Origin of the sequence: Castellaniella sp. (genome assembly GCF_034674885.1) — a bacterium.
Classification (GTDB): Bacteria; Pseudomonadota; Gammaproteobacteria; order Burkholderiales; family Burkholderiaceae_B; genus Castellaniella.
The window spans coordinates 1-44,556 of the sequence record NZ_JAUCDS010000024.1; the positions used below are offsets into that span (position 1 = coordinate 1).

The 44,556-nt window shown below is 65.4% G+C and carries 39 protein-coding genes, 1 tRNA gene, 4 pseudogenes and 2 riboswitches; of the genes and pseudogenes, 20 read left to right on the plus strand and 24 right to left on the minus strand.

Going from position 1 to position 44,556, the window contains the following annotated elements; translation table 11 throughout:
• The 4 genes and pseudogenes from VDP74_RS12160 to VDP74_RS12175 form a co-directional block, all read right to left on the minus strand.
• Nucleotides 1-136: pseudogene (locus VDP74_RS12160) on the minus strand (ribbon-helix-helix domain-containing protein); the annotation flags it as partial.
• Between the two features lie 91 nt (nucleotides 137-227).
• Nucleotides 228-1,046: an isocitrate lyase/phosphoenolpyruvate mutase family protein gene (locus VDP74_RS12165; RefSeq protein WP_322999904.1), complete on the minus strand. Its 819-nt coding sequence runs from the start codon at nucleotides 1,044-1,046 to the stop codon at nucleotides 228-230.
• A gap of 61 nt (nucleotides 1,047-1,107) precedes the next feature.
• Nucleotides 1,108-1,458 (minus strand): Spx/MgsR family RNA polymerase-binding regulatory protein, encoded by a 351-nt coding sequence (locus tag VDP74_RS12170; protein WP_322999905.1) that lies wholly within the window; start codon nucleotides 1,456-1,458, stop codon nucleotides 1,108-1,110.
• 10 nt (nucleotides 1,459-1,468) lie between these two features.
• Nucleotides 1,469-2,761, minus strand: a complete 1,293-nt coding sequence (locus tag VDP74_RS12175) for a carboxymuconolactone decarboxylase family protein (RefSeq protein WP_322999906.1) — start codon at nucleotides 2,759-2,761, stop codon at nucleotides 1,469-1,471.
• Between the two features lie 200 nt (nucleotides 2,762-2,961).
• On the opposite strand from VDP74_RS12175, the gene VDP74_RS12180 reads away from it, so the two are divergent.
• Nucleotides 2,962-3,879 (plus strand): LysR family transcriptional regulator, encoded by a 918-nt coding sequence (locus VDP74_RS12180; RefSeq protein ID WP_322999907.1) that lies wholly within the window; start codon nucleotides 2,962-2,964, stop codon nucleotides 3,877-3,879.
• Nucleotides 3,880-3,989: 110 nt separating this feature from the next.
• Here VDP74_RS12180 and VDP74_RS12185 read toward each other — a convergent pair.
• The 4 genes and pseudogenes from VDP74_RS12185 to VDP74_RS12200 form a co-directional block, all read right to left on the minus strand.
• Nucleotides 3,990-4,157 (minus strand): annotated as a pseudogene (locus VDP74_RS12185) (VOC family protein); the annotation flags it as partial.
• Nucleotides 4,154-4,675, minus strand: coding sequence for a 1,6-anhydro-N-acetylmuramyl-L-alanine amidase AmpD (gene ampD / locus VDP74_RS12190; protein WP_322999942.1), 522 nt, complete (start codon nucleotides 4,673-4,675; stop codon nucleotides 4,154-4,156). The gene ampD and the pseudogene VDP74_RS12185, both read right to left, overlap by 4 nt.
• A gap of 80 nt (nucleotides 4,676-4,755) precedes the next feature.
• Nucleotides 4,756-5,004 (minus strand): PP0621 family protein, encoded by a 249-nt coding sequence (locus VDP74_RS12195; RefSeq protein WP_322999908.1) that lies wholly within the window; start codon nucleotides 5,002-5,004, stop codon nucleotides 4,756-4,758.
• Nucleotides 4,997-5,848: a cytochrome C assembly family protein gene (locus VDP74_RS12200; protein ID WP_322999909.1), complete on the minus strand. Its 852-nt coding sequence runs from the start codon at nucleotides 5,846-5,848 to the stop codon at nucleotides 4,997-4,999. The genes VDP74_RS12195 and VDP74_RS12200 overlap by 8 nt, the downstream gene beginning before the upstream one ends.
• 92 nt (nucleotides 5,849-5,940) lie before the next feature.
• Here VDP74_RS12200 and ffh point away from each other — a divergent pair, with 92 nt between their 5' ends.
• Complete coding sequence (gene ffh, locus VDP74_RS12205; protein ID WP_322999910.1) at nucleotides 5,941-7,356, plus strand: signal recognition particle protein; 1,416 nt, start codon at nucleotides 5,941-5,943, stop codon at nucleotides 7,354-7,356.
• Nucleotides 7,357-7,403: 47 nt separating this feature from the next.
• Here the strand turns inward: ffh and thiS are convergent, their stop codons facing one another.
• The 3 genes from thiS to trmB are packed head-to-tail and all read right to left on the minus strand — an operon-like array spanning nucleotide 7,404 to nucleotide 9,308.
• Nucleotides 7,404-7,604, minus strand: a complete 201-nt coding sequence (gene thiS / locus VDP74_RS12210; protein WP_416232985.1) for a sulfur carrier protein ThiS — start codon at nucleotides 7,602-7,604, stop codon at nucleotides 7,404-7,406.
• A gap of 19 nt (nucleotides 7,605-7,623) precedes the next feature.
• Nucleotides 7,624-8,559, minus strand: coding sequence for a prolyl aminopeptidase (pip, locus tag VDP74_RS12215; protein ID WP_322999912.1), 936 nt, complete (start codon nucleotides 8,557-8,559; stop codon nucleotides 7,624-7,626).
• Nucleotides 8,556-9,308: a tRNA (guanosine(46)-N7)-methyltransferase TrmB gene (gene trmB, locus VDP74_RS12220; RefSeq protein WP_322999913.1), complete on the minus strand. Its 753-nt coding sequence runs from the start codon at nucleotides 9,306-9,308 to the stop codon at nucleotides 8,556-8,558. The genes pip and trmB overlap by 4 nt, the downstream gene beginning before the upstream one ends.
• Nucleotides 9,309-9,394: 86 nt before the next feature.
• Between trmB and VDP74_RS12225 the strand changes: the two genes are divergently transcribed.
• A tRNA-Gly gene (locus tag VDP74_RS12225) sits at nucleotides 9,395-9,468 on the plus strand.
• 64 nt (nucleotides 9,469-9,532) lie between these two features.
• On the opposite strand, the gene VDP74_RS12230 is transcribed toward VDP74_RS12225, so the two are convergent.
• Nucleotides 9,533-10,444 (minus strand): LysR family transcriptional regulator, encoded by a 912-nt coding sequence (locus tag VDP74_RS12230; protein ID WP_322999914.1) that lies wholly within the window; start codon nucleotides 10,442-10,444, stop codon nucleotides 9,533-9,535.
• Between the two features lie 131 nt (nucleotides 10,445-10,575).
• On the opposite strand from VDP74_RS12230, the gene VDP74_RS12235 reads away from it, so the two are divergent.
• Together VDP74_RS12235 and ycaC are read left to right on the plus strand one after the other, a co-directional pair.
• Nucleotides 10,576-11,466, plus strand: a complete 891-nt coding sequence (locus tag VDP74_RS12235) for a pirin family protein (RefSeq protein ID WP_322999915.1) — start codon at nucleotides 10,576-10,578, stop codon at nucleotides 11,464-11,466.
• A 108-nt stretch (nucleotides 11,467-11,574) separates the two neighbouring features.
• Nucleotides 11,575-12,207: an isochorismate family cysteine hydrolase YcaC gene (gene ycaC / locus VDP74_RS12240; protein WP_322999916.1), complete on the plus strand. Its 633-nt coding sequence runs from the start codon at nucleotides 11,575-11,577 to the stop codon at nucleotides 12,205-12,207.
• A 5-nt stretch (nucleotides 12,208-12,212) separates the two neighbouring features.
• Here the strand turns inward: ycaC and VDP74_RS12245 are convergent, their stop codons facing one another.
• On the minus strand, nucleotides 12,213-13,295 hold the full coding sequence (locus tag VDP74_RS12245) for a permease (protein ID WP_322999917.1): 1,083 nt from the start codon (nucleotides 13,293-13,295) through the stop codon (nucleotides 12,213-12,215).
• A gap of 88 nt (nucleotides 13,296-13,383) precedes the next feature.
• Here VDP74_RS12245 and VDP74_RS12250 point away from each other — a divergent pair, with 88 nt between their 5' ends.
• Entirely contained in the window at nucleotides 13,384-14,175 is a 792-nt protein-coding gene (locus VDP74_RS12250; RefSeq protein ID WP_322999918.1) for an META and DUF4377 domain-containing protein, read from the plus strand.
• 37 nt (nucleotides 14,176-14,212) lie between these two features.
• Here the strand turns inward: VDP74_RS12250 and VDP74_RS12255 are convergent, their stop codons facing one another.
• Nucleotides 14,213-16,567 carry a heavy metal translocating P-type ATPase gene (locus tag VDP74_RS12255; RefSeq protein ID WP_322999919.1) on the minus strand — a complete coding sequence of 785 codons (2,355 nt, stop codon included), beginning with the start codon at nucleotides 16,565-16,567 and terminating at the stop codon, nucleotides 14,213-14,215.
• Nucleotides 16,568-16,656: 89 nt separating this feature from the next.
• Between VDP74_RS12255 and cadR the strand changes: the two genes are divergently transcribed.
• Nucleotides 16,657-17,085, plus strand: a complete 429-nt coding sequence (gene cadR / locus VDP74_RS12260; protein ID WP_322999920.1) for a Cd(II)/Pb(II)-responsive transcriptional regulator — start codon at nucleotides 16,657-16,659, stop codon at nucleotides 17,083-17,085.
• Between the two features lie 25 nt (nucleotides 17,086-17,110).
• Here the strand turns inward: cadR and VDP74_RS12265 are convergent, their stop codons facing one another.
• On the minus strand, nucleotides 17,111-18,004 hold the full coding sequence (locus VDP74_RS12265) for a cation diffusion facilitator family transporter (protein WP_322999921.1): 894 nt from the start codon (nucleotides 18,002-18,004) through the stop codon (nucleotides 17,111-17,113).
• 80 nt (nucleotides 18,005-18,084) lie between these two features.
• Here VDP74_RS12265 and kch point away from each other — a divergent pair, with 80 nt between their 5' ends.
• Nucleotides 18,085-19,296 (plus strand): voltage-gated potassium channel protein, encoded by a 1,212-nt coding sequence (gene kch, locus VDP74_RS12270; RefSeq protein ID WP_322999922.1) that lies wholly within the window; start codon nucleotides 18,085-18,087, stop codon nucleotides 19,294-19,296.
• 39 nt (nucleotides 19,297-19,335) lie between these two features.
• Here kch and VDP74_RS12275 read toward each other — a convergent pair whose 3' ends face one another.
• Both VDP74_RS12275 and VDP74_RS12280 read right to left on the minus strand, forming a co-directional pair.
• Nucleotides 19,336-19,707, minus strand: a complete 372-nt coding sequence (locus VDP74_RS12275) for a transcriptional regulator (protein ID WP_322999923.1) — start codon at nucleotides 19,705-19,707, stop codon at nucleotides 19,336-19,338.
• Between the two features lie 3 nt (nucleotides 19,708-19,710).
• Nucleotides 19,711-20,013 (minus strand): type II toxin-antitoxin system HigB family toxin, encoded by a 303-nt coding sequence (locus tag VDP74_RS12280; RefSeq protein WP_322999924.1) that lies wholly within the window; start codon nucleotides 20,011-20,013, stop codon nucleotides 19,711-19,713.
• A gap of 131 nt (nucleotides 20,014-20,144) precedes the next feature.
• Here VDP74_RS12280 and VDP74_RS12285 point away from each other — a divergent pair.
• Nucleotides 20,145-20,321, plus strand: a pseudogene (locus tag VDP74_RS12285) (type IIL restriction-modification enzyme MmeI); the annotation flags it as partial.
• Nucleotides 20,322-20,713: 392 nt separating this feature from the next.
• Here VDP74_RS12285 and metG read toward each other — a convergent pair.
• The gene (gene metG, locus VDP74_RS12290) at nucleotides 20,714-22,783 is read right to left on the minus strand and encodes a methionine--tRNA ligase (protein ID WP_322999925.1); all 2,070 of its coding nucleotides are present in this window, start codon (nucleotides 22,781-22,783) and stop codon (nucleotides 20,714-20,716) included.
• A 120-nt stretch (nucleotides 22,784-22,903) separates the two neighbouring features.
• Nucleotides 22,904-23,179 carry a hypothetical protein gene (locus tag VDP74_RS12295; RefSeq protein ID WP_322999926.1) on the minus strand — a complete coding sequence of 92 codons (276 nt, stop codon included), beginning with the start codon at nucleotides 23,177-23,179 and terminating at the stop codon, nucleotides 22,904-22,906.
• A gap of 163 nt (nucleotides 23,180-23,342) precedes the next feature.
• Here VDP74_RS12295 and apbC point away from each other — a divergent pair, with 163 nt between their 5' ends.
• From apbC to VDP74_RS12350, 11 genes are all read left to right on the plus strand, one after another.
• Nucleotides 23,343-24,428, plus strand: coding sequence for an iron-sulfur cluster carrier protein ApbC (apbC, locus tag VDP74_RS12300; protein ID WP_322999927.1), 1,086 nt, complete (start codon nucleotides 23,343-23,345; stop codon nucleotides 24,426-24,428).
• Nucleotides 24,429-24,559: 131 nt separating this feature from the next.
• A complete protein-coding gene (locus tag VDP74_RS12305) occupies nucleotides 24,560-26,344 on the plus strand; it encodes an autotransporter assembly complex protein TamA (protein ID WP_322999928.1) in 1,785 nt (594 codons plus the stop codon).
• The gene (locus tag VDP74_RS12310; RefSeq protein ID WP_322999929.1) at nucleotides 26,341-29,886 is read left to right on the plus strand and encodes a translocation/assembly module TamB domain-containing protein; all 3,546 of its coding nucleotides are present in this window, start codon (nucleotides 26,341-26,343) and stop codon (nucleotides 29,884-29,886) included. Before VDP74_RS12305 ends, VDP74_RS12310 begins: the two co-directional genes overlap by 4 nt.
• 77 nt (nucleotides 29,887-29,963) lie before the next feature.
• Nucleotides 29,964-30,527 (plus strand): dCTP deaminase, encoded by a 564-nt coding sequence (gene dcd, locus VDP74_RS12315; protein ID WP_322999930.1) that lies wholly within the window; start codon nucleotides 29,964-29,966, stop codon nucleotides 30,525-30,527.
• Between the two features lie 80 nt (nucleotides 30,528-30,607).
• Nucleotides 30,608-32,872 carry an arginine/lysine/ornithine decarboxylase gene (locus VDP74_RS12320; RefSeq protein WP_322999931.1) on the plus strand — a complete coding sequence of 755 codons (2,265 nt, stop codon included), beginning with the start codon at nucleotides 30,608-30,610 and terminating at the stop codon, nucleotides 32,870-32,872.
• A gap of 107 nt (nucleotides 32,873-32,979) precedes the next feature.
• Nucleotides 32,980-34,269, plus strand: a complete 1,290-nt coding sequence (locus tag VDP74_RS12325; RefSeq protein ID WP_416232986.1) for an NAD(P)/FAD-dependent oxidoreductase — start codon at nucleotides 32,980-32,982, stop codon at nucleotides 34,267-34,269.
• Nucleotides 34,270-34,354: 85 nt separating this feature from the next.
• Nucleotides 34,355-35,578, plus strand: a complete 1,224-nt coding sequence (locus tag VDP74_RS12330; RefSeq protein ID WP_322999933.1) for a CoA transferase — start codon at nucleotides 34,355-34,357, stop codon at nucleotides 35,576-35,578.
• 71 nt (nucleotides 35,579-35,649) lie between these two features.
• Nucleotides 35,650-35,745, plus strand: a riboswitch (glycine riboswitch).
• Nucleotides 35,746-35,757: 12 nt separating this feature from the next.
• A riboswitch (glycine riboswitch) is annotated at nucleotides 35,758-35,864 on the plus strand.
• Nucleotides 35,865-35,902: 38 nt separating this feature from the next.
• Entirely contained in the window at nucleotides 35,903-36,985 is a 1,083-nt protein-coding gene (gene gcvT / locus VDP74_RS12335) for a glycine cleavage system aminomethyltransferase GcvT (RefSeq protein WP_322999934.1), read from the plus strand.
• Nucleotides 36,986-37,081: 96 nt separating this feature from the next.
• Nucleotides 37,082-37,453 carry a glycine cleavage system protein GcvH gene (gene gcvH / locus VDP74_RS12340; RefSeq protein ID WP_322999935.1) on the plus strand — a complete coding sequence of 124 codons (372 nt, stop codon included), beginning with the start codon at nucleotides 37,082-37,084 and terminating at the stop codon, nucleotides 37,451-37,453.
• A 15-nt stretch (nucleotides 37,454-37,468) separates the two neighbouring features.
• Complete coding sequence (gene gcvP / locus VDP74_RS12345; RefSeq protein ID WP_322999936.1) at nucleotides 37,469-40,354, plus strand: aminomethyl-transferring glycine dehydrogenase; 2,886 nt, start codon at nucleotides 37,469-37,471, stop codon at nucleotides 40,352-40,354.
• Nucleotides 40,355-40,472: 118 nt separating this feature from the next.
• Nucleotides 40,473-40,691: a 4-oxalocrotonate tautomerase family protein gene (locus VDP74_RS12350; protein ID WP_322999937.1), complete on the plus strand. Its 219-nt coding sequence runs from the start codon at nucleotides 40,473-40,475 to the stop codon at nucleotides 40,689-40,691.
• A 3-nt stretch (nucleotides 40,692-40,694) separates the two neighbouring features.
• Here the strand turns inward: VDP74_RS12350 and VDP74_RS12355 are convergent, their stop codons facing one another.
• From VDP74_RS12355 to hda, 5 genes and pseudogenes are all read right to left on the minus strand, one after another.
• A complete protein-coding gene (locus tag VDP74_RS12355; RefSeq protein ID WP_322999943.1) occupies nucleotides 40,695-41,207 on the minus strand; it encodes a dihydrofolate reductase in 513 nt (170 codons plus the stop codon).
• A gap of 21 nt (nucleotides 41,208-41,228) precedes the next feature.
• Nucleotides 41,229-41,696 (minus strand): annotated as a pseudogene (folK, locus tag VDP74_RS12360) (2-amino-4-hydroxy-6-hydroxymethyldihydropteridine diphosphokinase); the annotation flags it as partial.
• Nucleotides 41,693-43,081 carry a polynucleotide adenylyltransferase PcnB gene (pcnB, locus tag VDP74_RS12365; RefSeq protein WP_322999938.1) on the minus strand — a complete coding sequence of 463 codons (1,389 nt, stop codon included), beginning with the start codon at nucleotides 43,079-43,081 and terminating at the stop codon, nucleotides 41,693-41,695. The pseudogene folK and the gene pcnB, both read right to left, overlap by 4 nt.
• A gap of 10 nt (nucleotides 43,082-43,091) precedes the next feature.
• Nucleotides 43,092-43,796 (minus strand): HAD family hydrolase, encoded by a 705-nt coding sequence (locus VDP74_RS12370; protein WP_322999939.1) that lies wholly within the window; start codon nucleotides 43,794-43,796, stop codon nucleotides 43,092-43,094.
• Nucleotides 43,793-44,488, minus strand: a complete 696-nt coding sequence (gene hda / locus VDP74_RS12375; RefSeq protein WP_322999940.1) for a DnaA regulatory inactivator Hda — start codon at nucleotides 44,486-44,488, stop codon at nucleotides 43,793-43,795. The genes VDP74_RS12370 and hda overlap by 4 nt, the downstream gene beginning before the upstream one ends.
• Between the last annotated feature and the right edge of the window lie 68 nt (nucleotides 44,489-44,556).

Here is a 44,556-nt window from a genome sequence, read left to right on the forward strand (position 1 = left end):
GTAATTGGTGGCGTTCCAGATCTTTGCGGATGAGGTCGCGGACGTATTCGCTGTGTGTGCCAAATCCCCGTTGTGAGACCTGATCGTCCACATACGATTTCAGAGCGTCGGGCAGCGAGATATTCATGGTTCCCATGGGGACTAGCATAGCGGCATTGGCAAAATTTGCCAATACGACCGGCACGGCGACGCCATAGGCGATCACCGGGGCGACTCAAGGCCGGGAGCTACTTCAGCAGTTGCGCAATGTCCGGGTAGCTGACGGCATCTTCCCCAAAGGTGAAGGTGCCGTGCTCCAGCATTTCCCGGCTGGCCCGCAGGAACGCACCCAATGCCGCCCGGCTGAGCGTGCTCCCCACGCTGATCCGTTTGACGCCTATATCCGACAGGTCGTGGGCGGAGAGATTGATTCCCGGCGCGCCCATCAACACATTGACCGGCAGATCCACTGAACTGACGACCGACGTGATCTCTTCACGGGTCCGCAGCCCTGGCGCATAGAGCACGTCGGCACCGGCCTCTTGGTACGCCTGCAGGCGGCGGATCGTGTCCTTCAGGTCCGTGCGCCCATGCAGGTGGTTTTCTGCCCGAGCCGTCAACGTGAAGTGGTAGGGCAGGGCCCGGACCGCTTCGACCGCTGCTTTGACCCGGTCCACGGCTTCCGCCAGATCGTAGATCGGATCATCGACCCGACCTGTGGCGTCCTCGATGGAGGCCCCCACCGCCCCCGTCTGCGCCGTCAGGCGGTAGGTCTCTGCCACACCGTCCAGCGTATCCGCATAGCCAGCTTCCATGTCTGCGCTGACAGGCAGATCCGTCGCCGCCGCCAGTTCCGCGGCGTGCGCCAGCATTTTGTCTCGGCTGACCTGGTAGTCCGGCACCCCCAGGGTGTAGGCATAACCCGCGCTGGTGGTTGCCAGCGCCTGGAAACCCATGCCCGCCAGCAGCCGAGCCGTGCCGATGTCCCACGGGTTGGGGATGATGAAGGCCCGGTCGGTGTGATGCAGGGCGAGAAAGGCTTCAGCTTTTTGGGGGAGGGTGGGCATGGGAGACTTGGCTGGGTGGGATGAGGAAATTATTATCGTCCAGAATAGTTCGCCGCCGCGCTCAACGCCCGAAAATCGCTGCGTAGCGCTCGGGTTTGAAACCGACCTCGATGCCGTGCGGCGTCGTCAGTACCGGGCGCTTGATCATCGTCGGCTCTGCGACCATCAGCTCGATCGCTCTGGCTTCATCCAGACCATTACGTGCCTCTTCAGGCAGGGCCCGGAATGTCTTGCTCGCCTTGTTCAGCACCTTGTCGAGCCCTGCTTCGGCAACCCACGCCGCGACTTCTGCGCGAGTGATACCCGCGACGCGGTAATCGTGGAATGTGAAATCAACGCCCTGCACGTTAAGCCACGTGAAGGCCTTCTTCATCGTGTCGCAGTTCTTGATACCGTAGATGTTGACCGTCATGTCGGATTGCTCATTGTTTTTTGGGGGGACCTTTTCTTGGATGGTTGGTCTGGGCGTAATCGGTGCGCTTTCTGAATTCCTCGCCGACGACACGCATGCTTTCCTCGACTGCGGGATATCCGCGATAGGGAAGGACGTTCAGGAGCGTTTCGACAATTTCCGCCCACGTCGCGCCCGCCGTCAGCGCCGCATTTGCATGAACCCGCAGCGGCGTCTCCGTCGCTTTGCTTCCCACCGCTGCGAGCGCCGAGCATGCAGTAAGCTCGCGCGTCTTCGCGTCGAGCCCGACACGGCTGAAGATGTCGCCATAGGAGTGCTCGATGATCGCGCGGCCGATATCTGGGGCCAAGTCATTGAAGCTGTTGACCACGACCTCGCCCGCCTGGGCAGAAGTCCTGGCAAGTGTCGCCAATCCGCGTTCGCTGCGTGTCTTGCGAGTTTCGGAGACGATTACATTCGCGCTTGCTCGACCGCCTGACCCTCCTTTCTCTTTCTGCTCCGGCTTCGTGAAGACAGCGTCCGCGACCCCAAGGGCATTGAGAGCGCTGGGAAACCCGGCATAGACGGCCAGTTGCATCAGGGCTTCGATGATCTCGGTGCGGGACAGGCCCGAGTCTAGCCCGGCTACGATATGAAGGCCAAGCAGATCGCTGCGATTGCCGGCTGCCGCGAGCATCGAGATGATCGAGATCTGTCTCGCCTTTGGGTTGAGTCCCTCGCGAGCGAAAATCTCACCGAACGCGAACTCGACCGACCAGCGGGCGAGCTCAGGTGAAGTGCTTTCCAGCTTTTCCACGTACTCCTCCGGATTGGCCATCAAGCCGTCGAGCACCTCGAGACCCCGCTGATATCGCGCAGTGCCATCGTCGGACACCGGGGCAATCGGATCGAAATCCAGACGGCGCTCCCGAAAGATCCCCCGAACGATGCCCACGGCGTTGATCGAGACCGGAAACCCCAGGATGGCAATCGCCAGGAACAGCATTTCGACCAGTTCTGCCGGCTCGCCGCCGGCATTGAGGAAGCCGGTCATGTGATATTTCAGTTGCGGTTGCACGCTGCCATGGGCCATCAGCGCGGCAACGGTGACAATCTGGCGAAGGCGTAGGTCCAGCCCCGGCCGCGACAGGATGTCTCCATAGGCAAATTCAACGGTGAATCGTGCCAAATCCGGGGCAACCTGAGCCAGACGGTTAACAGGGATATCGTAGCCCGCGCCACCGATCCTCTTCAGCACTTCGATACCCCGGGTAAAACGTTCTGCACTGGTCTCGCCAGCGGAAGCGCCCAAGAGGGCCGTCATGCCTGTCTGATCCATAGATCCATTCATCTGTGTTTTTCCTTCGGCTGCCGCCAGCGTTCTAGCTGCGGTGTTCTTTTACAGAAAGTCCCCGTGCTTGCACGTATCCACGTCTGATTTGCTCTCTATCGAAATCAGCAGAACGGAGCATACGGGCAGGAAGATGCAATGGGCAAAGACCAAATTCGTGATACCTTTTCTGCATGAGGATACGAATCGATCTGCGCCAACTGGAGTGTTTCGTCGCAGTGGCGGAGGAAGGCACCTTCCGCGCTGCGGCCGAACGACTGCACATGTCGCAGCCGCCGCTAAGCCGCCAGATCAAACAACTCGAGAGCGAACTCGGGGTGGTGCTGCTCAATCGCGATTCGTCGGGCGCGGTGCTCACGACGGCGGGCCGCGCATTCCTGAAGGGGGCCCGGAAGACGCTGCTTCAGGCCGCAGAGGCGATCGAAATCGCACGACGGCATTCAATGGGAACGCCTCGGCAACTCAGGGTCGGTTATACCAAGGTCTTCGACCCGGGGGTCTTTCCTACCCTCGAGCCTGCCTTCGAGAAAGCGGTTCCTGGTGGGTCGCTGGTTTTCGTTGCCGCCATTTCCGTCGAGCTCATCCGGCGCCTGCGGCGTGGCGCGCTCGATGTCGCCTTGATCGGACTGCCCAGCGCAACGGGGGAGTTGGTGGTTGAACCGCTGCACAAAGAGCCGCTGGTCGCGGTAATCCCCGCACAACATCCGCTCGCGCGGCACAAAGTTCTGTCGATCGCGCAGTTGAATGACCAACCCGTGTTCTGGCCGCAGCGCCGAACAAATCCCGGATTCTTCGATCACTACGAGGAAGTGTTCGCGAAGCTCGGGCATGCACCAAGTCGCAGACTGACGGAACCTGCGGATCACCACCTCCTGTTGGCCGAAGTGGCAAACGGACGGGGTATCGGCTTCATACCAAAGTCGATGACGAAGATGCGGCGCGCCGGTGCGACTTTCAGGCCACTCAAGGAAAGGGAATTCTGGATCGGATTTGGCCTCGCCTACAGGGATGCACAACACGCATCAGAGTTGGATGCGTTGTTACGCATCGCGCGGCGCAAAACGGCGTTGCTCCTTCCGGGCGCGGAATAGCCACGGCCGTGTCGTTCGTCCTGTGTCGCTTCTGGTGCCGAGACTGCGCCCAGTGGACCGCCCAGGATAACTGTGTGCCGGATAAGGAAGACGCCGTGTGCTGGTGCGCCGAGCGCTGATTTCAATCCAGGCTGCAGATCGAAAAACGCCACGGCGCCGTCTTCGAATTGTTCGCCGATGATGCCTTCGGTAGCCAGCCCCAATCCGTCCCGGTAGAACCGCAGCGACCGTTCCAGGTCATCGACCCCCAGCGTGATCAGGCTGATACGTGGCTTCATGGCTGACTTGCTTCCTGTTCGAACCGCTTCCAATCAAACGATGGCCCGGGATCGGTCTTTCGCCCTGGGGCAATGTCCTCGTGTCCGTGCACCGCCCGGATCGGATGACGCGCCCGGATCGCTGCGGACAGCATGGCCAGCCGCGCATACTGCGCATCGGCATACGCCAGGGTATCGGTTCCTTCCAGCTCGATCCCAACCGAAAAATCGTTGCAGCGTTCGCGCCCTTCAAAGGATGACACGCCGGCATGCCAGGCCCGCAGCACGGTGGGCACGAACTGCACGATCGTGCCATCGCGGCGGATCAGGAAATGGGCGGAAACCCGCATGTCCCGGATGTTCACGAACCAGGGATCCGCGCTGATATCCAGCCGGTTCTGGAAAAAATCGATGATGGCATTGCCCTGGAACACGCCGGGCGGCAGGCTGATGTTGTGGATCACCAGCAGGTAGGGATCCTCGCCGTCGGGCCGCAGGTCGTGATTGGGGGAAGGGCGGCGCAGCACGCCGGATCCCATCAGGGGCAGCCAGCCGTCCGGCTGGATCGTCAGGCCGCAGGCGGCGCCCGCTGAATTGCCAGCAGACGGGCCCGCCCCGTTCACTTCCTTAACCCCAGCCGCGCGTGTTCTGCGCTGCACCAGGTCTTGCCCTGGCTCATGTAGGCCTCGGACCGGGGCATGAAGATATGACAGTGGGCGCAGCGCACCATGGATTCGGCGGCGTCGCGGGATACGGCATCCTGGCGGCGGGCGGCGGCCTGTCGGGCCTGGGCCTTTTGGTGGCTGAGAATGCGTGAAACGAACAGGACGGCCAGGATGATGACCGCCCATAGCAGGAACTTACCCAAGTGTGCCTCTTTGCAGGATGACTTCCAGGACGAATCGGCTGCCGGTATAGGACAGCAGCAGGAAGGCGAAACCGGTCAGGGTCCAGCGCAGGGCGATGCGCCCGCGCCAGCCCTGGATCCAGCGCCCGGCCAGCAGCACGCCGAACGTCACCCAGGACAGCAGGGTGAAGACGGTCTTGTGGTCCATGGGCAGGGCGTGGCCGCCCAGGCGCAGGGACACGATGATGCCCGTGATGACGGTCAGGGTCAGGATGATGAAGCCGATGCCGATCAGGCGGAACAACAGCTGTTCCAGCGTCAGCAGGGGCGGCATGGCGCCCATGGCGCGGGTGATCAGGCGCTGTTCGCCTTCGGCCTCGATGGGGCGGTGCAGGTGGCGGTCCAGCACGGTCATCAGCATGGCATGCAGGGCGGCCACCGTGATCAGGCCGTAGGCCACCATGGCGATCAGCAGGTGGACGCGCAGCCAGTCGTTGTTGGCGTGCGGCACCAGGTAGCCGTGCGGGAAGATGGCCGCCAGCAGGCTGATCAGGGCGGCGGCCGGCAGCAGCAGCAACAACAGGCTGTCCAGGCGCAGCAGGAAGTTCTCGATCCAGAAGACGATCATGCCCAGCCACATGGCGGTGGACAGCGCCAGCGCCCAGCCCAGGTGCAGGCCGGTGGGCACGATGACGGCGGAGACCAGGCCGATGCCGTGCAGGGCGATGGCGCCCAGCAGGCAGCTGCGGCCGATGGTGCTGCTGGGCCGCACGTCCTGGGCACGGGCGATCGGCCGCCACAGGGCCAGGCCCAGTACGGCATAGGCCAGCGCGGCAAGCAAGTGAAATACAATGCTGACTGACATAGTCCTGTCGGTGTCCGGCGCACGGCGTGCGCCCCCAAAAGCTCCCATTTTATGCGCTGGCCGACGGATCAACCAGTTTTGTGGAACTTGCCATGCTCGATAACCTGACCTCCCGTCTGTCGCGCATCGTTAAGACGATGCGCGGCGAGGCCCGCCTGACCGAGGCGAATACGCAGGAGATGCTGCGCGAGGTCCGGCTGGCCCTGCTGGAAGCCGACGTCGCCCTGCCGGTGGTGCGTGAATTCGTGGCGCGGGTCAAGACCGCCGCCCTGGGCCAGGAAGTCGCTGGCAGCCTGAATCCCGGCCAGGCCCTGGTCGGGGTCGTCCATAAGGAACTGACCGGCCTGATGGGGGGCGACCTGGGTGCAGAGGCCGGCGAACTGTCGTTGGCGGCCCAGCCCCCGGCGGTCATCCTGATGGCCGGCCTGCAGGGCGCGGGGAAGACCACCACCACCGGTAAATTGGCCAAGTGGCTGTCCGAGGGCGGCCACGTCCAGCATGGCCGCAAGACCGGCCGTAAAAAAGTCCTGGTGGTCAGCGCCGACGTCTATCGCCCCGCCGCCATTGACCAGTTGAAGACGGTGGCCGCACAGGTCGGCGTCGACTTCCTGCCGACGCAATCCACGCAGAAACCGCAGGACATCGCCCGCAACGCACTGGATCATGCCCGCCGCCAGCACTACGACGTGCTGATCGTCGACACGGCCGGGCGCCTGGGCATCGACCAGGCCATGATGGATGAGATCCGCGACCTGCATGGCCTGCTGGATCCGGTCGAAACCCTGTTCGTGGTGGACGCCATGCAGGGGCAGGACGCGGTCAATGTGGCGCGCGCCTTTTCCGAGGCCCTGCCGCTGACGGGCGTGGTCATGACCAAGCTCGATGGCGATGCCCGGGGTGGTGCCGCGCTGTCGGTACGCCAGATCACCGGCAAGCCGCTGAAGTTCGTCGGCATGTCGGAAAAACTGGACGGGCTGGAACCCTTCCACCCGGAACGCATGGCCCAGCGCATCCTGGGCATGGGCGACATTGTTTCGCTGGTCGAGCAGGCCCAGAAGAACATCGACATCGCCGAGGCCCAGAAACTGGCAGCCCGGCTGAAATCCGGCGACCGTTTCGACCTGAATGATTTTCGCGATCAGTTGCAGCAGGTGAAAAAACTGGGGGACATGGGTTCGCTGCTGGAAAAGCTGCCGGCCCAGTTCGCCCAGGCGGCATCCCAGGTGCAGGGCGGTCAGGCTGAAAAACAGCTGGCCCGCACCGAAGGCATCCTGAACTCCATGACGGCGCTGGAACGCGCCAAGCCCGAACTGATCAAGGCATCGCGCAAGCGCCGCATCGCGGCGGGATCGGGCGTGCCGGTCCAGGAAGTCAACCGCATGCTCAAGCAGTTCGAGCAGATGCAGGGCATGATGAAACAGATGAAAAAGGGCGGCATGGCGAAGATGATGCGCGCCATGGGCGGGCTGAAGGGCCTGGGCGGGATGGGGCGGGGTGGTTTGCGCTGATCAGGCAGGTACGGCATAGTCTGTAGTGGACCATGCCGTGTCTGGTCTCACCCGCCCCCCACCGCCACCACGATTTCCAGGCGGTCGCCGTCGGCCAGCGCGGTCTGTCCGTGCTGGCTGCGCGGCACGATGTCGCCGTTGCGTTCCACGGCGATGCGCTTGCCCTGGTAGCCCAGGTGGGCGATCAGGTCCTGCACGGTATGCACCTGGTCCAGGCGGGTTTCGTGGCCGTTCAGATGAATGGTCAGGCTCATGGCGGGTCTCCGTTCAGGCGAAGTGGTCCGTGGCGGCCAGCAGCTGCTTCAGGATGCCGGGTTCGTCGAAGGCGTGGCCCGCATCCGGGATCAGCTGGAAGTCGGCCTTGGGCCAGGCATGATGCAGGTCCCAGGCTGACTTCGCCGGGGTACAGGCATCATAGCGGCCCTGCACGATCACGCCGGGGATGTTGGCCAGCTTGTGCGCGTCGCGCAGCAGTTGGCTTTCTTCCATGAAGCCCTTGTTCATGAAATAGTGGTTTTCGATGCGGGCAAAGGCCAGCGCTGCCTGGTCGGCCGCGTGGGCCTGCAGGTGCTGGGGGTTGGGCAGCAGGCTGATGGTGTGGCTTTCCCATTGCGTCCAGGCATGCGCCGCCTGCAGCTGCGCCTGCGGGTCGTCGCCCGTCAGGCGGCGGTGGTAGGCGGCGATCAGGTCGCCGCGCTCGGCTTCGGGGATCGGGGCCAGGTAACTTTCCCAGATATCGGGGAACAGCCAGGACGCGCCTTCCTGGTAGAACCAGCGCAGCTCGGCCTGGCGCAGCAGGAAGATCCCGCGCACGATCAGGGCCTGCACGCGTTCCGGGTGGGTTTCGGCATAGGCCAGGGCCAGCGTGGACCCCCAGGACCCGCCGAAAACCACCATTTGCTTTGCTTTCAGGACTTCGGCGCGCAGTCGTTCGATGTCGGCCACCAGGTCCCAGGTCGTGTTGTGTTCCAGGCTGGCTGACGGCACCGACCGGCCACAGCCGCGCTGGTCGAACAGCAGGACGTTGTAGCGGCTGGGGTCGAAGACGCGGCGATGGGCAGTGGAACAGCCCGCGCCCGGCCCGCCGTGCAGGAAGATCGCCGGGGTGCCTTGCGGGTTGCCGCACAGTTCCCAGTACAGGCGATGGCCATGACCGACGTCCAGGGTGCCCTGGCCATAGGGTTCGATTTCCGGATACATCAATTTGCCTCTGTGTCGTGTGCGGCGCCGGCGTGTGCCCGCCGCGTGAAGATCAGGTCCCAGACCCCGTGGCCCAGGCGCAGCCCCCGGTTCTCGAATTTTGTCAGGGGACGGTAATCCGGGCGGGGGGCGTAGTCGTCGCAGGTGTTCTGCAGTCCCGATTCGGCGGACAGTACCTCGAGCATCTGTTGGGCGTAGTGTTCCCAGTCGGTCGCGCAATGGATGTAGGCGCCCGGCGCCAGGCGGCTGACCAGCAGTTCGATGAAGGTCGGCTGGATCAGGCGGCGCTTGTGGTGGCGCTTTTTCGGCCAGGGGTCCGGGAAATAGATGTGCGCCCCGGCCAGCGACCCCGGCGTGATCATGTCGCGCAGCACCTCGACCGCGTCGTGCTGGATGATGCGGATGTTGTCCAGCTCGTTTTCGTGGATGCGTTTCAGCAAGGCGCCCACACCGGCATTGAAGACTTCCACGCCCAGGAAATTGTCGCCCGGCCGAGCCTGGGCGATCTGCTGGGTGGTCTCGCCCATGCCGAAGCCGATTTCCAGGATCGTCGGCGCCTGACGGCCAAATGCAGCCGTCAAGTCCAGCGGGCTGCCCTGGTAGCGGATCGACCAGCGCGGCAGCCATTCAGCGATCGCCTGTTCCTGGCTGGGCGTGATGTGGGCGCGACGGTGGACGAAGCTGCGGATGTGCGTGCTGCCCGACGGAGTCTGGGCCGTGACGATGGGAGAGGGGGTCTTTGGGAGATTCAAAATGAGGTAAAATGCAGGGCTTCAGGGATTTCCGTGGCCTTCAATTTTACCCGTAAATCCTTGTGCATCAATCGATTGCATCGATCGCGGGTGTAGTTTAATGGTAAAACTGAAGCTTCCCAAGCTTCCGTCGTGGGTTCGATTCCCATCACCCGCTCCAGAATTTGCAGAAAGGCCCAAACTTCGGTTTGGGCCTTTCTGTTTCTGGCGCTATCCCGTCAACCTCACTCTTCTTGCAGCGCCTCAAACCGTGCGGACAGGTGATCCAGCAGCGCGCGCACGGCGGGCAGCTGGCCGCGCCGGGAGGCATAGACGGCGTGGATGATCTCGGGTCTTGGCGCCCAGTTCGGCAGCACTCGCACGAGTGCGCCGCTGCGCATGGCATCCTGCAGGAACATGCTCGGCAACTGCACGACGCCTACGCCCAGCAGCGTCGCCTCACGCAGCGCCAGCATGGATTGCGTCACGAGCTTGGGCTGGTGGCGTACCTCGGTGCGGGTGGCGTCGGGCCCGTGCAGCACCCAGCGATGGATTTCCTGCGGCACCCCCATGTCCAGGCTGGGCCAGTCGGCCAGGTCCATCGGTCCGGTGGGTGTGCCCATGCGATGCAGCAGTGCCGGGCTGGCCACCAGGCACTGACGACGCTCGGCCAGCATGCGCAGCACCAGATCGCTGTCCTGCAAAGGCGGGGGACGCACGCGGATCGCCAGATCCAGCCCCTCGCCCACCACGTCCACGCGTCGGTTGGTCTCGTCCACCTGCAGCTCGACGCGCGGATGCTGGCGCATGAATTCGCCCAGGAATCCGCCCACGCGCGCTGCCAGCAGGGCGACAGGGCAGCTCAGGCGCACCACGCCGCAGGGCTCGGCATGTGCGAGCGCGGCGGATTCTTCGGCCGCTTCGGCCTCGGTCAGCATGGCACGGCAGTGCTGGTAGTAGCGTTTGCCCACCTCGGTCACGGCAAAGCTGCGCGTGGAGCGCAGCAATAGCCGCGTCCCCAGGCGTTCTTCGAGCAACGCCACACGGCGGCTGAGTTTGGACTTGGGGATGCCTAGTGCGCGGCCTGCGGACGCGAATCCGCCGTGTTCCACGACCTTGGCAAAGTAGTACAGCTCATTCAGATCCGGAAGCTTCATCGTTTCATAAATAGAACTCTGAGACTGAATTTTATCAACTATTCAGATCATCGTTCCAAATTCATAATGTACCCATGTTCAAAGCTGGCTGTGTCCGCAAAGGCCTCAGCCCTATCGCAAGGAGAATCGCCATGCTCAAGAAAATTCTCGGTGTCTACGAAGCCCCGCGCGCCCATTGGGTGGGCAATGGCTTCCCCGTGCGTTCGCTGTTCAGCTACGACAACCACGGCAAGGCCCTGAGCCCCTTCCTGCTGCTGGATCACGCAGGTCCTCAGAACTTCACGCCCACTACAGGGCGGCGCGGCGTGGGCGAACACCCGCACCGGGGGTTCGAGACCGTGACGATCGTCTACGAGGGCGAAGTGGCCCACCGCGACTCTACGGGCATGGGGGGCATCATCGGCCCCGGAGACGTCCAGTGGATGACGGCGGCCTCGGGCATCCTGCATGAGGAATATCACTCTGAAGCCTTCGCCAGTCGGGGCGGCCCGCTGGAGATGGTGCAACTGTGGGTCAATCTGCCGGCCCGGGACAAGATGTCGCCCCCTGGCTACCAGACCTTGTTGAATGCCGATATTCCGCAGGTCGACCTGCCCAATGGTGCCGGCCGCGTGCGTGTCATCGCGGGTAACCATGGCGGCAGCCAGGGTCCGGCCCGGACCTTCACGCCCATCGATGTCTGGGACGTGAAACTTCGGACAGGTGCTGTGACCGAACTCCAGGCTCAGCCGGGCTGCACCCTGGCGCTGGTGGTCCTGCACGGTACCGTGATGATCAACGGGCAGGAAGTCGTCCGCGCCGGCCAACTGGTGCACATGGATCGCGAAGCTGATACCGTGCACCTGGAGGCCAACAACGAGGTCACGCTGCTGTGGCTGTCAGGCGAACCGATCGATGAGCCCGTCGTTGGCTACGGCCCGTTTGTCATGAATAGCGAAGCGGAAATCCAGCAGGCGCTGGACGATTTCCGCAGCGGCAGCTTTGGTCGTATTCCGGCCGCCGAGGCCGTGCCGGTCCACTGAACACCTCACACCCTGGTCGATGTCATTTTGCTGGCCTGGGTGTGGGGCTACGCGCCGGTCCTCCGGCTTGAAGCCCCGTTTTTTTCCCTGCCCTTCAAGGAGATCACCATGAGCAAGAAGCCCTATATCCGCCTCGACAAGGACAACGCCGCTGTGTTGCTGGTGGACCACCAGACCGGTTTACTGTCTTTGGTCCGCGACATCGATCCGGACAAGTTCAAGAACAATGTCCTGGCCCTGGCCGACATGGCGGAATACTTCAATCTGCCCACCATCCTGACTACCAGCTTCGAGAACGGCCCCAACGGCCCGCTGGTCCCCGAACTGAAGGAAAAATTTCCTGATGCGCCCTATATCGCCCGTCCCGGCCAGATCAATGCCTGGGATAACGAAGATTTCGTCAAGGCCGTCAGGGCCACCGGCAAGAAGCAGCTCATAGTCGCTGGTGTGGTGACCGAGGTCTGCGTCGCCTTCCCGGTGCTGTCGGCCCTGGAGGAAGGCTTCGAGGTCTTTGTCATCGCCGACGCGTCGGGCACCTTCAACAGCATGACCCAACAGGCCGCCTGGAGCCGCATGGAGCAGGCGGGTGCCCAACTCATGACCTGGTTCGGTGCTGCGTGCGAGCTGCACCGCGACTGGCGCAACGACATCGAAGGGCTGGGGACGCTGTTCTCGAACCACATCCCGGACTATCGGAATCTGATCAACAGCTTCAATACGCTGACGGCCGCCGCGCGCTGACGCTCTCAGAACCCCAGCAGCACTGCTGCGCTACCCGCCACTACGCCCAGAACCGCGATCCCGATGATCATGACGGCCATGTCCTGGCGCCGGAAAGATCGGGCCACCATGGCCAGAGAGGGCAGGCTGACGGGCGGCAGAGTGACCAGCAGGGCGGCGGCGGGCCCGGAGGCCACGCCCAGGGCCAACATGGCCTGGACGATGGGGACTTCGCCGGCGGTCGGAATGACGAACAGCAATCCGACGATCGCGGCGCCCACGATCCACAGCAGGCTGTTGTCGATGTTCATGTCCAGCACCGGGAACAGCCAGGCGCGGGCGGCGCCCAGCAGCAGTACCAGGATCAGGTATTCGGGCAGCAGGCGCAGCGCCATGCTCGTGAAGGCCTGCGCCCAGCGCCGCAGCATGGACAGGGCGCCCAGGCGAGCGCAGTCGTTCGCGCTTGCATCGGGCGTATCCCGGGTGGCTGCAACCGATATCGCAGCATCGTTGCGGTTCAGGCGATTGATCAGCCAGCCCAGGCCCAGCACCATTGCCAGCCCCGCAACCAGCCGTAGTCCGACCCACTGCCAGCCGAGCACAAAGCCCATGAACACCAGCGTGGCCGGGTTGAGCATCGTGTTGCCCAGCCAGTAGGCGGCCGTGCTGCCGGGGGCGGCGCTGCACTGCCGCAGCCCGTTCACGACGGGGGCGGAGCAGCAGGTGCACATCATGCTGGGCACGGACAGCAGGCTGCCCGTCAGGACGCTGCGCGCGCCCAGGCTGCCCAGCCAGCGCCGGATCCATTGGGGCGGCAGCAATGCCTGCAGGGCGGACCCCAGCAACAATCCCAGGATCAGGGCCTTCCAGATCGCCCGCCCGTAGGCGATGGCGTAGTCCAGCGCGGCCTGCAGCGAGGGTGCCGGCAGTGCGCCATCGCTGCCGTTCAGGATGGAGCTGCCGATGGAGCCGGTCTGTTCCGCGATGAAGATCCGGTCGTAGTAGGGCGACCATTTGACGTAATACAGCCCGACGAGTGCGATCAGGGCGAATACGCAGAAGCCCCACAGGGGATAACGCGCGTGGGAAGAAGGGGATGTGTTCAGCATTCGCGGATTTTACTGCCGGCACTGCGTGACAGACCGGGCGTTCCGGGGGATTGATAACATGACGGTTGTTTCACCCGAAGGACGTACTATGAAAAATGCCCTCGCCGCCTGTTCTCTGGCCCTCGTGCTGGGCGCATGCGCCCAGACACCTGCCACCGCTCCCTCTGCCATGACGACTTCCTCTCTCGTGTCCCTGGACACCCGCACCCTGGCCGCCTACGACTGGCGCCTGACGGACGGTCGCGATGCCCAGGGCCGCGAGTTGACCCTGCTGGGGGTCGGGACCGATAGCCCCGTGCGTCTGGCGTTTTCCGACAAGACCCTTCAGGTGCTGGGTGGCTGCAACGCCCAGTTCGGCGGCTATGCTTTGGCGGCCGGTCAACTGCAGGCGCAGGGCTTGGCGGCGACCATGAAAGCCTGTTCGCCCGATCTCATGCAGCGGGACCAGGCGATGGCGGGTCTGCTGAAACACCCGTTGGCGGCGAAAGTCTCTGGGCAGCCAGGGGAACCGATTCTGGAACTGAAGTCCCAGTCCGGTGATGTGCTGCGCTTTGCCGGCCAGCCGACTCCCGAAACCCTGACCGGCAGCCAGGGGGTAGTCGAGTTTCTGGAAGTCGCGCCCCAGACCGTGGCCTGCAGCCATCCCCTGATTGCGGACCACCGCTGCCTGAACGTGCGCGAACGCCAGTACAGCGCGGCCGGCGTGCTGGCGCCCGCAGCGGGGCCGTGGCATCCGCTATATGACGCGATCCGGGGGTACACGCATCACGAGGGCACCGCGACCATCCTGCGGGTCAAGCGCTATGACTGGAAGAACCCGCCGGCCGATGCCTCGTCGGTCCTGTATGTGCTGGATCTGGTCGTTCAGCAGGGGCGGTGATCAGTGTGCGGCCGCCTGACCGCCCCGCGCAGGGCCGTCAGGCGGCTGTGCCGATGGTGGACGGCGGCACCCCGCGATGCCGCAGCAGCCGCAGGCCGTTGCCCACCACCAGCAGGCTGGCCCCCACGTCGGCGAACACCGCCATCCACATGGTGCCCAGTCCGATGACCGTCAGGACCAGAAACACGGCCTTGATCAGCAGGGCCAGCGCGATGTTCTGGACCAGGATGCGGTGCGTGGCCCGTGACAGGCCGATGAACCAGGGAAGCTTGCGCAGGTCGTCGTCCATCAGGGCGACGTCGGCTGTCTCGATGGCGGCGTCCGTGCCCATGGCCCCCATGGCAAAGCCGATGTCGGCGCGCGCCAGCGCCGGCGCGTCATTGATGCCATCACCCACCATGCCGACTGCCGTGCCGTCGGCTGCCAGCCGCGCCACCGCCTGCAGCTTGTCTTCGGGCAGCAGGTTGCCTTCGGCGCGGTCGATGCCGACCTGTGCGGCGATGGCCGCTGCCGTATGCGGATTGTCGCCCGACAGCATGGCGGTGCGCACCCCTTGATCGTGCAGGGATCGGATGGCGGCTGCGCTGTCGGGTTTGACGGTGTCGGCCACGGCGTACAGGGCCAGCACCTGCTGTGCATCAGCCAGCATCACGACGGTCTTGCCTTGCTGTTCCAGGGATTCCAGCCGCGTTTCCAGCGCCGGGGAACACAGCCCCTGTTCGTGGATCAGCCGGTGATTGCCCAGCTGGTAGCGGGTCTGGCCGATGCGGCCCTGCGTGCCGCGCCCAGGCAGAGCCTCGAAATCCGCAATCGGCGCCAGCGGTTCGCGAGCGACAGCAGGGCTGATTGCCGGCGGCGCATCGGCATCAGCCCCCGGCAATGCGGCCAGGCCGTGTGCGACGGCGCGCGAGACCGGGTGGTCGGAATGGCCGGCCAGGCTGGCGGCCAGCGCGTGGGTGCGTTCGGTGTCCTGATCACCCAGGATCTGCCGGTCGGTCAGCACCGGCCGTCCGTGGGTCAGGGTGCCGGTCTTGTCCAGCGCGATCCAGCGCAGCAGCCGGCCTTGTTCCAGGTGGACGCCGCCCTTGATCAGCACGCCGTGCCGAGCCGCTGCTGCCAGACCGCTGACGATGGATACCGGAGTGGAGATCACCAGGGCGCAGGGGCAGGCGATGACCAGCAGCACCAGGGCCTTGTAGATCCATTCGTGCCAGCCGCCCAGGCCCAGCAGGGGCGGTGTCACGGCGATGAGCAAGGCCAGCAGCACGACCAGCGGCGTGTAGACGCGGGCGAAGCGGTCCACGAATCGCTGGGTGGGTGCGCGCGCGGATTGAGCCGATTCGATGGCCCGGATGATGCGCGCCAGGGTGGATTCCCCGGCCGCCGACAGCGCCTGGTATTCCAGGGTGCCCGCGCCGTTGATGGTGCCCGCATAGACGGGATCGCCGGGTGCCTTGTCGATGGGCAGGCTTTCACCGGTGATGGGTGACTGATCGATGGTGGACCGGCCCGACAGGATCTGGCCATCCAGCGCAATGCGTTCACCCGGGCGTACGCGCACCTGGGCGCCCACGGGCACGGCCGTGGCCGACATGTCCTGCCAGCGACCGTCCGGCTGGAGGACGCTGGCCTGGTCCGGGGTCAGCTGCATCAGCCCCTGGATGGCGTTGCGTGCGCGATCCAGCGACAGGGCTTCGATGCGCTCGGCCAATTCGTACAGCACCATCACCATGGCGGCCTCTGCCCATTGGCCCAGGAACAGCGCCCCGGTCACGGCAATGCTCATCAGGGCATTGATGTTCATCTGTCCGTGGCGGATGGCGGTCCAGCCCTTGCGGTAGGTGCCCAGGCCGCAGCCCAGGACAGCCAGGATCGCGAGCGCGGCGGGCACGGGCCAGGGGGCGTCCATCCAGTGGGCGGCTTCGGCGGCCAGGGCGGCCGCGCCGGCGGCGGCCAGCGGCCACCAGGGGGCGGGGGCCTCCTTGGCCGGGACTGTGGTGTCCGACGCCTGTTCCGGCGTGAAGCCCAGGGCGCGGATCGCTGCCAGGATCGTATCGAGCGCTTCGGGCGTGTGGACGACGGTCAGCACCCGTTGCATCAGGTTGAAATCCAGGTCCCGGACGCCGGGCTGCCGGCCCAGCGCCTGCCGGATCAGGGCCTCTTCGGTCGGGCAGTCCATCTGCAGGATGCGCAGCTGGGTGCGCAGGTCGGCGCCATGGGGTGTCGTGGGCGCCAGCGCTGCCGGGGCGGGGCTGGCCGAATCATCGGATGGCCCGTGGCAGCAGGCGCTCGCAGGCGGCTCGGTGCGGGCGGCGCGGTCGTGTTCATGCCCGTGTTCGTGTCCGGCGTGCGAGCAGGGCAATGGGGTGTCGGAGTGCGGGGTACGCGGCATGGCAATGGCTTGTGAGACGTTCTATGATGGCAGTAGACACCTTGTAGTCACTGCAAGGTCAAGCCCTCTGTTGTCAGGACCCGTCCATCATGAAAATCGGTGAATTGGCTCGCGCCGCTCATTGTTCCGCGGAAACGATCCGCTTCTATGAAAAGGCGGGCCTGCTGCCGGCGCCCGAGCGCAGCCAGGGAAACTACCGGCAGTACGGCCCCGCGCACCTGGAACGCCTGCGTTTCATCCGCAATTGCCGCAGCCTGGACATGGCTCATGACGAAATCCGGGCCTTGCTGGGCATGGTCGACCACCCCGCGCGCGATTGCGGCGCCATCAATCACCTGCTCGACGAGCACATCGCCCACGTGCAGGTGCGCCTGAGCGAATTGCAGCACCTGCGCCGCCAGCTGATCGGCCTGCGCGAGCAGTGCCAGTCCGAACAGGCGGTGGATTCTTGCGGCATCGTCCAGGGGCTGGCGCGTATGGAAACGACGGAAAAGCCGCTGCACGCCACGCACCTGTAGGCGTGCACGGAGCGCGCTGCGGCCCCTATACGGGGTCGAAGTGTGTCATGACGTCCAGCACGGGCAGGTCTGCCATCACTCGTTGGCGGGCGGCAACCGCGATCGCGTGGCCTTCGACGATGGTCAGCTGGCCGTCCATCTCGATGTCTACTTCCACCCAGACCATGTCGCCCATCTTGCGGGTGCGCAGATCGTGGATGCCGCGCACGCCCGGCGTGGACAGGATGCGTTCGCGGATGGCCTGTTCGGTGTCGTCGTCGACGGCGCGGTCCACCAGATCGTTGAAGGCCTGCCAGGAAAATTTCCAGCCCATGCGGATGATCATCAGGCCCACGATCAGGGCGGCCAGCGGATCGGCCAGCGGCAGGCCGGCCAGGTTGGCGCCGATCCCCAGCGCGACCACCAGGGACGAGGCGGCGTCCGAGCGCGCGTGCCAGGCATTGGCCACCAGCAGGGTGGACCGCACCCGGTGCGCCACGCGCAGCAGGTAGCGAAACAGCAGTTCCTTGGACAGCAGGGCCAGCAGGGCGACATAGAAGGCAGCCTGATGGACCACCGGAATCAGGTCCGGAGCCTGCAGGCGTTCGAAACTGCGCCACAGCATGCCCAGGCCGACGATGGCCAGCAGCAGGCCGATGCCCAGGGTGGCTGCCGTTTCGAAGCGCAGATGCCCGTAGGGGTGGTCGGCGTCGGGGCCTTTGGCGCTGTGCTTGTTGGCGAACAGCACGATGCCGTCGGACACCAGGTCCGACAGCGAATGGATGGCATCAGCCACCAGGGCCTGGGATTGGGCGAACAGGCCGATCGCCAGCTGGAGGCCGGTCAGCAGCAGATTGACCCAGACGCTGACCCAGGTGCTGCGGCGAGCCGCCGCCTGGCGTTCGGGCGTCTCGGTGTGGGCATTGGACAGAGGAGACATGCTCGTCAGTATACGGGCGGCGTGCGTGGATGCGTGCAGTACACTGGATTTCCTGATGGTTGATCGGGATTGCCTCCTGCATGCGGCTACATCTTCCTTCCCTGGCGGCGCGCGCCTTGCGCCTGATGCGCCGGTTTCCCTGGCATTGGCTGATTGCCGCGCTGGTCGCCATCGATGGGTATCTGTTCCTGCAGCCGCTTTGGCAGGCAATCGGCAGCCAGGGCCTGCTGCAGGCTCTGCAGGTGCGCGACAGCGCCAGCGTGACGGCATTCCTGGATTCGGGCGGCATTGCCCAGATGTCGCGCCTGATGCTCGGCCTGGGCGTGCAGGTGATGGCCGTGGGCCTGCTGTACCGGGCCCGCATCGCCTGGGCCATGAGCCTGCTGCTATTGGCCGTGGTGGGCACGTATTCGCTGTGGCGCGGCCAGGGGCACCTGGGCCTGCTGGTCTATACCGTCGTGCTGGTGGCGGTGCTGATCGGCTACTGGCGGCATTTCGACCGGGCCAGCCTGACGGCGGGCAGCCTGTTCGCCGTGCTCAGCGTGGCCAGCCTGCTGGTCTATGCGGTCTTTGGCGTCCTGTATCTGGGGGATGAGTTTTCCCCGCCGGTGCACGATCCCGTTACGGCCCTGTATTTTTCCATCGTGTCCATGTCCACGGTGGGCTATGGGGACATCAGCCCGCACACCGATGCGGCGCGCCTGTTCACGATATCCATCATCATTCTGGGGATCACGGTCTTCGCCACTTCCATCAGCGCTGTGGTCGGACCCTTGATCGGGGGCAACATCCGGCGCCTGATGCGCGGAAGGGTTTCACACAGCATGCGTAAAAACCACATCATCCTGGCCGGGGTCAGCCCCCTGGCCCAAAGCCTGCACGCCGCCTTGCGCCAGCGCGGCCACGACGTGACCGTGATCGTGCCGTCCATGGATGGCCATCCCTATCCGCCGGACGCCGACCTGCTGGAAGGCGATGCATCGGAAACCGCTATCCTGCTGCAGGCGGGGGCCGCCCATGCCCGCTACATCCTGGCCTTGCGCCAGGACGATTCGGAAAACGCCTTCATCGTGATGGCGGGCCGGGAAGCCGGCGCGGCGGATACGAAGCTGGTCGCCCTGGTGAATGCGCCCATGCACCTGTCCAAGATCCGTCGCGTCAATCCCGATATCGTGATTTCCCTGCAGGCGCTGGGCAGCGAGATCCTGGCCCGTACCCTGAGCGGCGAGGCCATCGACGAGGCCCTGATTACCCGGCTATTGTTCGGGGAAAAGACGCTGGATCTGAACTGATGCCCGCCCGCTCGGTGGCGACTGCTGTCTCACTTGGTTTCAGATGTGGGCAGGAGGCTGGATCAGGTTCTCGGCGGGAATGCCAAGCCCTTTGTGGAGCTTCCAGATCATTGGCAAGGTCAGGGAGCGCTTCCGATTGAGCACCTCGTAGACGCGGTTCCGTTGTCCAATCATGGGCTCCAGATCTTTTGCAGTCAGCCCGGCCTGCTCCATCCGAAATTTGATGGCCTCGATGGGATCGGGCGGATCAATCTGGAAATTTTTAGCCTCGTAGGCTTGCACAAGCGTGGTCAGGACATCCAGACGATCTCCCTCAGGAGTGCCCATGTCCGGGTCATGCTCCATGAGACGGGAGATTGTCTTGAGCGCAGCCTTGTAATCTGCATCGGTGCGGATGGGATGGACATCCATGGTTTACTCCATTTCTACGGTTTCGGCGTCGATCTTGTCGTATTCAGCGTGAGTGCCGATGAATTTGATGTACACAATGCCTAGCTTGTAGGCGATGGCGACGATCAGGCGATAGTCGTTGCCCTTGATGTTGAAAACGACACGCCGATTTTTCAGCACGCTCGCACTGCGATACTGAGCCTTGATATCGGCTGGCTGACTCCATGCAGCCTGAGTGGCTTCATCAAACCAGGCCCTGAGAGGCTGTTCTGCAGCTGGGTTGGCTGCCCAAAACTGGCGTAAGGTGCTGATGGCGATCACTCTCATCTACGTAGATTAGTCCCAATATGGGACTAACGCAAGTCTATTCCTGGAGTCTGCTTCTGTGGGCCCCAAAAGGCATGAGACTCGCGCTATGACGCGACCGCAGCACCTCGGCACATGACCTATTTAAGCAGCGTACCCTTACGAACCTCTACAACTCCAACCCTGCGTGGTTGACGTTAGCGCACGAAACGCTGGACAAGGCCGTTGCGGCGGCATACGGCTGGAACGACTATGTACCTGATTGGACCGACGCAGAAATTCTGCGGCGATTGCTCGCACTGAATAAGCTGCGCAGCACAACACCTTGATCGCGTGCATTTCCGAGTGGAAACACCAACAGGCCCGTGATCAAGCCATTGCTGCTGCGGGGTACAGGTTGGGGTAGACAAGGTCTAAACGTCAGAATGTTCATTGGTCTGAGCCGCTTCGGTCCTGGATGACGGTTATCAGCATTAGACCTGTCGTTCACGGCCTCGTGTCCGACGACAGTTCGTGGCCGGAAGCAGACAAGCGACACGATGGCCCGGAGACCGTTGGGAAAGGGAATGATCAGCTATGAGTCAGCACGGAATTTTCGCAAGCGGACCGACAAACTGGTCAGGATAGCGTCTGTCAGATTACTGTCCAAGCGTCCCTGCCCACTGCCAATCTCCGCCGCTCAGCGCGGCGGGCGGTCGGTGAGGCGCCCGATCCGATCGGATCAGTGAATGCGCATGCCCGGCTGGGCGCCTTCCCAGGGTTCCAGCACGTAGATGCCCGATTGCGTCTCTTCATCGGCGTGGCTGGCGGCCAGCACCATGCCTTCCGAGACGCCGAAGCGCATCTTGCGCGGCGCCAGGTTGGCGACCATCACGGTCAGCTTGCCGGCCAGGTCTTCGGGCTTGTACATCGATTTGATGCCGGAAAACACCTGGCGCAGGCGGCCTTCGCCCACGTCCAGCGACAGGCGCAGCAGCTTGTCCGAGCCTTCCACTTCCGCGCATTCGACGATGCGGGCGATGCGCAGGTCGATGCGGGCGAAATCCTTGATGTCGATGGTGTCGGCGATCGGCTCGCCGCCCGGGACGGCGGCGGGCGCCTGGGGCGGCTCGAACAGGGCGTCCAGTTGCGCCGGGTCGACGCGCTGCATCAGGTGCTTGAAGGCCTGGATGCGCGTGGGCAGGGAGTCGGCGTCCGCCCAGACGTAAGCCTGTTCGCGGCCGAACAGTTCGCGGGCGACGCGGTCCGTCAGCGCGGGCAGGACCGGCGCCAGCATGACCGACAGGGCCTGGAATCCCGCCAGGGCGCGGGAACAGATGTCCTGCAGCGCGGCCTTTTGCGCGGCGTCGGCCTGGGCGATGCCCTTGGCCAGCACCCAGGGCTGGGCGGCGTCGAAGGCCTGGTTGATCTTGTCGGCCTGCGCCATGATGCGGCGGATGGCGCGGCCGTATTCGCGGGCCTCGAAATCGGCCTGGACTTCGGCGGCGCAGGCGCGCAGTTCGGCGCGCAGGGCGTCCGTGTCGCCGTCGTAGGCGAGGGCGCCGTCGAAATGACGGGTGATGAAGGTGGCCGCGCGGCTGGCGATGTTGACGTACTTGCCGATCAGGTCGCTGTTGACCCGGGCGATGAAATCGTCAGGATTGAAATCCAGGTCTTCGACGTGCGCGTTCAGCTTGGCCGCGATGTAGTAGCGCAGCCACTCGGCGTCCATGCCGATGTCCAGGTAGCGCAGCGGGGAAATCCCTGTGCCCCGGCTCTTGGACATTTTTTCGCCGCTGACGGTGATGAAGCCGTGCACGTGCAGCATGTCGGGGACCTTGCGGCCCGAAAACTTCAGCATGGCGGGCCAGAACAAGGCGTGAAAATAGACGATGTCCTTGCCGATGAAATGCACCTGTTCGGTGCCGCTGCCGGGCGCCAGCAGGGCGTCGTAATCCAGCCCCTGTTTGTGGCAGTAGGCCTTCAGCGATGCCAGGTAGCCGACCGGGGCGTCCAGCCAGACGTAGAAATATTTACCCGGCGCATCAGGAATCGGGATGCCGAAATAGGGTTCGTCACGCGAAATGTCCCAGTCGGCCAGGTTGGCCTCGGCGCCTTCGGCCGTGCCCAGCCATTCGCGGGTCTTGGCCAGGACTTCGGGCTGCAGGCGAGCGCTGCCGTCGGGCCGGCGGGCGTTGGTCCATTCCTGCAGGAAGGCCACGCAGCGCGGGTCGGACAGGCGAAAGAAGAAGTGTTCGGAACTGCGCAACACCGGCCGTGCCTTGGTCAGGGTCGAATACGGTTCGATCAGTTCGGTGGGGCTGTAGACTGCGCCGCAGACTTCGCAGGAATCGCCGTACTGGTCCTTGGCGTGGCAGCGCGGGCATTCACCCTTGATGTAGCGGTCCGGCAGGAACATGCCCTTGACCGGATCGTAGAACTGTTCGATCTCCCGGCTGTCGATGAAGCCGGCGGCCTTCAGGGCGCGGTAGATGTCCTGGGACAGCTCGACGTTTTCCGGCGTGTCGGTGCTGTGCCAGTGGTCGAAGCGGATGTGAAAGCCGTTCAGGTATTTCGGCCGTTCGCCGGCATAGCGGGCGACCAGCGCCTGGGGGGTGATGCCTTCGGCCTGGGCCTTGAGCATGATGGGGGCGCCGTGCGCGTCGTCCGCGCCCACGAAGTGCACCGTGTGGCCCGCCATGCGCATGGCCCGCACCCAGGTGTCGGCCTGGATGTATTCCATGATGTGGCCGATGTGAAAGGATCCGTTGGCGTAGGGCAGGGCGGTGGTGACGAAGATCGTGCGCGACATGGCGGGCGGGAATCGAAGACTGAAAAACGTTGATTCTATCAGTCCGTGCCCTCGCAACCGGCCCTCTCGGTCGCCGCTTGCACCCAATGGGATCGAATCAGGCGCGCGGCGTGCCGGAGATCAGGGAATTTCCCGCATTTCGATGTCCGTGACGTCCTGGCGGCGAGCCGGCTTGTCGGTGCGCGACCAGGCGCCCGGGCGGGCCGGCATCGGGGGACGCCGGCGCTCGGCCCAGTAGGCCTTGACGCCGAAGGGGCGGCCCTGCAGGCGGGCCACGATGTACAGGATGCCGATGGCCAGGAGGGTCGAGGCCATGAAGACGAAAGCCATGATCAGGCCGAAGAAGGCCAGGATCAGAAACAGGGCGGCGCGCAGGATTTGTTGAATTAGGTTCATAGTGATAGGACCTGTAGGGCCGGAAAAGGTTGCATGCCGTGCGGCGCGGCCGCCCCCGATGGGGCGGGCCGTGGCGCGGTCACGTGCATATTGGGGTCAATCCGTGGATTTCCAGGGGAATCCGCTATGCTTGTGGTTTCGATTGTTTTCATCCGGATCTTCCATGAGCACCACCTCCCAGGACATCCGTTCGGCCCTGTCGCGAGTCATCAATCCCGATACCCGCAAATCATTGGCCGTGACGGAATCCGAACTGCAGATTGCCGCGTCGGGCGACGCCTTTGATATCACTGTAACCCTGGGCTATCCTGTATTCAATGGCGAACAGGCGTTGCGACAGGCCATCCAGGCAGCGTTGGCCTCTGCCGGGGTGTCGCTGGGCGCCCTGGAATTCCGGTCCCGGATCGCCACGCATGCCGTGCAGCGCGGGCTGCGGCCGCTGGATTCCGTGCGCAACATCATCGCCGTGGCATCCGGCAAGGGCGGCGTGGGCAAGAGCACCACGGCGGTCAATCTGGCGCTGGCGCTGCAGGCCCAGGGCGCCCGGGTCGGCCTGCTGGACGCCGACATCTACGGCCCCAGCGTGCCTATCATGCTGGGCCTGTCGGGCAAACCCAAAAGTCCGGACGGCAAGAGCATGGAACCCATGGTGGGCCATGGCCTGCAGGCCAATTCCATCGGCTTCCTGATGGATGACGACGGCCCGGCCATCTGGCGCGGCCCCATGGTCACCCAGGCCTTGACGCAGTTGCTGTCGCTTACGAATTGGAACGATCTCGACTACCTGATTGTGGACATGCCGCCGGGAACCGGCGATATTGCGCTTACCATGGCGCAAAAGGTCCCGCTGACGGGGGCGGTCATCGTCACCACGCCGCAGGACCTGGCTCTGGCCGATGCCCGCAAGGGCCTGATCATGTTTCAAAAGGTAGATGTCCCGGTGCTGGGGATCGTAGAGAACATGTCCGTGCACGTATGCTCGAATTGCGGGCATGTCGAACCCATCTTCGGGCAGGACGGCGGTCGCCAGCTGGCCGCTGCGTATCACTTGCCGTGGTTGGGGGCCTTGCCTCTGCAGCTCGACATCCGCCAGGAAACCGATTCTGGTCGGCCCAGCGTGGTGGCTTCGCCCGATGGCAAGGCCGCTGCTCTATACCATCAGATCGCGCACCAGCTGGCGATCCACGTGGCGGGTCAGCCGCTGGACGATGCCGGGGCTCGCCCGCGGGTCGTGGCCCGCAAGACCTGATGCTTCACGGTGGGACCGCCATCCATGCATCCGGCTGGACGGCCGCCCGGAGTCGGCGCGGTCGCAGGATACGGTGCGGGGTTGTCTGCGGTCTCGTCTGTCTGCTGCTCGCGCTGCTGCATAGTCGGCCTGTGCGGGCCGCGCAGCCCGAAGTCATCATCGACCCCGGGTCCTCGCCCCCCAAAGTCCTGCAGGCCATCACCGAGGCTGTTGGCGCCATCACGCGCCTGGCCGAAGACCAGGACGTTCGGGAAGTCTCGCGCCTGCGCCGCCGGGCCTGGGACGCCGCGCAGGCCGCCTTGCAGACGCAGGGCTATTTCGCCGCCAAGGTCACCCTGGACGTCTCCGACGGCGCGCCAAACGGCGGCGAATTCTGGGAGATCACCATCGACCCGGGCGAGCGTACCCGCGTGCGCCAGCTGGGCCTGTCCTTTCAGGGGGCGCTGGCAGGCCCCGGCTATGCCGGCCGTCGGGACGCCCTGAAGGCCGATTGGCTGCTCAAACCCGGCATGCCCTTCATCAACGACGACTGGCATGCCGCCAAATCAGGCCTGCTGGATGCCGTGGTGCAGCGGGATTTCTACTTTGCCCGGCTGGACCCGACCCGTGCCGTGGTCGATCCCCAGGCCGCGCGCGCAGATCTGGATGTCACGGTCGATAGTGGCCCGCCGGTGCGCCTGGGGCCCTTGCAGGTGGTCGGGCTGAAACGGGTGCCCGAATCCCTGATCCGCCGCTACGTGCGCTATGACCCGGGCGAACCCTACGACCAGACCCGGCTGGAAGACTGGCAGCAGGCCCTGCAATCCACCTCGTTTTTCCGCGGGGCTTTCGTCACCCTGGTCGACGGTAGTCCGAAGTCGACGGATGCAGCGGCCGCCCCCGTGGATCCCGATGAGCGCGCAGCGGAACCGCTGCCTCGCCCTGCGGGGAATGCACCCGTGACCCTGCCCGTGCGCGTCCAGGTCACGGAAGCCCCCGCCCGCTACGCCAGCGGGTCGCTGGGGGCCGACAGCGATCATGGGGTGCGGGTCGAAGGCCTGTACCGGCAGAACGTCGTCTATGGCCTGCCGGTCTGGATCGAAACCGGGGCAGGGGTGGATACCAAGCGCCAGCGGGCGTTCTTCGACGTGCATCTGCCCCCCACGCTGGACGGCTACAAGGACAGCTTCGGCTTGCTCTACGACCATTCGGACATCGAGGGCCTGGAAACCAGCCGCACCGGCATGGGCTGGAAGCGCGTCCAGGAACGCAAGGCAGCCGGTGACAGCCGCGTGGAATATGAAACCACCTGGAGCGCGCTGGTCGCCTACGACAAGACGCGGATTTCCGGGGCCTATCGCTACGAAGTCCCCAGCTGGGCGGCGACCTGGCAATGGCTGCGGCGCGACGTGAATGCCAAATACGACCCCCGCGAGGGCAATCTGGTCGAGTTCGGACTGGGAGTGGGCACCACGCTGGACGACGGCCAGGCGTTTTACCGCAGCAGCCTGCGCGCCCAACAGTGGTGGTCGCTCAGCGACCGGGACGTGCTGACCGTGCGCGGAGAGATCGGCAAGGTCTGGGCGCATACCGACCGGCTCCCGCAGGATTTTTCCTGGCGTACCGGCGGTTCGCGCAGCATCCGGGGCTACCGTTACCAGAGCATCGGCCTGGAGCGCGGCGACGCCATCATCGGCGCGCCTGCCCTGGGTGTCGTCAGTATCGAATACACCCACTATTTCACCGACATCCTGGGCGCCAACGTCTTCATCGATGCCGGTGATGCGGCGCCCGCCTTCGACCAGTTCGACTGGCATGTCGGCTACGGGGCCGGTGTGGCGGTGCGTACGCCGGCCGGACCGTTCAACGTCGATCTGGCCTGGGCGCAGAAAGATCGGCGCCTGCGCCTGCAGTTTTCGCTGGGGATCGCGTTTTGAACCGGCTGACCCGACTGCGCAATCGGCTGCGACGCGGCCTCAGGCTCTTCTGGTTGTGGGGCCTGCCGCCGTTGGTGATGGCGCTGCTGCTGGCCGTCGGTTTCGCTTGGTGGTGCGTCTCCAGTCCGAGCGGCACCCGCTGGCTGCTGCGCACGGTGGCAACGCACTTCGACGGACAGGTCCAGGGTGTGCGCGGGACCATCCGCCAGGGCCTGTACGTCGAAGGCCTCAGCCTGTCCCTGCCCGATGTCGACATCCGCGTGTTGGGACTGCACCTGAAGGCCTTGTGGCCGGAATTGCTGGATCGTCGGCTGCACATCAACGACTTGTCCGCCGTGCGGGTGGACGTGACCATGCGGCCCTCGGCCAGCCAGGCGCCGGCTTCGTCCGAGCCCTTCCGGATGCCGGCCTTGCCGTTGGGCCTGAGGGTCGACCGCCTGTCGTTGGGTGGGCTGGGCCTGCATCCGGGCGCCGACGGCCTGCCCCTGGAATTGCTGTCGGTGTCAACGGCGCTGACCCTGGATGCCGACACTGCCGCCGTGGCGCTGGACCAGCTGCAGCTGGCATATGGCGATACCCTGGTGTCTGCCAATGGCAATCTGGCTGTGCGCGGCCTGGCCGCCCCCTGGCCGTTCGAACTGAATCTGCATGGTTCTGCGCAGGATCGCAGCCTGCAGTCGCCAGTCTGCTTCAAGCGCCTGCTGCGAGGGCCGTCGCCGAAGCAGGACGATCGTGCCGCGCCGCAGGGTGATGCGACGTGCCGGGTGGATCTGGACCTGCGCCTGACAGGGACGCTCGACGCCTTTCACCTGCAGGCGACCGGGCAGGGCGAAGGCGTCGCCTTGAAGGCCGATGCCGAGATCTTTCCCACCCAGGCCTTCCCCCTGGGCCGGACCCAGGTGACATTGAACCTGCCGGAGCAGGCAGGACTGGAAGTGCAGGTGCAACCGGGGCAGCCGGGGCCGGATGGCCTGCGCCCCGTGCAGGCCAAGCTGACCGCTCGAGGCCTGGTTCTGACGCCCTGGCTGCCCGGCGGCCTGGGCGCCACCCGGCTGGACCTGAGCGGCGCCCTGCAGCTGCGGCTGACGCCCGGACAGCAGGTGCAGGATCTGGGGCTGGACCTGCAGATCGACCCCGCCAGCCGCTGGAACGGCCAGGCGCTGGGCGGCCACGCCCGCGTCGTCCGCCTGGCGCGGGCACGGGGGCCTTTGCTGGATGCAGGCGGAGCCGCGCCGCTGGATCTGCCGGGACTGCGCGCCGAAGGTGTGGATGTGGCGCTGAATCTGGGGCCCGATCGCGTACGGCTGGCGGGCGACGTGTCTGCCAGCCAGACCCGCCTTTCCCTGCAGGCCGCGCTGCCGATGCTGTCCGCCATCTGGCCGGGAATCCCCGGCGGTGCCGAAGTGAAACTGAACACCGACGGCGCGCTGGAGCGGCACCGTGTGGTCCTGGAAGGCCATTACACACCGCCCGATTCCCAAGCCGGCATTCCGGGGCGGTCGCCGCTGGATGCGAAGCTGGCGCTGGAAGGCGGCTGGTCGCAGGACGGCGGCTGGCAGGGCCGCCTGTCCGATCTGCAGGTGCGGCATGCAGGCGCCCAGGTGCGCAACCAGGGGGCGGTCGAGCTGGCGTTCGACCCCGCCGGCCAGTGGCGGGTGGGGCGCGCGGCGCTGGACGTATCCCTGGACGGCCAGGCACTCCTGCAGGTGCAGCATCAGGCGTCCTCGGGCCGGCCTGGCCAGTGGGAAACCCAGGGCCGCATCGACCCCCTGATCATCACGCCGGAACGCATCACCCGTTTGCAGACCTGGCTGGGCAAGGCCGATTCCCGCTCGGGCGGCGTGCAGACCGCCTTGTCCGAGCAGGCCTTGCGCAGCCGCCTGCAACTGGCCCTGGACTGGCATCTGAAGTTCGCGGGGGCCCTGCAGGGCGATATTCATCTGGCGCGGACGGACGGCGATCTGATCGTGCCGGGCGATGTGCCCATCCACCTGGGGCTGGAAGCCGCGAAGATGGATCTGACTATCCGTCCGACGTCCGCCACGGCCAGCCGGGCGGCCCTGGACCTGCGGATAGACACCCGGGATATGGGCCGGCTGCGTGTGCAGGCTGACACGCCGTTGCACGCTACTGCAGGCGGGGGCCTGGGCATCCGTCCCCAGGATGAAAAGCACATCCGCGTGCAGGCCGAATCCGAAGACCTGGCCTGGGTCAATCTGCTGCTGGGTGGCGCGCTGGAAGTCGGCGGCACCATTCATGCCGATATCACCGGACGCAGCCTGGCGCACGGTGGCTGGTCCCTGAGCGGCCCTTTGCGGGGCGAGGGCATGCAGTTGCTGATGGTGGATCAGGGCGTGCGCCTGCTCGACGGCGTGCTGCAGGCGCATTTCGACGGCATGCGGCTGGTGCTGGATCACCTGCGGTTTCCGGCGGTGCGCCGGGTCGCCCCGAAGGAATGGCGCACCGCGACCTGGGTGGCACAGGACCCGGGCGCGCAAAATGGGCAGCTGGACGTGTCCGGGCAATGGGATCTGGCTGGGGATGCCGGGCAGGTCAATATCGCCTTTGCCCGCTACCCCATTTTGCAGCGGTCCGACCGCTACGCCATGATCACGGGCGACGTGAAAATAGACGCCAGCCTGCCGCGCATCGACTTGAGCGGCAAGATCACGGCGGACGCCGGCTGGTTCGATCTGGACATGCTGAACAATATTCCGTCCCTGGACAGCGACGTGGTGGTGCTCAAGCCGGGCGAGACAGCGCCGACTCCGGACCAAAGCCCGCCGCTGGACATGCGGGCCGACCTGACCATCGACCTGGGGCCGCGTTTCTACCTGACCGGTTATGGCCTGGATTCCGGCCTGGTGGGCAGCCTGGACCTGCGCTTGCGTCAGGGCAAGCTGACGGCCCTGGGGGCGCTGCGCACCCGGGGCGGAGCCATCGATGCCTACGGCCAGCACCTGCAGCTGCGGCGGGGCACGGTCACCTTTCAAGGCGACATCAGCAATCCCGTGCTGGACATCAGGGCGCTGCGCACCGACGTCGCTGTGCAGGCCGGCGTGCAGGTGGCCGGGACGGCGCGACGGCCGCGCATTGATCTGGTATCGGTCCCCGACGTCAGCGAAACCGAGAAACTGACCTGGCTGCTGCTGGGCCATGGGCCCGACGATGCGGGTGGCGACATGTCGCTGCTGTTTTCAGTGGGCAGTTCCTTCCTGTCGGGTGGCGAGCCCTTCTACAAGCGCTTCGGCCTGGATGAACTGAGCATGCGCTCGGGCGAACTGGGCAGCACCGGCAGCATCCTGCCCGTGGAAAGCGTCGTCAGCGGCCTGGACAGCGGGGCCAGCCCCATCGAACAGCGTTTCGTCATGGCCAGCAAGACGCTCAGCAAGGATCTGACCGTCAGCCTGGAGCAGGCCCTGGCGCAGACCGGCACGGTCGCACGCCTGAGCTACCGCCTGATGCGCGGCCTGCGAGCCGAGGTCACGGCGGGTACGGTCAGCGGCCTGGCGCTGGTCTATCGTTGGTTTTCTGCGGATTGAATCGGCTCTTGAGGCAATCGGGGTCGACGGACCGGGGTTTTCTCTTAAAATACGGCAACATTGAATCGAGAGTGTCCATGAGCATCAAGAACGACCGCTGGATCCGCGGCGCGGCGCAGGCCGGGATGATCGATCCGTTCGAACCCGGGCAGGTGCGCGAGATCAACGGACAGAAGATCGTCAGCTATGGCACCAGCAGCTATGGCTACGACGTGCGTTGCGCCCGCGAATTCAAGATTTTCACGAACATCAATTCGTCGATCGTGGACCCCAAGGCCTTCGACGCGCGCTCGTTCGTGGATTTCGAGGGCGATGTCTGCATCATCCCGCCCAATTCCTTCGCCCTGGCCCGCACGGTGGAATATTTCCGCATTCCTCGGTCAGTGCTGACTGTCTGCCTGGGCAAAAGCACCTACGCGCGCTGCGGCATCATCGTCAACGTCACGCCGCTGGAACCCGAATGGGAAGGCCACGTGACGCTGGAATTTTCCAATACCACACCACTGCCGGCCAAGATCTATGCCGGTGAAGGCTGCGCCCAGATGCTGTTCTTCGAAAGCGACGAGGTTTGCGAAACTTCGTATGCCGATCGGGGCGGCAAATACCAGGGACAACACGGGGTGACGCTTCCGCGCACCTGATTTCCAAACGCTGAAGGCTTCCGGTCCGAGGCTGGACGGATGCTTATCGGGCCGCGCAGGCGGCCCTTACGGTGATTGCCATGAAATTCCGCTTTCCCATCGTCATCATCGACGAAGACTATCGTTCCGAGAACGCATCGGGCTTTGGCATCCGCGCGCTGGCCTCGGCCATCGAGGCCGAGGGCGTCGAGGTCCTGGGGGTGACCAGCTACGGTGACCTCAGTTCCTTCGCGCAGCAGCAAAGCCGCGCCAGCGCCTTCATCCTGTCCATCGACGACGAGGAATTCGACGAGGATTCGCCCGAAGACGTGGCCAATGCCATCAAGAACCTGCGCGCCTTCATCGGCGAATTGCGCTTTCGCAACGAGGACATCCCCATCTACCTGTATGGCGAGACGCGCACTTCGCAGCACATTCCAAACGACATTCTGCGTGAATTGCACGGCTTCATCCATATGTTCGAGGACACGCCGGAATTCGTGGCGCGCCACATCATCCGCGAGGCCCGCGCCTACCTGGACAGCCTGGCGCCGCCATTTTTCCGAGAACTGCTGGATTACGCGTCCGATGGCTCGTATTCCTGGCACTGCCCGGGGCATTCAGGAGGCGTGGCCTTCCTGAAGAGCCCGGTCGGCCAGATGTTCCACCAGTTCTTCGGCGAGAACATGCTGCGCGCCGACGTCTGCAATGCCGTGGACGAACTGGGCCAGCTGCTGGATCACACGGGGCCGGTGGCCGAGTCCGAGCGCAATGCCGCCCGCATCTTTCATGCGGACCACTGTTTTTTCGTCACCAACGGCACGTCCACGTCCAACAAGATCGTCTGGCACGCCAACGTGGCGGCGGGCGACGTGGTGGTGGTGGACCGCAACTGCCATAAGTCGATTCTGCACGCCATCACCATGACCGGCGCCATCCCGGTGTTCCTGCGCCCCACGCGCAACCACCTGGGCATCATCGGGCCGATCCCCCTGGAAGAATTCGACCCCGAAAACATCCGCAAGAAGATCGAGGCCAATCCCTTTGCCCGCGAAGCCGTCAACAAACGTCCACGCATCCTGTCGCTGACGCAGAGCACGTACGACGGCGTGATCTACAACGTGGAAATGATCAAGGAAAAGCTGGGCTCGGAAATCGACACCCTGCACTTCGACGAGGCCTGGCTGCCGCATGCGGCGTTCCATGAATTCTACGAAGACATGCACGCCATCGGGCCCAACCGTCCGCGCAGCCACGACACCATGGTCTATGCGACGCACTCCACGCACAAGCTGCTGGCCGGCCTGTCGCAGGCTTCGCAGATCGTGGTGCAGGATTCGGAAGTCCGCAAGCTCGATCGCAACATCTTCAACGAAGCCTTCCTGATGCACACGTCCACCTCGCCGCAGTACGCCATCATTGCGTCCTGCGATGTGGCGGCGGCCATGATGGAACCCCCCGGCGGCACCGCCCTGGTGGAAGAATCCATTCGCGAGGCCCTGGATTTCCGCCGCGCCATGCGCAAGGTCGAATCGGAATTCGGCAAGAACGACTGGTGGTTCAAGGTCTGGGGCCCCAATCGGCTGGTGCCCGAAGGCATCGGCAACCGCGACGACTGGATGCTGGGTTCGGGCGACGAATGGCACGGTTTCGGCGACCTGGCCGACGGCTTCAACATGCTGGACCCGATCAAGGCCACGGTCGTCACGCCGGGGCTGGATATCTCCGGCACTTTCGCCGACACCGGCATCCCGGCAGCCCTGGTATCGCGCTATCTGGTCGAACACGGTGTGGTGGTCGAAAAGACCGGCCTGTATTCGTTCTTCATCCTGTTCACCATCGGCATCACGAAAGGCCGCTGGAACACCCTGCTGACCGCCCTTCAGCAGTTCAAGGACGACTACGACCGCAACCAGCCGCTGTGGCGTGTACTGCCCGAATTCAACCGGGCGCATAAACGCTACGAGCGCATGGGCCTGCGCGACCTGTGTCAGGAAATCCACGAGGCCTATCGGCATTACGATTTCGCCCGCCTGACCACCCGCGTGTATCTCAGCGACATGGTGCCCGCCATGCGCCCGGCCGATGCCTATGCCCGCATGGCGCACCGCGAAGTCGAACGCGTGCCGGTGGATCAGCTGGAAGGCCGTGTCACCGGCGTGCTGCTGACCCCGTATCCGCCGGGCATTCCCTTGCTGATCCCCGGCGAGCGATTCAACCGCGACATCGTCGACTACCTGAAGTTCACCCAGGAATTCAATCAGCAATTCCCGGGCTTCGAGACCGACGTGCATGGCCTGGCCTACGAAACCGACGATCATGGCCACCGGCACTATTACGTGGATTGCATCCACGAAACGACCTGATGAACCGCATCGATGCGCATGCCCGCAGCGGGCATTGCGACCGATAGGGTTGCCGGGTGACTCGCGCCCGCTTTGACGTCGCGGTCGTTGGAGCCGGGGCGGCCGGCATGATGGCGGCCGCCGTCGCCGGCCAGCGCGGCCTGCGCGTGGTGCTGATCGATCATGCCGAACGCCTGGCGGAAAAGATCCGCATTTCCGGCGGCGGACGCTGCAATTTCACCAATCTGGGCGCCGGTCCCGCCCAGTTCCTGTCGCGCAATCCGGATTTCTGCCGTTCGGCGCTGCGCGCCTACGGGCCGCAGGATTTCCTGGACCTGCTGCGCGAACATGGCGTGTCCTGGCATGAAAAGCATCGCGGGCAGCTGTTTTGCGACGATTCCAGCGAATCCGTCATCCAGGTGCTGCGCCGGGAGTGCGATGCAGGCGGCGTGGCCTGGCGCATGCCTTGCCGTGTGCAAGACGTAGTGCGCGAGGCGGACGGGTTCGTCCTGTCCACCGATGCCGGGCCGATCCGGGCCGCGCAACTGGTGCTGGCGACCGGCGGCATGGCCATTCCGCAACTGGGTGCCACGGACTTCAGCCTGCGCGTCGCCCGCCAGTTCGGCCTGAAGATCGTCGAGCCGCGCCCGGCGCTGGTGCCGCTGACCTTCGATCCTGCCCAGTGGCAGCCATACGCGGCGCTGTCGGGCGTCGCTCTGGAAGTACGCTTGTCGCCTGAGCCAGGTGCGGGTTCGGGTGCGGCTGCGCATCTGGGCGATGGCGCTTTGGGCCGCCTGCCCCGCGCCGGCCGTAAACACCGGCGCGGCAGCGGCCGCGCCGAATTCCTCGAAGACTTGCTGTTCACGCATCGGGGCCTGTCCGGCCCCGGCATCCTGCAGATTTCCAGCTATTGGCAGCCGGGAGACCCGATTCACATCGACCTGGCGCCGGGCCAGGCCATGGGCGAGGCCCTGGTGGCTGCCAAATCGGGCAGCCGCCAGACGCTGTTGACGGCCTTGTCCGGGATCTGGCCTCGGCGTCTGGCGGAAGCCTGGCTGGCGCAGGAAGACGCCGATGAGGCACGGGCGCTCAGCCATGGCGCGGGGCGGGACGCCGGCGCTGGTCCAGGCGGCCTGCGCCTGGCCGACGTGCCCGATCGCCGCCTGCGCGCCCTGGGCGAGGGGATCCATGGCTGGACCCTGTGGCCGACCGGCACGGCAGGCTACAAGAAAGCCGAAGTCATGCGCGGCGGCGTAGACACCGACGAACTCGATCAGCGCAGCCTGCAGGCGCATCGCTGCCCTGGGCTATACATCGTGGGCGAGGCTGTGGATGTCACCGGCTGGCTGGGGGGCTACAACTTCCAGTGGGCCTGGGCATCTGGAGTGGCCTGCGGGCGGGCGCTGGCGGCGGCCTGAGATCGGTAGCGGCTGCGCCGACGCCCGGTGCGGCGGCATGGGCCGGGTGGGGATAGAATCTTCCCATCATCATCCGAGGACCGCCATGACGAACTGCCCAGACGCGCAACCACTCTTTCCAGCCGGAACCAAGCCCCTGGACGGCATCCGGGTACTGGAAATGGGCCAGTTGATCGCCGGCCCGTTCGCCACCAAGATCCTGGGCGAATTCGGCGCGGAAATCATCAAGATCGAACCGCCAGGACAGGGCGATCCGCTGCGCAACTGGCGGCTGATGCATCAGGGCACGTCCGTCTGGTGGCAGGTGCAGTCGCGCAACAAGCAGTCTGTCACGCTGGACCTGCGCCAGCCGGACATCCAGGATCTGGTGCGCCGCCTGGTGATGGAATGCGACGTCGTGGTGGAAAACTTCAAGCCCGGCACGCTGGAATCCTGGGGCCTGGGATGGGACGACCTTCGTGCCCTGAACCCGCGCCTGATCATGTTGCGGGTGTCGGGCTACGGCCAGACCGGCCCGTACCGGGACCGTCCCGGCTTCGGCGTGGTGGCCGAGGCCATGGGGGGGCTGCGCCATCTCAGTGGCGAACCCGGCCGCGCGCCAGTGCGCGTGGGCGTGTCCATCGGCGATTCCCTGTCGGCCCTGCATGGCGTCATCGGCATCCTGCTGGCGCTGCGCGCCCGAGATCAGCATGGCGCAGGCCAGATGATCGACGTGGCCTTGTATGAATCCGTCTTCAACATGATGGAAAGCCTGCTGCCCGAATACGCGGTCTTCGGGGAAGTCCGCCAGCCTGCCGGCAGCAGCCTGCCCGGCATCGCGCCCAGCAATGCCTACGCTTGCCGCGACGGCTATGTGCTGATCGCGGGCAACGGCGACAGCATCTTTCGCCGACTGATGCAGGCCATCGGCCGCGACGACCTGGGCGACGACCCTGATCTGGCCCACAACCCCGGCCGGGTGGCGCAGGTCGCGCGCATTGACGGTGCCATTGGCGACTGGGCCGCTGCCCGCAGCCAGGACGAGGTCCTGGACATCCTGAACGCGGCCCGCATCCCGGCCGGGCGCATCTACGACATCGCCGACATCGCCGACGATCCGCATTATCGCGCCCGCGACATGATCCTGGATCAGCCGCTGCCCGACGGCACGCCCTGCAGGGTCCCTGGCATCGTGCCGAAACTCTCGGCGACCCCCGGCGGCATTGATGCGCCGGCCCCGGCCCTGGGCCAGCATACGGACGCTGTCCTGAATCGTCTGGGCGTAGATGCGGACACCCGGGCCCGCTGGCGCGAACAGGGTTACATCTGACCGTCGGGGATCTGGCACAGCCCGATTGTTGGATCAGGGCATTTCAGGGTATATTTTGCCCTTGCTGTCACCCGATGCGGGTGGGAGAGCGCTGCCCGTGTTCCAGGCAGCCGCCGAAGGCGCAATTCGCCCAGAATCGCTCAGGCACCCCGTACCATTCGCATGATGCAATACGCGCATCGCAGCATTCTGGAGAGATCCGCCCCCCGTTTCAGCGGGCGCGGGCGCCGAAGGTGAAACCCCGCCAGCCGGGGCAACTCTCAGGCAAAAGGACAGAAGGGCGCTGCCGGCACACGTGCCGCCCTATTGTTTTGGAGCCCTCCCATGTCTGCGCAGACCCCCCTCTTTGATACCCACGTTGCCCTGGGCGCGAAAATCGTCGATTTCGGTGGCTGGGACATGCCCCTGGCCTATGGTTCCCAGCTGGAAGAGCACCACGCCGTGCGCCAGTCCGTGGGCATGTTCGACGTCTCGCACATGCTGAACGTCGACGTCGCGGGCGCGTCCGCCCCCGATTTCCTGCGCCACCTGCTGGCCAACGATGTCGCCAAGATCGCCGGCGTGCCCGGCAAGGCCCTGTATTCCTGCATGCTGCGTCCCGAGGGCGGCGTCATCGACGACCTGATCGTCTATTTCTTCGCCTCCGACCGCTGGCGCATCGTCGTCAATGCCGGCACGGCCGACAAGGACGTCGCCTGGATGCAGCAGCAGGCCGAACCCTTCGGCGTCACGATCACCCCGCGCCGCGACCTGGCCATGGTGGCGGTCCAGGGCCCCAAGGCCCGCGACACCGTCTGGTCCATCCATCCCGAATGGCAGGCCGCTACCCAGGAACTCAAGCCCTTCAACGGCACCCTGGTGGATGAAAATACCCTGGTCGCCCGCACCGGCTACACCGGCGAGGACGGCTTTGAGATCGTGCTGCCGGCCACGGCCGTCAAGGCCTTCTGGGATGCGTTGGCCGCCGCCGGCGTGCATCCCTGCGGCCTGGGCGCGCGCGATACGCTGCGCCTGGAAGCCGGCATGAACCTCTACGGCCAGGATATGGACGAAACTGTCCACCCCCTGGAATCCGGCCTGGCCTGGACCGTATCCTTCAAGGACGAATCGCGCGACTTCATCGGTCGCGCCGCCCTGGAATCCGCCTCGAAGGCCCGCGAACTGGTGGGCCTGAAGCTGCTGGAACGCGGCATCATGCGCGGTCACATGAAAGTGCGCACGCCGCAAGGCGAAGGCGAACTGACCAGTGGCACCATGGCGCCGACACTGGGCTTTTCCATCGGACTGGCCCGCGTGCCTGTGGGGTCCGCCCCGGGCGATCGCGTCGAAGTCGAGATTCGCGGCAAATGGCTGCCTGCGGAAATCGTGCGCCCGCCCTTCGTGCGCAACGGCAAGGCACTGGTCTGAATGCATCCGACGGGGTAGCCTGACGCAAGCAGGCTGCCGGGTGCGCCTGCCGCACTATTTTTTCATCACCAACCATCACGATTCACGGGGTACATCATGTCCATTCCCAACGACCGCAAATACACGGCTTCCCATGAATGGGTCAAGGCCGATGGCGACTGCTTCCTGATCGGTATCACCGACGACGCCCAAGACCAACTGGGCGATCTGGTCTTCGTCGGCGACGTGCAGGTCGGCGCCCATCTGGCAGCGGGCGACACCGCCGCCGTGGTGGAGTCCGTCAAGGCGGCGTCCGACATCTACGCGCCGGTGGCGGGCGAAGTCGTGGCCTTCAACGAGGCCCTGAACGACCAGCCGGCCCTGATCAACGAAGCCGCCTACGACCAGTGGATCTTCAAGATCCGTCCCGACAACGCGGCCGACGTCGATGCCCTGATGGATGCCGCCGCCTACCAGGCCCAGATTTAACCGGAGAACACCCCCATGCTGCGCGACCCCGCCACGCATTCCGAATTCATTGCCCGCCACATCGGGCCGTCCGAGACCGATCAGCAGGCCATGCTGGCGGCCATCGGGGCACCCAGCCTGGATGCCCTGATCCGCGAAGTCGTCCCTGAAAACATTCTGTCCGATGCCCCGTACCTGAACCTGCCCGGTCCGCTGGGCGAGGTCGAGGCGCTGGCCGATCTGAAGACGATTGCGTCGCGCAATCAGGTCCTGCGCAGCTACATCGGCCAGGGCTACTACGGCACCTACGTGCCGCACGTCATCCTGCGCAATATCCTGGAAAATCCGGCCTGGTACACGGCCTACACCCCGTACCAGCCGGAAATCTCCCAGGGACGCCTGGAAGCCCTGCTGATTTTCCAGACCATGATCACCGACCTGACCGGCCTGGACATTGCAAATTCCTCTCTGCTGGACGAGGCCACGGCCGCTGCCGAGGCCATGACCCTGGCCCGCCGCGTCTCGCGATCCAAGTCCAGCCAGTTCTTCGTGTCCAGCCACGTGCATCCGCAGACCCTCGAGGTCGTGCGCACCCGCGCGGCCGGCCTGGGCATTGACGTGGTCGTCGGCGACGAAGCCGCCGGCCTGCCGGAATGCTTCGGCGTGCTGCTGCAGTATCCGCACAGCCTGGGCGGCGTGGCCGATTACCGCGCGCTGGCGCAACAGGCCCATGACGCCGGCGCGATCGTGGCCGTGGCCACCGATCTGCTGGCCCTGGCGCTGCTGATGCCGCCGGGCGAATGGGGTGCCGACATCGCCGTGGGTTCCTCCCAGCGGTTCGGCGTGCCCATGGGCTATGGCGGCCCGCACGCCGGCTTCATGGCCTGCAAGGACGCCTACAAGCGCAATCTGCCCGGCCGCCTGGTCGGCGTGTCTCAGGACGCCCAGGGCGAACCCGCCCTGCGCCTGGCCCTGCAGACCCGCGAACAGCACATCCGCCGTGAAAAAGCCACGTCCAACATCTGCACCGCGCAGGTGCTGCTGGCAGTCATGGCCTCCATGTACGCCGTCTGGCATGGTCCGGACGGCATCCGCCGTATCGCCCAGCGCGTCGCCACGCACACGACCCAGCTTGCAGCGGCGCTGCGCGGCATGGGCATCACGGTCTGCAACGACACCTGGTTCGACACGCTGTGCCTGAAGACCGGCGACCGCACCCAGGCGGTGCTGGATGCGGCGGTCGATGGCGGCATCAACCTGCGCCGGGTCAACGAACACTGCGTTGCCCTGTCGCTGGACGAAACCGTCGGCCAGAACGATATCGAAGTCCTGCTGGGCGTGCTGGCGGCCGGTACCGGGGCAGCCCGCGTGGCGCCCGACTTCACCACCGCCGGCGACGGCATCCCGGCGGCCTTGCGCCGCCAGGGGCCGATCCTGGCGCATCCGGCGTTTTCCCGGGTGAAGTCCGAAACCGACATGCTGCGCTACCTGCGGTCTCTGGCGGACAAGGACCTGGCGCTGGACCGCACCATGATCCCGCTGGGCTCGTGCACCATGAAGCTCAACGCCACGGCGGAAATGATCCCCGTCACCTGGCCGGAATTCGCGCACATGCACCCCTTCGCCCCAGCCGGTCAGGCCCAGGGCTACCAGGACATGATCGAACGTCTGTCCTCGGCGCTGTGCGAGATCACCGGCTACGACCGCGTCAGCCTGCAGCCCAATTCCGGCGCCCAGGGTGAATACGCCGGCTTGCTGGCGATTCGCGGCTACCACCAGGCCAATGGCGAGCATCAGCGCAACGTCTGCCTGATCCCCGCTTCGGCGCACGGCACCAACCCGGCGTCGGCCCATCTGGCCGGCATGGACGTGGTGGTGGTGGCGTCCGACGACAACGGCAACATCGACATGGCGGACCTGCGGGCAAAGATCGCCCAGGTGGGCGACCACCTGGCCGCCCTGATGATCACGTATCCGTCCACTCATGGCGTGTTCGAGACCACCGTCACCGAAATCTGCGACCTGATCCACGAGGCTGGCGGCCAGGTCTACCTGGACGGGGCCAACATGAACGCCATGGTGGGCGTGGCCCGTCCGGGGCGGTTTGGTTCCGACGTGTCCCACCTGAACCTGCACAAGACCTTCTGCATTCCGCACGGCGGCGGCGGCCCGGGCGTAGGCCCCGTGGCGGTGCGCGCGCACTTGGCGCCGTACCTGCCGGGCATCGTGGGCGAAGACGGTCGCTTGCCGTCTGGGCAGTCCGGCCCGGTGTCGGCCGCGCCCTTCGGGTCGGCCAGCATCCTGCCGATCTCCACCATGTACATCATGATGATGGGGGCGGCCGGCCTGCGCCGCGCGACCCAGGTGGCCATCCTGAACGCCAACTACCTGGCGTCGCGGCTGGCCCCGCACTATCCCATCCTGTACGCGGCCGGGCCCAATGGCCGGGTGGCGCATGAATGCATTCTGGACATCCGCCCGATCAAGGACGCCAGCGGCATTGGCGCCGAGGACATCGCCAAGCGCCTGATGGACTACGGCTTCCACGCCCCCACCATGAGCTTCCCGGTGGCCGGCACCCTGATGGTCGAACCGACGGAATCCGAAGGGGTCGAAGAACTGGACCGCTTCATCGACGCCATGATCGCCATCCGCCAGGAAATCGCCGCCGTCGAGCGTGGTGAACAGCCCCTGGAAGACAACGTGCTGGTCAATGCCCCGCACCCGGCAGCCGTGCTGCTGGCACAGGACTGGGCTCATCCCTACACGCGCGAACAGGCGGCGTATCCGCTGCCCGGCATGGCGGCTCGGAAGTACTGGCCGCCCGTGTCCCGCGTGGACAATGCCTGGGGCGATCGCAATCTCAGTTGCGCCTGCCCGCCCATCGAGGCCTATGCCGCAGAGGCACAGGCCGTCTCTTGATGGGCTTGAGCGTCGAATCGGCCTAGAATAGGCTCCGACCGAGGCCCCACCGATCCGGTGGGGCCTTTTTACATGTGCGGCCCCGGAGCCGCTCGAAGAAGACCAAGGAAGACAAGCCATGCCGTATGTGAACATCAAGATCACCCGTGAAGGCGTCACGGCCGAACAGAAGGCCCGCCTGATGGAAGGCGCCACGCAGCTGCTGGTGGACGTGCTGGGTAAGAATCCCAAGACCACGTTCGTCGTGATCGAAGAGATCGACACCGACAACTGGGGGATCGCCGGCGAGCCCGTCACCGCCATCCGGGCGCGGGCGAAGGCGGAGTCCGGGCATTGATTTTCAGGCGGGTTTTGTGCCTGGCACGCGCCGATACGTGACGAAATCGTAGCTCAGGCCGCCGTCGCTGGCCGGCTGGGGCAGGCGTTCCGTTTCCTGCCACTGCCCGGCAGGCAGTTCCGGAAACCAGGTGTCGCCCTCGATCCGGGCATGGATTTCCGTGGCGATCAGTTCGTCGGCCAGCGGCAGGGCCAGACGAAAGATTTGCTCGCCACCGATCACGCAGATGCGCTCAGCGTCCTGGCAGGACGCCAGGGCGGCGTCCAACGAGGCAAAACATTCGGCCCCGGCCGCTGCGAACGCCGTGTCCCGGGTCAGCACCAGATTGCGCCGTCCCGGCAGGGGGCGCCCCAGCGACAGCCAGGTCTTGCGCCCCATCAGGATGGGGTGGCCCAGTGTGCTGCGCTTGAAATGCGCCAGATCGCCCGGCAGGTGCCATGGCATGCCGCCCTCGCGTCCGATGATGCGGTTGTCGGTGTAGGCGACGACCAGACGGATGGGGGGCAGGGCGGGCATGGCGGATTTCCGGGACGATGACAGAGGCTGGATCGCCTGGTCCGCGCAGCGTGCCAGCAGGGCGGGCAGGCTGCCCTGGGCCAGGATCAGGTCCGGGGCCAGGTCCATCAGCGGGCGCAGCACGAAGGCCCGCTCGTGCATGCGCGGGTGCGGCACGGTCAGGGCGGGTTCGTTGATCGTCTGTCCACCGTGCCACAGCAGGTCCAGGTCCAGCGTGCGCGGCGCGTTGCGGTAGGGGCGCTTGCGCCCGTGGACCTGTTCGATGGATTGCAGGGCGGCCAATAGCGCAGGTGCGTCCAGCGAGGTGCGGATTTCGGCTACGGCATTGACGTAGTCGGGACCGGAGGAGTCCACGGGTGCCGTGCCGTAGAACGGGGACAGGCGCAGGGCCTGGATGCCCGGCTTGGCGGCGATGTCCCGGGCGGCCATCTGCAAGGTACCGATGGCGTCGCCCAGGTTCGCCCCCAGGCCAATGTAGGCCGTGATCATGCCGGGTCAGGCGCTGCGTCGTGAGATGAGGGTGAATCGACGTCGGACCGCGCCGCGTCTGGCTTGCGCCGCCGGCGTTTGCGTTTCGCACCTGAACCCAGGCGCCGGGCGCCGGCATGGCCGGCCTGCCAGGCGTCGATCATCTGGCTGCGGCGTTCGTCGCCGCTGTCGGACAGGTCCATCCACCATTGCGCCAGCACGCTGTCGACCTCGCGGGCCTCGGCGCGCAGCTGCAGGAAATCCACGGAGGCCCGGAAGCGGGGCTGTTCCATCATGCGCCAGATGGAGCGGACCGTGGCGCGCTCGAAACGCGCCTGCATCAGCCAGATTTCCCTCATGTCCGCCTGGTGGCGGCGCTGGATGGCCAGTTTGTGCATCTGTTCGTCGATCACCGAATCGGCGGCGCGGATCAGGGCCTCGTTGCGCTGCACATCCTGGGCCACCAGTGTGATCCAGCGTTTCTGCACCAGCCGCCACAACAGGGCGGCAAACAGGAAGCTGGGGCTGATGGGTTTGCCCGCCCGCACGCGGGCGTCGGTGCGCGACAGGGCGATCTCCACGAAGGCTTCGCCGCCTTCTTCTTCGAAGATGCGGTCGATCAGCGGGATCAGGCTCTTGGTCAGGCCGGAGCGGCGCAGCTCGCGCAGGCAGTCCATGGCATGACCGCACGTCAGCAGCTTCAGGGTTTCGTCGAACAGGCGCGAGGCCGGGACGTGCTCGATCAGCGGCACCAGTTTGGCGATCGGGGCCTCGGTGGCCGGGTCGATGCGCGCGCCCAGTTTGGCCTGGAAGCGCAGCGCCCGCAGCATGCGCACCGGGTCTTCGCGAAAGCGGGTTTCGGGGTCGCCGATCATGCGCACGACGCGATTCTTCAGGTCCGCCACACCCTGGTGGAAGTCGATGACTTCTTCCTTCAGGGGATCGTAGTACAGGGCGTTGATGGTGAAGTCGCGCCGCGCAGCGTCTTCCTCGTGGGTGCCGAATTCGTTGTCGCGCAGGATGCGGCCGTGTTCGTCGGTTTCGCCCGAGGCCGGGGCGCGAAACGTGGATGTTTCGATGATCTCCTGGCCGAACACCACGTGCACCAGCTGGAAGCGCCGGCCGATGATGCGGGCGCGGCGAAACAGCGGGCGGATCTGGTTGGGCGTGGCGTTGGTCGCGACGTCGAAATCCTTCGGCTGCAGGCCGACGATCAGGTCGCGCACGGCGCCGCCGACAATGTAGGCGTCGAACCCCTGCTGGTTCAGGACCTCGCAGACCTTGATCGCGTGGCGCGACACCAGTCGGCGGTCGATGCCGTGTTTGTCGCGGGACAGGCGCGCCGGACCGCTGGGCGGCGTGGCAAACAGGCGCGAGACGAAATGTTTGATGGTCTGCTTGAGCATGGCGCGTATTTTAAGACTTTGTATCCTGCATGTCCGCAAACAGATCCAGAATACGCCAGCCGCGACCTTGCGCCAGGTCGCGCAGCGACGGGCTGGGGTTGGTGGCGACAGGGTGGGTGACGGCCTCCAGCAGCGGCAGATCATTCATCGAATCGCTGTAGAACCAGGATTGCGCGAAGTCTTCCAGCTGCAGACCCTGCGATTGCAGCCAGTCGCGCACGCGCAGCACCTTGCCGGCCTTGAAGCTGGGCGTGCCTTCGATGCGGCCCGTGTAGCGGCCGGTGTCGTCGCGCTGCGGGACGGTAGCGATCAGGTGATCGATGCCCAGCGCCCTGGCAATGGGCGCGGTGACGAAGGCATTGGTGGCGGTGACGATGGCGCACAGGCCGCCGCGTGCCTGGTGGTCGGCCACCAGGGCCTGGGCCGCAGGCAGCAGGCCGGGGTGGATGACTTCCCGCATGTAGTCCTGGTGCCATTGGTCGAGTTCGGCGGGTTCGCCCAGGCGCAGCAGGCCCAGCATGAAATCGGCGGCTTCTTCCGCCGACAGCGTGCCTTCGTTGTAGCGACGCATCAGGTCGTCGTTGCGCTGGCGAGCCAAGTCCGGGTCGCCAGCGCGGCCGGTGCGCGCCAGGAACTCCGCCCATTGATAATCACTGTCGAAGGGCAGCAGGGTATGGTCCAGGTCGAACAGGGCCAGGTGGGAAGCAGAGGTCATGGGCGTATCGTCGAATGATGGGTGAGCAGCTCTTTCAGCAGCGGCAGGGTGACAGGGCGGTGGCGGGCCAGGGAATACTGATCCAGCATATCGATCAGGGCCGTCAGGCGGCCCATGTCGCGGTCATGGTGGACCAGGATCCAGTGCAGCACGTCGTCCGGCAGTTTCAGGCCGCGCTGCAAGGCGCGGTCGCGCAGCGCCTGGGCACGGTCCTCGTCAGACAGCTGTTCGATGCGAAAGACCAGGTCCCAGCCCAGGCGCGTGCGCAGGTCCTCGCGCAGCGGCATGGTCAGGGGCGCCCGGTCGCCCGCCGTCAGCAGGGCAAAGGCGTCGGCGGTGCTGGCGGCTGCCCGCCACCGGTTGAATAGCGCAAACAGCGCGGCCTGGGCAGCGTCGTTCAGGTCGTTGACGTCGTCCACAGCCACCAGCGTCAGGGCGTGGTCTTCGTCCGTGGCCAGGGCTTGCAGCCAGTGCGCCGGTGTGCGGGCGTCCAGGTAATGGCCCTGGCGGGCCTGGGCGCAGGCCCGCAGCAGATGGCTGCGTCCCGACCCGGCTCCCCCCCACAGATACAGCGCGTGACCGGGGGACAAAGTGCCGACGGCGGCGACGGCAGCCTGGTTGGCGCCGGCGATGAAACCGTCCAGGGTGGGCAGCGCCCCAGGCAGGATGTCCAGTAACAGTTGCTGTGTCATGCTCACCGGGCCAGAGTTCATCGTAAAATCAGGCCACTATATTGTCCAAACCTGCAATTCTTGCACAT

What these genes read in the sequence shown, in the direction of transcription:
- VDP74_RS12165 (WP_322999904.1), bottom strand. Translation starts at nt 1,046, where the DNA reads ATGCCCACCCTCCCCCAAAAAGCTGAAGCCTTTCTCGCCCTGCATCAC.
- VDP74_RS12170 (WP_322999905.1), bottom strand. Translation starts at nt 1,458, where the DNA reads ATGACGGTCAACATCTACGGTATCAAGAACTGCGACACGATGAAGAAG.
- VDP74_RS12175 (WP_322999906.1), bottom strand. Translation starts at nt 2,761, where the DNA reads ATGACGGCCCTCTTGGGCGCTTCCGCTGGCGAGACCAGTGCAGAACGT.
- VDP74_RS12180 (WP_322999907.1), top strand. Translation starts at nt 2,962, where the DNA reads ATGAGGATACGAATCGATCTGCGCCAACTGGAGTGTTTCGTCGCAGTG.
- ampD (WP_322999942.1), bottom strand. Translation starts at nt 4,675, where the DNA reads ATGGGATCCGGCGTGCTGCGCCGCCCTTCCCCCAATCACGACCTGCGG.
- VDP74_RS12200 (WP_322999909.1), bottom strand. Translation starts at nt 5,848, where the DNA reads ATGTCAGTCAGCATTGTATTTCACTTGCTTGCCGCGCTGGCCTATGCC.
- ffh (WP_322999910.1), top strand. Translation starts at nt 5,941, where the DNA reads ATGCTCGATAACCTGACCTCCCGTCTGTCGCGCATCGTTAAGACGATG.
- VDP74_RS12230 (WP_322999914.1), bottom strand. Translation starts at nt 10,444, where the DNA reads ATGAAGCTTCCGGATCTGAATGAGCTGTACTACTTTGCCAAGGTCGTG.
- VDP74_RS12235 (WP_322999915.1), top strand. Translation starts at nt 10,576, where the DNA reads ATGCTCAAGAAAATTCTCGGTGTCTACGAAGCCCCGCGCGCCCATTGG.
- ycaC (WP_322999916.1), top strand. Translation starts at nt 11,575, where the DNA reads ATGAGCAAGAAGCCCTATATCCGCCTCGACAAGGACAACGCCGCTGTG.
- VDP74_RS12245 (WP_322999917.1), bottom strand. Translation starts at nt 13,295, where the DNA reads ATGCTGAACACATCCCCTTCTTCCCACGCGCGTTATCCCCTGTGGGGC.
- VDP74_RS12250 (WP_322999918.1), top strand. Translation starts at nt 13,384, where the DNA reads ATGAAAAATGCCCTCGCCGCCTGTTCTCTGGCCCTCGTGCTGGGCGCA.
- VDP74_RS12255 (WP_322999919.1), bottom strand. Translation starts at nt 16,567, where the DNA reads ATGCCGCGTACCCCGCACTCCGACACCCCATTGCCCTGCTCGCACGCC.
- cadR (WP_322999920.1), top strand. Translation starts at nt 16,657, where the DNA reads ATGAAAATCGGTGAATTGGCTCGCGCCGCTCATTGTTCCGCGGAAACG.
- VDP74_RS12265 (WP_322999921.1), bottom strand. Translation starts at nt 18,004, where the DNA reads ATGTCTCCTCTGTCCAATGCCCACACCGAGACGCCCGAACGCCAGGCG.
- kch (WP_322999922.1), top strand. Translation starts at nt 18,085, where the DNA reads ATGCGGCTACATCTTCCTTCCCTGGCGGCGCGCGCCTTGCGCCTGATG.
- VDP74_RS12275 (WP_322999923.1), bottom strand. Translation starts at nt 19,707, where the DNA reads ATGGATGTCCATCCCATCCGCACCGATGCAGATTACAAGGCTGCGCTC.
- VDP74_RS12280 (WP_322999924.1), bottom strand. Translation starts at nt 20,013, where the DNA reads ATGAGAGTGATCGCCATCAGCACCTTACGCCAGTTTTGGGCAGCCAAC.
- metG (WP_322999925.1), bottom strand. Translation starts at nt 22,783, where the DNA reads ATGTCGCGCACGATCTTCGTCACCACCGCCCTGCCCTACGCCAACGGA.
- VDP74_RS12295 (WP_322999926.1), bottom strand. Translation starts at nt 23,179, where the DNA reads ATGAACCTAATTCAACAAATCCTGCGCGCCGCCCTGTTTCTGATCCTG.
- apbC (WP_322999927.1), top strand. Translation starts at nt 23,343, where the DNA reads ATGAGCACCACCTCCCAGGACATCCGTTCGGCCCTGTCGCGAGTCATC.
- dcd (WP_322999930.1), top strand. Translation starts at nt 29,964, where the DNA reads ATGAGCATCAAGAACGACCGCTGGATCCGCGGCGCGGCGCAGGCCGGG.
- VDP74_RS12320 (WP_322999931.1), top strand. Translation starts at nt 30,608, where the DNA reads ATGAAATTCCGCTTTCCCATCGTCATCATCGACGAAGACTATCGTTCC.
- VDP74_RS12325 (WP_416232986.1), top strand. Translation starts at nt 32,980, where the DNA reads ATGATGGCGGCCGCCGTCGCCGGCCAGCGCGGCCTGCGCGTGGTGCTG.
- VDP74_RS12330 (WP_322999933.1), top strand. Translation starts at nt 34,355, where the DNA reads ATGACGAACTGCCCAGACGCGCAACCACTCTTTCCAGCCGGAACCAAG.
- gcvT (WP_322999934.1), top strand. Translation starts at nt 35,903, where the DNA reads ATGTCTGCGCAGACCCCCCTCTTTGATACCCACGTTGCCCTGGGCGCG.
- gcvH (WP_322999935.1), top strand. Translation starts at nt 37,082, where the DNA reads ATGTCCATTCCCAACGACCGCAAATACACGGCTTCCCATGAATGGGTC.
- gcvP (WP_322999936.1), top strand. Translation starts at nt 37,469, where the DNA reads ATGCTGCGCGACCCCGCCACGCATTCCGAATTCATTGCCCGCCACATC.
- VDP74_RS12350 (WP_322999937.1), top strand. Translation starts at nt 40,473, where the DNA reads ATGCCGTATGTGAACATCAAGATCACCCGTGAAGGCGTCACGGCCGAA.
- VDP74_RS12355 (WP_322999943.1), bottom strand. Translation starts at nt 41,207, where the DNA reads ATGCCCGCCCTGCCCCCCATCCGTCTGGTCGTCGCCTACACCGACAAC.
- pcnB (WP_322999938.1), bottom strand. Translation starts at nt 43,081, where the DNA reads ATGCTCAAGCAGACCATCAAACATTTCGTCTCGCGCCTGTTTGCCACG.
- VDP74_RS12370 (WP_322999939.1), bottom strand. Translation starts at nt 43,796, where the DNA reads ATGACCTCTGCTTCCCACCTGGCCCTGTTCGACCTGGACCATACCCTG.
- hda (WP_322999940.1), bottom strand. Translation starts at nt 44,488, where the DNA reads ATGACACAGCAACTGTTACTGGACATCCTGCCTGGGGCGCTGCCCACC.